This window comes from Candidatus Nomurabacteria bacterium (assembly GCA_020631905.1).
GTDB lineage: Bacteria > Patescibacteriota > Saccharimonadia > Saccharimonadales > VXPC01 > JACKGQ01.
Window position 1 is genome coordinate 400,938 of the sequence record JACKGQ010000001.1, and the last position, 57,671, is coordinate 458,608.

Consider the following 57,671-nt stretch of genomic DNA (forward strand, 5'->3'; position numbering starts at 1 on the left):
ATATCTGGTGGTTGTACAACCGTTAACGGTAGCGGTTACTGCACGGCTTTTGCAGAGGATATGCAGGTAATTAGTATCAATTCTGACGGCAGTTTAGATGGCTGGCATGATATGGGTATTAGTACAGCAAGGTTTGGCTATAATCTAGTAGGTTGGCAAGGTGGACTCTATCGAATCGGTGGCTGTACAGAGCAAGACAGCAGCACCGGAGAGTGCATCGCTTCTTTAGCAGATGTTGATTTTGGTATCGTTAACCCGGCGGGAGAAGTTTCAACGGTTAGTATTTCTGAGCCCTCAGGCAGCGGTGATTGTACGGGTGGATCTCCATTTGACTGTGATTTGCCTCCACCAGGGGATGATGCTGGAGAAGGCGGACAGTTGTTGGCAATGTCGGTTATCTTAAATGGGTATCTGTATGTTATTGGAGGGTGCGTAGATTATGACTGTAACGGCACAACTCCGGCGAGTGATGATTATGATGCAACTGGCAACACCTCGTATGTAGCCATAGCCTCAGATGGAGGGCTAACAAAACCTACATCTTGCAGTGGTACCAGTTATGGTGCTTGGTGCGTAGATTCAACCAATAAGATAAACAATACTGGTAACAACCAAACAGACGGTGTAGCTGCGGCTGGCGTGACAACTTTTAATAACCGAATTTATATAGTTGGAGGTTTGACCGGTAATGGTATATCAACCAACATTTACTATAATTCGACCAATTCCGACGGAAGTTTATCTGGGGCTTGGTCATCTGTCGATACGACTACGGTTGGTGCTACAGACGTAGCCTATACGTACTCTTTTGCTCGAGCAAACCCATCATCTGCAGGCACCAATCCTGGTAACCTATATATCTTGGGTGGTTGTGGCACAATTTCAACTGGTGCTGGATGTGGTTCGAGCGACTACCGACAAGAAGTTTACAAGTGCAATATTACTACATCAGGAGCAGTTTCTGGTTGTTCTACTAGTGGTCAGTTACAGATTGACTCAACTCCTGGCTATGGTAGTAGTGGTGATGGACTAGGAATTCACTCTGGGACCCTATACGCTAATTATATTTTCTTGATCGGTGGCTACAGCCAGTCCGAGGCTGATAAAGATGATGTTCTGTATGCAAAAATCGACAACAGCAATAATATAGTTGCTGTGAGTGGTAGTGACTGGATAGAGTCATCGTATAAGCTGTCGGTAGGTAGGCGTCGTGGCTGGGCTTTTGGCTACAATGGTCACATATATTCCCTAGGTGGATATGATGCAAGTGGTGGGGGCGTCGGCGGGATTATCCCATTCATTGAGTGGTCAAAAATGAATGTCAGTGATGGTAGTATTGATGAGTTTATTACATCAAGTATCACCATAAATCAGAGGTGGGGATTAACAGTTGCTGTTTCAAATGCCTATGCCTATGTTATAGGAGGTTGTGATGTGGGTGCCGCTCCTAGTAGCTGTTCTAGTTTTGAGCCATCAGTACAGACCTTCCAGCTTTATAATAACGATAGTGGCTCTATAGCAGACTTCACAACTCAATCAGATCAAACATTTACTACCGATACAGACAGATGGGGCGCAAGTTCGGTGGTCTATAACGGATATCTATATGTAGCTGGTGGATGCATTAGCGCTACCGATTGCACAGATGCCACGAGCAGTGTTCAGTATGCAGCGATTAATGCTGCCGATGGTAGTGTTGGTACATGGTCGGCAGGTGGAAGCTTGCCGGCCGATAGAGCTTGGGGAAGCTTAGAAGAAGTGGGTGGAACACTATATTACATTGGCGGTCAGGATGACACTGCTACCAATGAACAGTCAACGGTCTATTACACCTCGTCTATCTCTTCGGGTAATCCAACCTGGAATGGGACTGCGGCCACAAATGGCTTGCCTGCAGCAAGAACCAAATTTGGATCGACTGTATGGAATGACAGAATGTATGTGGTTGGTGGGTTAGATGGGAGCGCTACTTCAGCATCAACTGTGTATGTGAGCCCAAAACTTAGCACTGGCGGTGATATAACTAGCTCTTGGTCGTCAAGCACTGCCTTCAATGTGGCTAGGTCTGGCTTAGCCGTTACTTCATATGCCAATAATCTATATATATTTGGTGGCTACGACGGCACAAACTATCTTTCAGACGTTCAATTTGCGTCTATAGGCTATAAGACAGGCACGATAAGTCAGTCTGGCACCACCACAGTCACAGGTAGTGGTACATCTTGGACGACAGCAATGGAAGGTAGTCAGCTACTTTACGGCGATGGTTATACAGCTACAATTGTGACAGTTTCTAGCACAACATCGATGACGGTAGATATTAGTAGGACGGTCAGTGCTGGCTCTATCTATACTATTGATGATGGTTCGGTGGGTTCATGGTCCTATACCAAAAGTCTATCTGGCTCGCTCAGAAATTCTAAAGCGCTATCTGCGAATGGCTACGTATATCTAGTCGGTGGACGATCGGCAACCTCAACCTGTAAGCCAAAAGTACTGATTGCTCCAATAAGCGCCAATACCACAATTGCAACTGGTAATAACCCAACGGGCGTAGGCGAGTGGTACGAAACTAACACACGTTATGACGGTGGAAGATATGGGGTTGCAGCAGCTTATTATAACGGCAAAATATACACTATGGGCGGTGGCTGTACATCGCCACTTGGGACGGCCTATACTACTGGGACAATGTCTCAATCTGGCACCACAGTAACTGGTAGCGGTACTAACTGGACAGACAACTACATTGGCTCGACGATAACATACCACGATGCAACCACGGCAAAAATTATTAGCGTAAATAGTACCACTTCCTTGACAGTCGATACTAGTAAAACAGTCTCAGCCGGTAACACATATTCGATTACCCCTAATCGTCATTTCTTGTCGTCTGTAAACTCGCAACCCCAAGTGGCTGCCTATTCAAGGTTAATTGATACCGATACCGACGTATTCCCGAATTCTTGGCTAATGAATGGACTAGATAACTCGATTGGCGCTAGGTGGCGAGTTAGCTATAAGACTATGAACGATACCGATGGTGTAGCCACAGATTGCGGTACAGCCGATATGACCGATTGGGGCCAGATAACCGATTATGGTGAAGTTACACTTGGTGATGTTGCACCATATGTGCCAAAAGATGGGAGTGGTAATGATATTGAATGCGCTAGGTACTATTTCTTCTACGTTAGTATAGATGCCTCTAAGACTTTCGGCTATCCAGAAGATGTTAATCGTGGTCCAACAATATCAGACCTATCATTATTCTTCACCTCAGATCCGTCAAAACGTTTACGGCACGGCAAGACATTTACGGGCGGTGAACTTCAGCCTCTCGACACACCTTGTCGGCAGAACGAAGACGCTGATTGCCCGTTGCCAGCCCCCTAAGTGTTTTGTAGTACTATTTTGCTAAATATTCGTAGGCTAGCTTAGAGAGATTCGCGATATGGGAGTTAGTGGTGTCGTCGTCGTTACCCTCGAGCATAATACAGATTACATAGTTGTTATTCTCTAAATAGACTATGCCACAGTCACTTTGGACTTGCATGTTAAAAACGCCAATCTTATGTGCGATTTCAATGCTTTTATCATCCACCCCAGCAACGATTCGATTGTCAAAGCTAGTTTTAGTAAGTAGCTCTAAGATTGCTTGAGAATCTCCTTTACTGTTGTAGCAGGCAAAGTATAGACATTTCAAGAACGAACTATACGATCTCGTTCCGATATCAATCGAACCGTCATTTGCCATACTAAGCTCGATATCGAGTGCACCAAGGGCTCGATCTTGGTCTTCTAAAATCGGGGTTGTTGTGTCGAGGATCGCACGGAGCGCGGTATTGTCTGAGTCTGTTAAGAGTATTTCAACCGCTTCACCCAAACTTAACATGTAGCCGGCACCTTTTTTGTAAAGTTCGCCATAGCCATCGTTTAGCCACTCTTGCTTGAGTTTGATTGTGTCACTAAGATTTACTTTACCCAATTCTTTGGCCTTATAAAGTTCCATAGCTACAGGAAGCTTTATTAAGGATGCGGCACGATACTTGACGTCAGGATTTACCCTTACAGATGTACCTGTAGGCAGGTATTCGAAATATAACGAGCCCGACAGACTATTGTCGGAAAAATATTGTCTAAAGCTTGACCTAAGGCTGCTAAAATTTATACGTTTATCATTCGGATTATCTAAGAATAGGCGCTTTGCGAGCAACCGATAACTTTGGGAGCTGGAGCTGTCTTGAATATCGTTAGAGCTGTTGACTGCATTGAATAGTATAATATTGCCAATGATCGAAACTATGAGTAAGAGGGTTATGGTAAATGATAGCTTGTTTAGCCGTCTCATGATGTAGGTTAAGTATCTCAGACATATAATCTCTCCACAAGCCCACTCGGAATCAATATATAATGCTAAAAGGGCACATAAATCGTATAATATATTCTATATGGATGGCGGGAAGAGAAAAGACGTAGGTAACGCGCTGCTTAAACGGCTTCAAGGCGTACAGGCTACTAATCGAGATATTGGTGAAATATGGCGCAGTCGCAATAACGTAAAAAACAAAGAGCTAGCGGAAGATGCTCAAAAAAAGCAAAAAGCTAAACAGATTCGACAAAAACGTCTTAAACAAACCGCTGCGCGTACAAAAAACATCTTAAAACCAAATAAACAAAAAGCCACAGTGGTTGCGACACTACTGGCCATAGTTATCTTTGCAAATACGCGCGGAACAAACAATATTGCGCAAGAAGTATCAAAGACGACAACTACAGTACTAGGCGATCAATCTAGTCAAGAAGATATACCAAAAGTAGACTCAAGTGATCTTGAGTTTCAACTACTTTATCCTAACGGTGACCCCAGCAACTATACCGTAAGAAAGATAAATCCGCCGAATACCGCAACTACTTACACGTATATCGTTAGCCTAGACAAGCAATCTGAAATATACGTAAGCCAACAACAGGTACCAGATAATTTTGACCTCGCTAAGGTAGCAACTGACTTTCAGGCCACTAATATTATTGAAGTCGATAGCGTAAAACTATATAGCGGAATATCCGAAAAACAGGGCATACAATCTGTAGTGTTTATTAAAGACAACACACTATTCTTAATTAAAAGCCCGACAAAGCTATCCGATGATGAATGGGTAAGTTTTTACCTAAGTCTCAGGTAGCCGTATATGGTTAGTACCATAAGGCTGTGCATTATCAAACTAGTTTAGATTGTCTCGAGGCACAACAGATGAGACAATGATGGTGGCTTAAAAAAAACCAATACCAAAAGCCAAAACAAAAACAAACAACAATATGCTAACTTCTCTCGTAGATCGCACCTACGCACGGTTGAGGGTTATGGTAATCATAGCTCTTGGCACGCTGTTGTTTGGCGTTGTTCTGCTAGTGTTAACCCGATCGGCCTCAGCCGCCACAAGTGCTGAACTAAATTTCCAAGCTCGACTGCAAAGTAACACTGGTGTATTAATCCCAGATGGAAATTATCATGTAGAATTCAAGCTTTATGATGCTGTATCTGGAGGCTCACTTCTTTGGACAGAGACCTACACCACCGGAAACTTGATTACAGTCAAGAATGGCTACTTAACGACTCAGCTAGGGTCGTTAACTGCTTTCCCGGGCACAATTGACTGGTCGCAAGAGCTTTGGCTGAGTGTGAATGTCGGCGGTAATGGCGGGGCAGCTAGCTGGGACGGCGAAATGTCGCCAAGACTAAAACTAACAGCAGTACCATATGCTTTCTCGGCCGGCTCAGTGCAAAGCAGTGTTGGGGCTCTGACTGGTGACGAATTAGTGCAACTAGCACCTAGCACTATTCAATCGATTGGCGATGCAGTCAGCGCGCTCAGAATAAACCAAACCGGCCTTGGTGGGCTACTGCAGTTACAAGGGGATGGGTCGGATGTATTTACCGTCAGCAAAAATGGCGAAACGACTATTGGTGGTGGACTAAAAGTTGGCAACAGTACGTCTACGATTGCTGGAACCATTCGATGGACGGGCGCCGATCTAGAAGTATATAGCGGCGCTGGTTGGGTTTCGTTAACTACGGGAAGTGGAGGAGGTGGCTCCACCGGAACCTCTGTAACCTATACTGCCGGGTTAAAAAATGCTCCGGCTAATACCACTGGTTTGGCTGTCGAGACATTGATCTTCACTTCGGCGACAGCTGTATCGAACACAGCTGGTGTGACAGGATTCACAGCTCCAGCAGACGGTAGTTTTCGAGCATGTTTGGTTAAAAACAATGCTAACGTAACCGGCGGCACCTTTACGATACGCTGGCGGGTAAATGGTGTATCTACTGGCTCTGGAGTCTGCCAGATGAGTACATCCAACAACCGCCAGAGATCTGAGCTTATAGATGGGGGCACGGTAACATTTAACGCCGGTGACACTATTGGCATAGCAGTCGATACCGTTGGTCTTGCTCCAACAACAGATGACTTCACAGTTTACTGGACCGTAGAATACAACAACTCAGCTACTAGTAGTTATTTCCAGAACGGTGGGAATGATTTCGGAGGCCTGGCAAGTTTAGGTACGAGCGCAGGGACTGGTGATGGCTTAAACATCATTACGGATGGGGCGACAAGATTGTCGATATCTGCAACTGGAGATACCACGTTCTACAATGGGCTAACTGCTAGCAATGGCTTAACCATCTCCTCCGGTGGTCTCGACCTTAACACTACAGGCCTAACCAACGCTGGCGCAGTTTCTGGTCTAACTAGCTTGAGCGGCTCTAGTGCATTAACTTTACAGAGTGGCGGAGCGGGAGACCTAACTCTAGACTCAGCTAGCGACGTGCTTATTCTATCTGACCCAACCCTACGTCGAATTGCCGCTGGTACTACCACAATAGATTTGTCCGACAATACCGCCGATACAACCCTATCCATCCAGAATAGCGACGGCACATATGTGGCTGGACTAAATGTAGAAGGTGGTATAACAGCCAGTAGCTTTAGTGGTGACGGGTCTGGATTGACAGATCTAAATGGTAACGAGATAACAAGCGGAACAATCGACGATGCTAGACTTAGTGCAAATGTAACTCTTCTTGGCAATACGTTTAATGGCACAAACCAACTAGTACAGTTGGATGGCTCGGGCAACCTACCAGGACTGGACGGATCCGCACTTACGAACCTGAGTGCAGCTAATCTGACTGGCGTCTTACCCGGACTAGATGGATCGGCATTAATAAATTTGAATGCGTCAAGCTTATCAAGTGGAACTGTATCAGACAGCTTATTAACTTCAAATGTCGCACTCCTCAACGGGACACAAACATTTACAGCAGAGCAAACATTTAATGGTGGCTTAGTGATTGGTGGTGGTGGGTCGGCAGTCGCGGGTACTATCAGATGGAATGGGGTTGATCTAGAACTCTACGACGGATCTAGCTGGGTATCATTAACCTCAGGTGGAGGTTCTGGGCCATTATCTGTAGCATTTATTCAAGCCTATGACACTACTGGTGGAACAGATTTAAATACTGGAACACCTACTGCAGTGCCTTGGGATAGTGAAACCAAGAAAGACACCGGATTTACACACAGCAACGTGACCAACAATACCCGCATCTATCTAGACGACCCGGGATGGTACAAAATAAGCTATAACATTAGTGGAGCAAACCAGTCTGCAAATCGAAACACAACTTTCTGTCAAGTTAGGATGAACGGCTCCACATATAATACGCCTAGTGGCTCTTATTCTTATGCTCGCAATACTACCGACGCCTACACTACAAACAGCTCGTCAGTATATATCCAGACTACTGCTGCAAACGAGTATTATGAAGTTCTGTGTTCTCAGGCCGGATCGTCCGGTGCGCAATACGCTGTCGCCGGTAGCTCGTGGACAATAGCAGAGCTAACCACAACACCTACAGGCGGTTCGGGTATTTCTTTCGATCAAGGTGGTAACTCTTTCGGAAGCGCGGGAGTATTAGGTACGACAGACACAAATGGCTTAAGTGTCATCACAGATGGGACTACTCGAGTAACAATTACTTCTTCCGGAGATACGACTTTCCTTGGCTCCGTAACCATCTCCTCCGGTGGTCTCGACCTTAACACTACAGGCCTAACCAACGCTGGCGCAGTTTCTGGTCTAACTAGCTTGAGTGGCTCTAGTGCATTAACTTTACAGAGTGGCGGAGCGGGAGACCTAACTCTAGACTCAGCTAGCGACGTGCTTATTCTATCTGACCCAACCCTACGTCGAATTGCCGCTGGTACTACCACAATAGATTTGTCCGACAATACCGCCGATACAACCCTATCCATCCAGAATAGCGACGGCACATATGTGGCTGGACTAAATGTAGAAGGTGGTATAACAGCCAGTAGCTTTAGTGGTGACGGGTCTGGATTGACAGATCTAAATGGTAACGAGATAACAAGCGGAACAATCGACGATGCTAGACTTAGTGCAAATGTAACTCTTCTTGGCAATACGTTTAATGGCACAAACCAACTAGTACAGTTGGATGGCTCGGGCTTAATCGTCGATTCTTTGCTTACAACCAATATTGCCAGACTAGACGGCACACAGTCGTTTAGTGGCACAAACACATATAATAGTGGCGGTATAGTACTAGGGCTTTCGACATTCTCGACTTTGGCAAGTTCCTCAAGAAGCATTGTTCTACCAGATGCAAGTGGCACGCTGTGTATTAGTGGTACTGCGGCATGTGGTTTTGTGCTGTTTGGCCAAAGTAGTGCACAGGTAGACTCTAGTACAGATAGATCGATATATATTAATAAAACAGGGGCTAGTGGTAATATACTTGAACTTCAGCGCAGTGGTACGGGGGTCTTTACGATTGCAAACTCTGGTGCAGTTAGTATTATGCTTACCGATACAGCGGCATTATCAGTTAATAATGCTGGTGGCACTCAGTATCTAGGAGTTGATACTTCTGGAGGAATAATAAATATTGGATCAAGTACAACCGATGCAACTTCGATACTGTTTGTTCTAGATAGCTACAATTCAGGTACGGACCCAAGTGGCTATGCAGGAGCAATGTACTATAACTCTAGCTTAGATAAGTTCCGTTGTTACGAAGGCGGCTCCTGGAAAGATTGCATTGGCACAAGGCAAGTTCGAAGTTTTGTCGATACTACTTCAGACGCCGCCGCAGATAATAACACGACCGACTATTGGGATACAGCGGCAGAGAATAATAATTCTTTTGCAAACCTAACACCAAGTTCAACAGCTAAGTCAATCACAGGTAGTGTTAGTTTTGAAACTCAGGAAACAGGCAGTACGGCAGATAGATCAATTGTGGCGAGGGTCGAGCGGGGCATTGGTTCTCCGCCTACATGTGGCAGTGGCACACCAGTCGGCACCATACTCAGTACCTTCACTACCAACAACAACGAGCAAGCATCTAATACCATGATCTTCCTTGACTCACCATCTACTACTTCGACTGTCTATTACACTCTGTGTGCAGATACAGCTACAAGTAGTGCAGCTAACATGACCATTAACCGGATTCGTATCACCCTTGAAGAGGCGAATAACACAAATTAATCATGAAAAACTTTACCTTTACCACACCAGTAACAAACCTAAATAATCTTACCAAGAACATATTATATATTGGTGCAGGATTAACCCAAAAGAACGTCGTAAAATACATTTCTACATCTGCTAGCATCAACTATAGTAGCAACTGGCTAAGCGGAATCATAAGCCGCGTCTATCGATACATTCAGCTCGCAGTTATCTATCAAAAAACTCTTGATGACCCATAGCTTTAGGGCTATCGATATTAATTTTCTCGTATGATATTGATTAAAAACTAAAAAAAATTTTTGTTTAACTGTATAATACCTCGGTGATAAGTATGAGGGTTATAGGTTAGTATGGTTATTTCTGTGATTAACCAAAAAGGGGGAGTAGGCAAAACGACTACGTCTATCAACCTCTCCGCAGAACTAGCCCGAAATGGCAAAAAAGTACTACTTGTAGATTTAGACCCACAAGGTAATGCTACGAGTGGGCTTGGTATTGGTATAGCCGAAAATTCTTTTGGAGTCGATAGTTTACTTAGTGGTGAGGCGGAGCTAGCTGGAGTTGCTCAAAAACTTGTAAATTTAGGTTTTGATCTAGTGCCTTCAGATGGTTCGCTAGCCGGACTAGATCTGCAGCTAGTTAACCACGAACACCGTGAACATATCTTGAGTAATGTACTAAAAGGCGCAAGCTACGACTATATTGTAATTGATTGTCCACCTTCGATGGGATTATTTTCGATTAATGCTTTGACGGCGAGTGATCAAGTAATAATTCCAGTTCAAGCGGAGTATTATGCGCTCGAGGGGTTGGGTCAACTTTTACAGCTTATTCAACGTGTCCAAGAAACAGCCAATCCCAATCTGAGAGTAATGGGGTTGTTGTTGACTATGTTTGATAAACGAACAAGTCTTTCGACGGATGTTAAGCAGCAACTCCAAAATCATTTTGCCGATCTCGTAATGCAGACTGTTATCCCACGGAATGTTCGTCTAGCCGAAGCACCAAGTTACGGATTACCGATTTATCAGTACGATAAGTGGTCAAAAGGCGCCAAAGCCTATAAACTGTTGGCTAAGGAGGTTACGCAACATGGCTAGGGGATTAGGCAAGGGAATTGATGCGATTTTACCTAACGATATAAATATCAACCGACTTGTGCCGGGTGTCGTAGTTCAAGAAATTGAAGTGACTTCTATAGTCCCAAACCCAGAACAGCCACGTCGTACAATATCTGAATTTGAATTGTCTGAACTAGCTCAATCAATCGCCGAACACGGAGTATTACAACCACTATTAGTAAGTAAAACAAGCAGCGGTTACCAGGTTATTGCTGGCGAACGTCGCCTAAGAGCCGCAACTCAAGCTGGCCTCAGTCGGGTACCATGTATAGTCAGAACACTCGATGACCTGCAAACACTCCAAGTGGCTCTAATTGAAAATATGCAACGCCAAGATCTGAGCCCACTCGAACAAGCGGTTTCCATAAAGCGTTTACACGATGACTTCGGACAGACATACGAGCAGGTAGCTAAAAGTCTCGGTAGGGCATACGCATCTGTTGCGAATACTGTACGCTTACTTAAACTGCCAGAAGAAATTCAGAATGCTCTTGCAAAAAAGCAGATTAGCGAAGGCCATGCCCGTAGTCTGCTTGCGCTTCAGGATACATCTGAGCAAATGATATTATTCAAGAACATTATCGAACACGGATGGTCTGTAAGACGTGCCGAACAGTACGTAGTCGAGGTCAAAGCTTCGGCAAAAATAGAGAATAAAAAAGTTGCTCAACGCCATACAAACTACCTTGAAGATGAATGGACTGCCAGCCTTACTAAGAAGTTGAATAGCCAAGTAGTGATCCAGCCTACAGCTAAGGGCGGATATATAAAAATTGAATACAAAAATGATGATGAGCTAAGTCGAATTAAATCACAACTCAGCCAACAGGAAACAAACGGACCGTGAGTTGAGTATTAGAAGCGATCGATTTGATCAAAAGGGTACATGCGCAAACTTAAAACCCCGACAATATCTTTTGAGCTCACTAGGCCAAACACTCGAGAATCTAGCGAGGCACTCGGTAATCGATTGTCGCCAATAACATAAATCGTGCCTGCTTCGACCACTTGATCTACATTGCCTTCGGTGTATTTGTAGAGATCTAAATTTTCCAGTTTGTCTGGGTTAAAACCATCGGGATTTTCCTGATTATAAACGGTAACTGTACCTTGGCTAACAACAACTCGGTCACCAGGTATACCGACGACTCGTTTTATGAGCTGTTTCCCAAGTTTATCGCTGTTAAAGATAACTATATCGCCACGACTTGGAATATAGTCGGTTTGGGTAATACGACTCCAGGTTTTGCCTGTTTTACTAACTATAAGCCTGTCGGCATTGTGGAGAGTTGGTTCCATGCTACTGCCTTCGACTTCGTAAGGTTGAAACACGAATGCATTAATCATTAGTGCCGTCAAGAAAGCGGCACCAAACAGCATTAGAGATGATAATAGACTTTTATGTTGCCGATAGAAGCCCTTCAGGCTCCATTCATTCGATGTAGTAGGCGTCTGTTCTGGTAAGTTCTGAACCGGTTTATTTTCTTCATCCATGGGTTCATATTGTATCGCTTTGCTGTCCAGAGCCAAAGCTTATTTTGTGTAAGCTTATATAAAATGGCGTGTTAAAATGTATTGGTGTTTAAATACAGAAAGCACAGTACTACAGAAGCCGACAATGCCCAACGAAGTTTGGATGGTTTTGCGCGATCTGGGAATAAGTATACGGAAGGCTTTAAGTACAATAATCGTCAGTCAAATTTGGATTTGTCTGGCAAGGTAGATGATGAGCAAAAGAAACAACATAGGACAGATGAACAGCAAGAAGCAAGTTTTCCAGGACTATCTGTAGCGTTTCAGCAAGGTAAGACAATGATTGATTTAGAAGGCATAGATGAGGCACCTCGGAAAAAACATAAAAAACGCCGACGTTTTGGCAAGCTTTTTAAACGACTAGCACTGGCATCGACAGTCATAGTTTTATCAACAGCGGGGTATCTAACCTACAAAGGCTTAAGCACTGTCCGCACAGTTTTTAAAGGAAACGGTGATGGTTCTTTGGCATTAAACCAAAATATCGACCCAAGCTTACTCAAAGGCGAAGGTGATGGCCGGATAAACATTATGCTACTTGGAAAGGGCGGTGAAACACATCCAGGTGGTGAGCTGACAGATTCAATGATTATCGCGAGTATCGACCCATTCAACAAAAAAGCTGCCCTACTAAGCATACCTCGCGATCTATATGTAAATGTACCGGGATTTTGGTCTATGAAAATTAATGCCGCTTACGTATCTGGTAAACAGAAAGCTTACGATCAGGGATTAAATGATGATCAAGCTGAAGCCGCCGGCATAAAAACACTCGAGGAAACGATCGAGACATATATTGGGGTACCGATACATTACTATATTATGATCGATTTTCTTGCCTTCGAAGATGCTGTCGATGCAGTGGGTGGAGTTACGGTAGATGTAAAATCAAGAGTCTACGACACTAATTTCTTGCCGACGTACTTGCTAGATATTCAGCCTGGACCACATAAGTTTACCGGACCAGAAGTCTTATTCTATGTTAGGTCGCGCTATACTAGTCCTCGAGGTGATTTTGATCGTGCCCAAAGACAAAGAGAAGTTCTGTTAGCGTTGAAAGATAAAATATTGTCGGCAGGTACTTTTGCAAATCCTCTAAAAATATCAGGTTTATTAGATAGCATAGGCAAGAATGTACACAGTAGCTTATCTGTCGATGAGTTACTGGCCGTATATAATATTGTCAAAGATGTTCAGCCAGCAGACATAAAGTCACTAAGTTTTGTCGACGACACCTTACTTGTAACTACTGGATATGTAGGTGATCAATCGGTTGTCTTGCCACTTGCTGGACCGAACGACTTTAGCCAGATTCAAGAATATGTTCGGTCAAATTTAGTTGACGGCTTTATCACTAAAGAGGCAGCTACAATCACCGTACTGAACGGTTCCGGATATGTCGGCAAGGCATCGACGGCCACTAAAATGCTTCAATCATATGGGTACAATGTTACCCAAACAGCCGATGCCCCAACCAGCGATTACCTAGATACAATAATTATCGACAACACTAATGACCAAAAACCATATACACGTTCATATCTAGAAAAGCGGTTTGGCGTAACTGCAGTCGATAAGTCACCCAAACCTGGCCTCGAAGCCTATCAGAGTGATTTTGTGATAATATTGGGCGCAAATGAAAAGAGCATTTAGCTTTCGCAAAGGTTTCTCGAATTTTCTACACGAGCTTAGTCGAGCCTTACTGCCACTAATTGTATTCGGCTGGGTGCTGAGTGGTCTAACGGCGGTTGCCTATGCATCGATATTCATATATAAATGGCGGATTTTAGCAGTTAAGTCACGCTTTTGGGCAGCCAATATTCGAGCCAATATGACTGACATCTTAATAGGCTTGTCGATGGCCAAGTTTATGAGCATCTCTAGCCTGAAGTATCAGCTGGCCTGGCTAGGCTTCTATTTAGCATGGGTCTTATATATTAAGAAGCTTTCAAATCGAGGCGGGATCATGTTGCAAGGACTGACTGCTTATGCGATATCGTTATCTGCTTTACTCTGGAGTTTTAGCACCATGGAGTTTGGAGTGATGCTTGCTGGTGTTTGGCTTATAGCCTATTTTTGCTCGAGGCATATCCTTGGCGCCTTTAAGGAGGATCACGCCCCGGTTTTGGCACATGTATGGGCACTAACAGCTACCGAGATGGCCTGGATACTCTGGCATTGGCAGGCTTGGTACTGGTTTGTTAACCAATTAGTCTTAGTGACTTCAATCGCCTTAATCGGACTATCTTTGGCATATTATATGTCGAGAAAAGAATCGCCAAATTCAGCCGCAATTAAGCAAACTCTAATAACCTCAGGTCTAATGATGCTAGTCGTTATCGTGCTACATAATTGGAGAGACACAAGTTTCTAAATGAAAAAACTAAGTACCGGAATGGTGATAGTTATTAGTTTGCTAGCAGGTCTAGTTGGGGGCTATGCTGGGTCTGAGTTGAGTAATGAGCTTGGCCAGTCCGAACAAGCAAACCAAGAGTCTAAGCTGGTTATTGATAGCCAGAGCGATCTAATAGCTAACATCGCCCAGACTGTCGGACCGAGTGTGGTCTCGATTACTTCAACCACGACTACAAACTCTTTCTTTGGAAGCTACGATGAGCAAGGTTCTGGCACGGGGGTAATTATCTCGGATAATGGCTACGTATTGACTAATCGACATGTAGTTCCAGAAGGAACAACAGCCATCCAGATAACTTTAGAAGATGGTACAGAGTATAACGATGTCGAGGTGATAGGTCGCGATCCACGAGGCGGAGTCGACTTAGCCTTTCTGAAGATAAACGATGTAAAAGACCTAAAACCAGCCAAGTTTGGTGATTCTGACTCAGTTAGGGTTGGTGATAGCGTAATCGCAATCGGCAATGCCTTGGGCGAGTTTCAAAATAGCGTCACTACAGGTATTATCTCGGGGCGGAGTCGGCCAATTGTAGCCAGCGATGGTTTGAGTGGTGAAGCTCTAACCAATCTCCTCCAGACAGATGCGGCGATTAATCCTGGAAATTCAGGTGGGCCTTTACTTAACCTTGATGGTGAAGTGATTGGCATAAACACAGCCCGGGCTGATGCCGACAACATTGGGTTTGCTATTGCAATCAGTGACGTAAAAGGGGTAATCGATGGAGTTATCGCCAATGGTAAGCTCGAAGTTCCTTATCTTGGAGTCCGATACCAAACAATCACAGATGCAACCGCCACGCGGGAAGATTTAGCTAGCAAGCAAGGTGCCTGGGTACGTGGCACACAAGGTTTTCCGGCGGTAATTAAGGATAGTCCTGCAGACAAAGCTGGTATAAAAGATCAAGACATAATTATTAAAGTCGATGGACAGGAGCTAAACCAAGATAATATACTTAATGTGATGATCGGTAGGCATAAAGTTGGCGATCAGCTAAGTCTAATAATTATTCGCAATAATGAAGAAATTGAGACCAAAGTTACTTTGGAGGCGGCTCCGACAAACCTCGAGTGAGACTAAGCTCGGTGTAGTTGTAAGCTTTCTGTTGGCGTTTGGGTTTCGGCCATCTTACGAATTTGTGGTCGGGACTAGCAACATACAACTCAGTGTTGGGCTGTTAGCGTTTGTGCTTACAGCAGTAATAATAGGGCTGATATTTGTAAAAACGGCAGCCTATAAGCATATCTTGCCGGTGTTGCCGATCTTGTTCTTTCTGGCCATGCAGATGCTGTTCCAGTGGAACGGTCCCCGCAGTGGGCTACTATTTTTGCTCTGGGTTGCAATTGTCGTTTTAGCTGCATCTAGAATGTTCAATAAGAAATTTGTCCGCGGTTTTATATATGGATTGTTTCTGGCAGCCATCTTTTCGGTTGCTCTTGGGGTGCTGCAGATCGCGCTCGATAGCTTTGGAATCAGGCTTTGGCTGAGCCCAGAGTATACCGGCGATGTTTTTGGATTCGCTCGGGCACAGGGTCTGTTTGAAGAGCCACAGTTTCTGGCCAGTTTCTTAATCTTGCCACTGTTTGCGAGTCTGATAATTAGACCGAAATACTGGAGACTAATCTTTATGGTTTGTGTCTTTGGGGTCACAATTACTATGTCACGGGGTGCTGCAGTAGCAATGTTGACTGGAACTCTAAGCTACCTATGGCTCAGCCGTTCAACAGATCTACTCAAAACTGCCTATGCAACTAGCGCAGCGATAATTCTTGGACTAATAGTTGTTGGTGCAACTGGTTATGTGAGGAGTGACTACAACACTGGGCCGACATATTTTCAAAAGAATTACTTGCAACATATGCTAGGCCAAGAAATAGACAACAAGCTGGTAGTGCGTAAATATGCTGTTAATCCTAAAACTTCGCAAAAGGCATCTGGCCAGATAAGCTCTGCTGGAAGCCGTGTCAGTACCGCCAAAGAGGGTTGGGAGCTGGTAACTCGCGATCGAAATTGGTTTTTTTACGGACATGGCTTGAGCGGCTATGATGCCTACAAGACCGATCAGCTAGGCACGACCGGATCTGGTAAGGGGTATACCGTTAATAATATGTATCTCGAAACTTGGCTGGAACTGGGTTTGATAGGCTTGAGTATGCTTTTTGCCTGGACCATAGGCGTTATTGGTAGGCTGATCAAACTTGCCAAGAAGCAAGATATTCTGGCGTTAGCTCTAACGGTAATGTTGGTTGCGGGTTCTACTCAACAATTATTTTTCAGCTCGCTAGTCAACAACTTGCACTACTGGCTACTATTAATACTGGCGACTAGCTATGTCGACAAAAACAACGCGCCAGACCTAAGGTCGAAACCAAAGCAAAACCGGCTTTCGCCGCCAAAGCGTCTAGCTCGGAAAACTGCTTCTCGAGACACTCAATAATAATATATTTAGGTTTTTGATCGAGTTCGGTTATCTGTTCCCAGAAACGACGGTAATGATCCAAACCATCTCTACCGCTGAACAAAGCTATGGCTGGTTCTTTTGTAATCTCGGCCGAAGTAATCAGGTTATCTGGGACGTAGGGTAGGTTGGCGAAAACCAAACCATCGCAACGACTAGCTGCGTACTTGCTTTCCAGAAGATTAGACACAGCGTACTGGGCGCGAATCTTGTGTCTACGTGCGTTGAGCTTGGCAACAATTAAAGCCTCAGGACTGATGTCACATAAAGTTAGCCAGTGGCGTGAGTTTGAATCTGGGTTGGCTTCAAGTGCGTAAGTTATTCCGAGTACGCCCGAGCCGCAGCCAATATCGGCTACAGGATAACTGTCTGGTAATTGCAGTTTTAAGGCTAGCTCGATCATAGCTTCGCTCTCTGGGCGAGGGATTAAGACATGTTTGTCGACATAATACTCACGCCCATAAAACTCTTTGTGGTGTAAAAGATAGGCCAGTGGAGCTCGCTTTGCCCGCTCATCAACCAGTTTCTGGATTTTTTGAGCCTGCCGAGGTGTTGGCTTGGTAATGTCGGCTATAACTAGGCTTTTATCGACATCTAAGACATGTGCAAAAATTGCCAATACGTCTAAGCGACCGGTATCTATACCAGCTTGTACCAAAATACTCGTCATGTCTTCGACAGTCATAACAACAGTTTATCATTCGAATATGGATACGCTTTGAAATATCTATCTCTAAGATTAGAATTGTGAGTCTATGGGAGTTATTTACACACCAGAACGATTCAGGTCCGGTCAAGTGCCATTCGGCGAAGACCTAAGCAAGGCGGTCAGAGAGCTGCAAAAACTTAAGCCTGTGGCTGAAGATAATGGCGTCGAGATGGTTCTTGTTCATGGTTCGGTGCCAGAGCATCGCCACACTCGAAGGAGTGATGTCGACGCACTAATAGTATACGATGACACAGCCGAATCTCGAGTGCTCGATAAAATCAGGCAGGGAATCGCACAAATTTCACTCGAGACCCACGCCCAAGTCGAAGCTACAGTGATCCCAGGTTCCTGGACACAAGCAATGGTCGATACGTATTTTGCCGATCCCTTGTTTGTAATTTACCTTCAGAATGTCCTTTCTTCAGTTGGACCAAAAGTTTTGAAGGGTAGGCCGGATCCAAGAATTATGAACATACCCAACCCCGGAGAACAAGTCTGTAAGCAGAGTCTGGTAAGTTATTTTCTAGAAAAGTTTAGTAAGTTCGATGCTGCACTAAGTGCTCGATACACTCAAGGACAGTTGAATTACAAGGTACTACAGCGAGCGTTCGAACTACCTAGATCAACAAAGCGTAAACTGCAGCAAGCTTTCCCTAATCTTGCCAACATTAGTGAATTTGACGCGTTTATAGAAGCGTGTCTAGAGGCTGGCTACTTCGAGGTAAACGATGGTGCAGCCCTAAATCTCCTTCGGCAAAGAGATAGCGAGTATACAGATATAGTCGAATCTGCACCGCTGCGCGGGTTTCCCGATTGGCGTCTAGCGACCAAGCACGAAGAATTTATTGCCAAAAATTTTGATAACGCACTCAGACTAGCATTCCAAACAGTAGGATCAATCGCAGTCAAGCTTGCCAGAAAAGGTTAAATTTAGGGTTTAGGTGTTTTCGGCACGCAGCAGTTCGGTCTCTTTGGCAATCAGGGCATCATGAATATCATCGATATCACCAGCCAAAGCCCCCGGAATATTGCTGCGACTATAGCCAACTCGGTGGTCAGTAATCCTATCTTGCGGAAAGTTGTAGGTGCGAATTTTCTCGCTGCGATCGCCACTACCAATTAGCCCACGACGTTCGGCGCTTAGGGCTGCTTGCTGCTCCTCAATCTGAGCTTGCATCAGTCGGCTACGCAGTACACCCATGGCTTTTTCACGGTTCTTGATCTGGCTTTTTTCGTCTTGGCAGGTTACGACCGTACCAGTAGGTATGTGAGTAATTCGCACGGCCGAGTCGGTGGTGTTGACGCTTTGGCCACCATTACCACTGCTTCGGTAGACATCAACCCGCAAGTCGTTCTGGTTTATCTCTAGTTCTTGTTCTTCGACTTCGGGCATAACTGCCACAGTTACGGTGCTGGTGTGGATCCGACCTTGGCTTTCGGTAGACGGCACACGTTGTACGCGGTGCACACCGCTTTCAAACTTTAAGCTTTTATAAACATCGGTGCCGCGTACGGCAAAAACAATCTCTTTGAAACCACCAACTTCACTTGGGCTTTCGTTGATTAGTTCAAGTTTCCAGGAGCGTTTTTCGGCATATCGCACATAGGTCCTGTACAGTTCGCCAGCAAACAAGCTAGCTTCATCACCACCGGCGCCAGCCCGGACTTCAACAATCACATCTTTGCTGTCGTTCGGATCTCTAGGAAGCAATAACTCTTCTAACTTAGAGCTGAGTTCGAGAATTTTGAGCTTTAATTCCTCGGCCTCATGTGCGGCAAGTTCGGCCAATTCATCGCTACCGATGGACATCTGCTCGGCTTCTACTAATTGTTTTTCGGCAGTCTGCTTTTGCTCAAACAGATCTACAATGTCTTCGATTTCTTTTTGGCGCTTTGCGAGTTTAGGGTATTCAGGCGAACTAAAAATATTAGAGTCTTGCAATCTGGACTGGATTGACTCGAGTTCGATTTTTAATTCGCTGTACTTACTCATAGTGCTCCTTTTAGTTTAACAAAAAAATCACCCCCAAAGTAGCAGGTGATATATTCGACCGGAGTAGCTAACGCTTGGTCTTGAGGTTGCCGATTTTCTGAACTTCTTTAGTCTCTTTTTTGGCAACAGGTTTTGTAGCGGCGGCTTTGCGGGCTTCCAGAGCTTTTTTAGCGGCTTCTTGGCGGGCTTTAAACTTGTCGACACGGCCTTCGACGTCGACTAGTTTTTCCTGACCAGTAAAGAACGGGTGAGAAGCACTAGTGATATGCACTTTAATTAACGGGTAGGTGTTGCCATCTGCCCATTTAACAGTTTCTTCACTATTAGCAGTACTTTTGGTTAAAAAGCGTTCACCGTTGTTTAGGTCTTCGAAGACAACAATCTGGTAGTTATCTGGATGTAGGTTGGTTTTCATAACCGGTAGAATATACCAGATGTGCGACTTCTTTGCAAGGAGTATTGCCGAAAACATGGCAATGTGTTAAAGTCTACCTGTCTTAATTGAATTAAATAATTTAACGAAACAGTTTGCCTAAAATAAGACATTCCTCCCGACTATCGGGCGAGGCAAACGAAGGTAAAGGAAAAATGTCCTTAGAACTCATTTAGGGTAACCTTCCGATTGCGAAGCATGCTTGACTCGCCAGGTCGCAGTTTTGCTCCGCAGCGTATCGTCAAGATATGCTTTGTCGCAAGAACTGTACCCTGAATCGAGAACAAGACATACTCCTCATCAAGAAAGGAAACCCTAGATGAGCTCTAAAGTAGACGTAGATATCAAGGCTTTGCTGGAAGCCGGTTCACATTTCGGACACAAAACCAGTCGCTGGCACCCAAAAATGGCCCAGTACATTCATAGTAAACGAGGTGGTAGCCATATCATCGACTTAGCCAAAACTGTCGATTCGCTCGAAGAAGCTTTAGGTGCAATTTCTAAAGCGACTAGCCACGGCAAAAAAGTACTATTTGTAGGCACAAAACGCCAAGCCAAAGAAATTCTTCGTAAGGCAGCCGAATCGGTCGATATGCCTTATGTGGTCGAACGCTGGATGGGTGGTATGTTGACCAACCAAAAAACCATCGGAGCCCAGATCAAAAAGCTTAAAGATCACGAAGCCAAAATGGCTTCGGGTGAGTATGTTAATCGATACAACAAGCTCGAAGTTCAGAGAATTCAAGAAGATATCGATCGTGGCAATATGTACTATGGTGGTATCAAGGACATGGTAACTCTACCTGGTATCGTTTTTGTGTCCGATATGATTACCGATATCACGGCCATTCGTGAGGCCAACAAACTTGGTATACCGGTTGTTGCTATCGCCGACACGAATACAGATCCAACTACTGTCAAATACCCAATCCCAGCCAACGACGATGCTATCAAGTCGATTGAGTTAATAACTGGATATATTGTTAAGGCGATTGAGCTTGGTAAGGCCAGCAGCAAAGCTGCGCCATCAGCAACCAAAGAAACCGAAGCCAAAGAGGGGGACAACTAATGGCGAAAATCGACATATCGGAAGTTAAGAGATTGCGCGAGTTAACAGGTGTCGGCATAACTGATGCCAAGAAAGCTCTCGAAGAAACCAATGGCGATTTCGACAAAGCCCTCGAAGCTATGCGCGTAAAGGGACTTGCAAAGGCCGATAAGCGCAGTGAGCGCGAGGCTCGTAATGGTGTGGTTGGTAGCTATGTTCACAGCGATCGGATTGGTGTAATTGTCGAAGTTAATTGCGAGACCGACTTTGTGGCTCGTAACGAAGAGTTCACTAGTTTTGTTAAAGATGTAGCCATGCATATCGCCGCGAGCAGCCCGCTGTACGTAACCCGCGAAGAAGTACCGGCCGATGTAGTTGCCAAAGAGCAAGCACTAGTCGAAGCCGAGCTCAAAGAGAGCGGCAAACCCGCCGAAATGATTGCCAAAATAGCCGAAGGCAAGATGGACAAATGGTACGATCAGGTATGTTTACTAAACCAAGCTTATATTAAGAATCCCGATCAGACGGTTGGAGACTATCTTAAAGAGCGCATTGCTAAACTAGGCGAGAACATCGTTGTCCGCCGCTTTAGCCGTATTCAACTTGGCGAAGTCGAATAGACTAAGCCTCAGCACCGCCAAAAAGACCCATATATTTGGGTCTTTTTGCTATGAAATTAAAAAAGTTCATATGATGCTCGAAATTTAATTTAAATTTAATTTAAATTAAATTTATAACCAGCGCACAAAACACTAATTAAACGTGCGGTTATTGGTAGTGGTTAAGTAACAGTAGGGGAGGTGGTGCGGTCTTTGGAGAGAAGTTACAGTTAACTTTTTAAAACGCAAAGCTTTCCACCCATTTCTTTTATTTATGTACAGACAAACAATCCCTACCTTTTTCTAGAAAAAGGTAACAAAAAGCTTCTCAGCCAGAACTAGATCTTAGATCTCGGATCTTAGAGCTAACTCACATACTTAAGCTCAGTAAGCTTGCTAATCTCGGGTTTGGGTTCATAAAGATCCGTTTAGGTTTATCTGAAAGTTTAAGTCAATCTTATACTTCTGAGGACTACCAGGTTAGCGATAGCTAAACTTTCCGCAAGAACAGATTTAAACTTATAGATAAAACTAGTAGTGATCTTCATTCTACCCAAGAGCTTTTGTAATACTTTTGGCGGGCAAAAGTATTAAAGATACATTTTCGCTTTACATCCGCTAGCTAGCGGAAAGCTCATCAGTTACAGTTTAACTGTAATAATGTATTCACAAGGAGAACACTGCCACCGGCTCATTCGCTATTGCTAGCGAAGAGCCGGTGGCAGGTGCAGTCACGAGGCGGTGATGTCGCCTCGACTGTTGTGGCTGCGGTCGAACAGGTTGGCCACGTTCGAGCCGTATTGGGCCCGCAGCTGGTCCCGCAGGTCGGTGTCGTTTGTCGGACGGATCTTGCGTAGCGCAGCACTGTTTACCTGGCCGTTCATCAGCTGCCGGCGACGCTCGCTGAGCACCTGCCAGAGCTGCCGCCCGGCGGCGCTGACGCGCGTCGGCTGGATCACGGTCATACGACCGAAGATCAGCCAGAGCACGCCGGCAATCGCCAGACGCTGCAGTGTCAGCTCGCCGATGTCGGTGGCGCCAGTCAGAAGCGGACTCCACTCGGGCATGGGCTGGTAGGTCCAGTCTGTGGCGTAGTCGAGCAGCGCCCAGGCGGCCACGAACTTCCACGCTTCGTGGAAGAGCATCGCCAGCGTGCTGAGCACGCCGAAGATATAGATCATCGCAGTGACGGCAGCCGCCACTGCGATGATCAGGAACTCGGGGCCTGTCAGCAGGTCGAGCATGGTGTTTCTCCTTGTGGTGTGCGTCGACGGGTAGGCAAGACGCCCAACCTCACTAATCGAACAAACATATTATAGCACAAAGTAATAAAAAAGTAAATCAGTGCACTAATTTCGATAGGTAAAATGCCATAGCTCTAGACTATGCAAAGCCTTAAACAAACATTGACAAACCGTAAAGCTTATGCTAATATGTATGCATACTTATTACATACAAAAAGTATTAAACAGTTAAGCAAAAAATAAAAAGAAATTTTAGGTAAGCAAAAATGAGCGAAACAGCACCACAATCTAACTACGAACAAGAACTCGACAAAGCCATTGGAGACATGGCAGGATTCGATCAGCATCGAAGGGCTGGTTTTGCGCCGGGTAGGTTCGATAATAGGGGTTTTGGCAATGTCTATGCAGATGCGAGTCAGGACGCCAGCACACTAACATATGGCGACATTACGGGTGGTGAGGGGCAGCCTAAAATTGTAGGAGATTTGTATTTAGCACACACTGACAATGCTGGCTACGGCTATGATCACGACATACTAGTAGACAGAAGTGGTGGGAGTGGCGCAACAGTCGATGAATATGTTGCAAAACACGACGGCGACGTAACTATCGAGCGGATTGATCGTAACACCGGGCAGACAGTTTATGAATCAAAATTATCCGGCGAGAAGGCGGCCAAAGCTAAAGAAATTTTAACCCGATTAGCACTACGCTATGCGAACGAAAAAATCGAAGCTTCCAACGACCCTGAGTTAGTTCAAAAATATGTCGACGAAGCATTCGAACATGTTGAAGCCCAAGTTGAAGATGAACGTAAAGACTTGCGTAGTGGTGACGAAAAACAAATCCGGGCGGACGCACTTTTGTATCCCGAGACTCATCATTTAGCAAAGCTTGAGGAAAACGACGCCCAGTCATGGGGCCGTGAGATAGCTTATGTGTTAAAAGAGGATCCACTATATATAGAGCGAGCTTTGCCTCAACTCGAGGCGGCTAGCCCAGAGACCGTCGAACAGCTCAAGGATATGATAAAAAATAAACTACGACTTCAGCGAGCTGCCAAATATACGCTGAGTAGACACAAAGAGTACTCTACAGCTAGTCAGCTGTATAGCGTGCTCGAGCAGCTTGGGGTTAAAGTTGGTCGTTACGATAGGCTAAGTAACCCTGCACTCGAGTCTCAGATAAACGATCTTGCTACAAGGTTAAAGACAAACATGAAGGTTAGGCGCGTTCTCGAGGGTACATTTCGTTCAGCTTCGTCTAGAGTAAATTATCGTCGCCGAAATGCCCCAAGCAATCATCTGGCAAACGATAGCCCCACGCAGCTAGCCGCCTAGCGATCAACCAGATCTTAGCGAATTGCAAAGATTGTTCGTGCTATAATATTAGTCTATTAAGGAGTTATTTTGGTTTTATGGATGGTCAACAATACGTAGTTTCTGCTAGTAAAAAGTTTAACGAGTCGGTCGAGCATTTCGAAGCCGAGGCCTCGAAAGTTCGAACTGGTAGAGCTCACCCGAGTATGCTCGACGGCATTATGGTCGAAGCTTACGGTACCGAAATGCCACTGATTCAGTGTGGTAGTATTAGCGTCCCCGAAAATACATTGCTCCAGATTACTCCATTCGATCCAAATAACATCCAGGCTATTAGTGCGGCAATTCGCAACGATCAACAGCTGGGCCTCAACCCAAGCGACGATGGTCGAGTTGTACGCGTGCCGGTACCGCCGCTAACTAGTGAGCGTCGTCAACAACTTGTTAAAGTGCTCAACGAAAAGAAGGAAGATGCCTTTATTAGTATGCGTACATCACGCCATGACGCCCTAAAAGAAATCAAAGATAATGTGCCAAGCCAAGACGAAGCCAAGCGTCTCGAAACTCAAGTCGACGAAGCTATGAACAAAGCTAAAAACCAAATCGAAACTGTAGCCAAAACCAAAGAGCAGGAAATCCTTACAGTCTAATTTCCTAGATCTTGGATCTTAGAGCTCAGAGCTTAGAGTATGTCGACCTACGATTATAAAAAACTAGAAGTCTGGCAGCGTTCCATGAAATTTGTAGTAGCAGTATATTCGGTGTGCGAAAAACTACCCGACTACGAGAAATATTCATTAGCAGATCAGCTTCGAAGAGCTAGCGTATCGATCCCGTCGAATATTGCAGAGGGACAAAAGCGTGCCAATAAAAAGGAAACTGTTCAGTTTACTTATGTTGCCATTAGCTCGCTAGCAGAAGTTGAGACGCAGCTGATACTTGCAAGTAGACTTCACGGCGTAAAAACAGATGATTTATTAACAGAATGTGAGATAATTGGCCGCATGCTCACAGCACTAACAAACTCTTTGAAGAGGATAAAATGAGCCTCCAAGATCCAAGATCTAAGATCAAAGATCTAATTCCAAAGCATATTGGGATTATCTTAGATGGTAATCGGCGGTGGGCCGAAGAAAACGGTTTACCGACAATGGAAGGCCACCGAAAAGGTGCCGACAATATCGAGTTCGTTGCCGAAGCCTTGTTTGATAAAGGTGTCGAGTATGTGTCTTTATTTGTATTTTCTACCGAAAACTGGAAACGGACTACCGAGGAAGTTGGCTATCTGATGAAGTTATTTGTAAAGCTGTTCAAAAAAGACAGCCAGCGTTTGATTGATCGAGGTTATCGAATTCTGTTTGCCGGACGACGTGATGGCAAGATTAACAAAGATATAAGTGAGGCAATCGAAGATCTCGAAGACAGTTCTAAAAATGGTAAGAATGGCACACTTGTTTTTTGCTTCAACTACGGCGGCACAACCGAGATAGTCGATGCGGTTAAAGGTATTGTTGAGTCTGGCATAAATCCCGAAGATATCGATGAGCAAACATTGTCCGAAAACATGTATCAACCAGAAGTCCCACCAATCGATCTGCTGGTGCGGACAAGCGGCGAACAAAGAATCAGTGGTTTTCAGCTATGGCGAGCAGCTTATGCAGAACTGTTGTTTATTGATAAACACTGGCCAGATTTTAGTCCGGCCGATGCTACAATGATTATCGATGAATTTTCGGCGCGTAACCGGCGGTTTGGAGGCTAAGTGAATATATTTCTGATTATCCTTGGGCTTGTATTATTTCAGTTACTAGTAATACTGCATGAATATGGTCATTTTTTGATTGCCAAGCGCAATGGTGTAGATGTTGAAGAGTTTGGTTTAGGCTTTCCACCAAAGATTGCCGGCAAAACAATGGGCAAGGGCATCTTCCGGGGTTACTACACAATCAATTGGTTGCCATTGGGTGGATTCGTGCGCCTTAAAGGCGAAAACGATAATGCAAAGGGTAAGCGTACCTATGGTGGATCGAGCTTAAAAGTCAAAGCAAAAATTATTCTTGCTGGTGTAGCCGTTAACTACATAATTGCCGTAATTTTATTTACGATTCTTGCCGCCGTCGGTATCCCTAAACTCCTGCCTCTAGAGCCAATCACAACCGACCAACAGTTCACCGTGGCGCGCGATACAAAGATTATCGACCAGCGGACTTACATTAACTATGTCGACAATAATTCGCCGGCGGCAATTGCCGGAGTCGAACAGGGCGATAAGCTGTTAAAAATTGGCGAGACCCAGATCAATAGCTACGAAGACTTAAAAGCCACAACTCCGCTTTATGCTGGGCAGACGGTGAATGTTGTCCTCGAGCGAGGTGGCACCGAACTCGTAAAACCGGTAAGCTTTATAAGTGAAGACGAGCATAGTCAAAGTGTTCAAGAATTTGACTCATGTATGACGAGCGGCGCGACAGATTGCGCTACCCCGAAAGGCTATTTTGGAGTGCTATCACAAGATTTTGTACTCCAGCGAAGCACCTGGTCGTCACCGATCACAGGCGTTGTCTTGAGCGCTCAGTATACAAAAGTCACTTTTCAAGGAATATGGCACGCAATTAGTGCACTTTTTAGCGGCAACACTCAAGAAGCCGAGAACTCGGTGGCTGGTCCGCTAGGTATATTTTTTGTAATCAAGCAGAGCGCTAATTATGGGCTAAGATTCTTACTGATGTTTATTGCCACGATATCTCTAACCCTGGCGATTATGAACAGTCTGCCGATTCCGGCTCTAGACGGTGGCCGTCTAATGCTCACAGTCTTGTTTAGAAAAGTGCTTAAAAAACCTCTTACAAAAAGCCTCGAAGAGCGAATTGTCGGCTCGAGTATGGCTGCATTGTTGGCATTAATGCTATTAATCACGATTGTCGATGTCCGTAGATTCATTCTATAAATCCAAGAAGTTCTTTGCACTAGTAACCGTGTTAACTGCGACTGCAATCTATTTTGTTGGTCAGTTTGTAGCCGCATTTGTATATTTAGCACTGACCAAAAACCAGCAAGTCGACCAGCTCGAGCCTTGGCAAACAACAGTTATCAGCCTAGCTTTTGGAGCGACTATTCTCGCCTGTATTTATTTAATTCTTAGAAGGCACGCCAAAACTCTTGCGGCGATGGCTCATAAACTGGGTATACGTAAGCCGACCAAAGAAACTTTTACTTATGCCTTACTAGGTTTTAGTGCCTACTTTGTGATCTTCTTAACCATAAGTATAGTCTTATCGCATTTTCAGCTAGTCGACTTAGAGCAAGCTCAAAAAACTGGTTTTGAGAATGTTTCGCAGCACAGCTTAGATATAGTTTATGCATTCTTAACTTTAGTGATAATCCCACCGTTTGTAGAAGAAGTGTTGTTTAGGGGGTTTTTGTTTCGTCGCCTCAAGGGCTTAGTAGGGGTAGTTGCGGCTGCACTAATTACTAGTGTTTTATTTGGAGTTGCACATTGGCAGTGGAATGTCGCCATCGACACGTTTGTGTTGTCGATGGTAATGATTTACGTTTTGCAGATACACGACAATCTGGTGGTAACAATGTTGATGCATATGCTCAAGAATATCTTGGCATTTCTAGTTATATTTCATGTTTAGCAACCTTTGTTTTTAAATGATATCTGATTTATACTTTCGATAAGTGGTTATACAAATATGAGATACAGTAAAGCATTTGGTAAAACATCTAAAAACGAGGGTACCGACCTAAGTGTAAAGTCGCACCGTTTATTAGTGCAGGCAGGATATATTCGGGAGTCGACAGCAGGCCGCTATTACTTACTCCCGCTAGGCATAAAAGTGCAACATAAAATCATCGCGATTATTAAAAAACATATGGATCAGGCTGGAGCACAACAACTCGTTACACCAACACTGCACCCGCTAGAGCTCTGGCAAGAAACTAATCGAGATAATGCAGCTGGTTACGAACTGACCTATGTTACTGATCGTCGAGGCGCAAAGTTTGCGCTTGGGGGCACAGCCGAAGAAATGATTGTCGATCTAGTGCGTAAGTTTAATATAAGCTACAAAGATCTACCTTTTAATGTCTATCAGTTTAGCTTGAAGTTTCGCGATGAAATGCGCGCTCGAGGTGGTTTATTGCGAGTTCGCGAATTTACCATGAAAGATGCTTATTCGTTTGGTAACGAAGAGCAATTCGAAGAAACTTATCAGACGATGCGCCAGACATATACAGATATTTTTAAAGAGCTGGGGCTCGAGACAGCAGTCGCAGAAGCCGATAGCGGTTATATCGGGGGCGAGTATTGTCATGAGTTTATCGCCGATGCCGAAGTGGGAGAGAGTACCTATTACACCGATGGTGAATATGTAGCTCACGAAGATGTTGCAGTCTTTGAACTCGAACCGCTTAATCTAGAAGAACCAGAAGCTGAGCTGAAAGAAGTTGACGCCGAGCGCGGTACAACTATGCAGGACGGTGCTGCAATGCACAATCTGCCGATGTGGCAGCAGATCAAAGATGTGATGTATGTAGACGAGGCCAATAATCGCTATATTTTAGCGGTTATACGGGGAGATTTTGAAGTTAACGAAACCAAGTTGATGCGAGGCTTGGGCCTGCACAATCTACGACTGGCCAACGAAGAAGAAATACGCGATGATATAGGTAGCGAACCCGGCTTCATTTCGCCGGTAAAGATATCTAAAACAACAAAATCTGGTCGACAGCTAATTGTTGTCGGCGACCCAAGCTTAAAAACTGTTAAGAATGCGTATGGCGGGGCCAATAGCAAAAATCGCGATTTGCTTAACATTAATTTTGGGCGCGACTATCAGTTAGATCAAGAGTTTGATATCGCCATGGCCCAAGCAGGCTTTAAGGCAAAATCTGGCAAACCTCTAGAAATGCGAAAAGGTGTAGAGGTGGGCAATATTTTTCAGCTTGGCTACCATTACTCAAACTTAATGAAAAATGCCGAGTTTACAAATCAACAAGGCTTTCGCCAGAAGTACTACATGGGTTGTTATGGGATTGGGGTTGAACGCACACTAGCTACAATCGCCGAAGTATACGCCGATGAGCATGGGCTTGTCTGGCCGGCGAACGTAGCTCCATACGAGGTTTATCTTGTAAGTATTGGCGATATACAAGACCGAGCCGATGATGTTTATGAGCAACTCACTAAAGCCGGAATAGATGTACTCTACGACGATCGCGATGTGCGGCCAGGCGAAAAAATGGCCGACGCGGATTTATTAGGTATACCGATACGGCTCGTAATTAGTCCACGGAGCCTAGAAAGTGATCAAGTAGAAGTAAAGCTGCGCACCAGTGCTGAATCCGAACTTGTCGAGCTTAAATCATTAATCAAACATATACATCAACTGCTTTCAAAGTAGTTTTTTGGTTGTATAAAATAAAGCTGTACAACCGGCATTTGCTAGTGTAGACTGAAGCGCTAATAAACTACTTTGAGCCAGATACGTGGGGACATCGCTGAGTTGTTAAATAGGAGTATTATTATGAATAAACAGTTTCACTTAACCAAAGACGGAATCGAAGAGCTAAATGCAGAAATCAAGCAGCTGATGAGTCGGCGAGTGGAAATCGCCGAAGCTATTAATATTGCGCGCCAACAGGGCGACTTGTCCGAGAATGCCGAATACACTGCTGCAAAATCCGACCAAGAACGTACTGAAAAGCGAATTGCCGAAATCGATCACATCCTAAAGAACGTGGCAGTTATTAAGCAGCGTAAATCCGACAAAGTTGTGCTAGGTTCGGTGGTTGAATTAAAAAATGCAGAAGGTAAAGCCACTTTTACAGTTGTCGGGACAGTTGAGGCTGATCCGCTTTCTGGCAAAGTAAGCGATGTCTCGCCAATCGGTAGTGCACTTTTGGGTAAATCAGTTGGTGATGACGTCGAGATCGTCTTGCCGAGCAAAACCAAGAAATATAAGGTCGCAAGCATCAGCTAGCGGTTATAGTTTTTGTATTACTTAGACCAGCTAGCAGTAGCTGGTCTATAAAGTTTAAGTAAGGTAGAATAAGGCGAACTATGGCAACACTCAAAGAATATCGAGACGAGCAGTTAGCAAAAGTATCAAGACTACGCGAAATGGGTATAGATCCGTATCCAGCCAAGAGCTTTCGCGATACTCAGGTTTCTGAAATCATTAACAACCCAGAATCAAAGATGGGCCAAGGTGTCTGTATAGCCGGTAGGTTAGTTGCACATCGTCAGCACGGCAAGGTTCAATTCATCGACCTAGAAGATTCCGGGGCCACAATCCAGGTGATAGTGCACGATGGCTCACTCCAACCAGAGTATCCAAAAGGCTTACTTGGTTTTGCAGATCTAGGCTTATTAACGCGAGGTGATTTTGTAGAGGTAGCTGGGGTAGTAGCCAACAGCCAAACCGGTCAACTCTCGATCGAGGCCAAAGGCGTGCGCATATTAACCAAAGTACTCCGACCACTGCCAGACAAGCTCGACGACAAAGAATCACGCCTACGCCGACGTTACCTCGACATGGCGGTTAACCCAGAAGTTCGTGAGCGATTTGTTCGTCGGAGCAAGTTTTGGCAAGCAACTCGTAATTTTTTAAACGGTGAAGGTTTTACTGAAATCAATATTCCTGTACTCGAGCATACGACTGGTGGGGCAGATGCCAACCCATTCGTAACTCATATGGACGCGCTTGGCGAAGACTTTTATCTGCGGATTAGCCATGAGTTGCCACTCAAGCGGTTACTGGGAGCTGGTTTTACTAAGGTTTACGACATAGGCCCACGCTTCCGCAACGAAAACTATAGTGATGAACATTTACCCGAACATGTAGCTATGGAATGGTACTGGGCTTATGCCAACTGGGAAGATGGCATGCAACTAACTCAGAGAATGGTGCGCTACATTGCCGACAACACTTGGGGAACCCGCCAATTTACGCTAGCCAACGGTATGCAAATCGATCTAGGCGCCGACGATCAAGATTGGCCAAAAATAAGTTTTGTTGGCTTACTCCAAGAAAAATATGGTCTAGATGTGCACACATGCAGCCTCGAAGAAGCAGTAGCCAAACTCAAAGAAGTTGGTGGCGAGGTCGAGAAAGTCGAAAACCGCAGCCGGGTAATCGATAAACTTTGGAAACTCGAACGCATTAAAATTGCCGGGCCGGCATTTCTGATTGAAGTACCTGATTTCTTGCAGCCGCTCGCCAAACTCAACAATTCCGACAACCGTTCAAGTGAACAGTTCAACCTAATGCTGGGTGGCAGCGAAGCTTGCAAAGCATATAGTGAGCTTAACGATCCGCTAGATCAATATGGTCGGTTTGTGCAGCAACAGCAGATGCGTCAGGCGGGTGACGACGAGGCGATGATGATGGATGTCGACTTTGTCGAGATGCTCGAGTATGGCATGCCGCCGGCATGTGGCTATGGCAATAGCGAGCGATTATTTTGGATGCTCGAAGGTGTAACCGCCCGCGAAGGTGTCGTGTTCCCACAACTTCGCAGGGAAGTTGACGAGACAACTAAGGGCATTTACCCCGAAGTATATGCTGCCGATGGTTTGCTCGCCAATGCCAGTGGCCGCGAGCAGGACTTTACCAAAAGGATAGTCGCGGTGGTCAACAAGCAACTAGAGTCATGGCAAGTAGCCAACACGGCCGCCCATATGAGCGCCTACCATGCTCACAAAATGGCCAAAGACGAATTTGATAGTGGTGAGTTTTTTGTAACAAAAGATAACCACATGTTGCCCCGCAACAGCCAGCACCCAATCCTTATCAAGAAAGCCGAGCTCAAAGAGCTACACAAGCTGTACAACAAAGCCAAAGAAGCAGGTATCCGGCTGCATGTATTTATAAAAGAGATGATCGATACAAATAGTGATGCCGAGATAGTTGAGTCGCTCAAATATCAAACAATCGACGAAGTAGTAATCTATGGTATCGCGCTGTATGGCGAAAACGAAACGGTCAATAATCTAACTAAGCATTTCCAGCTCTGGAACTAAAAGCCTAAGCTTTCAATATATACTGTTTTGGTATAAAATATAAGTTATGTCAAGAGAGCATGATGAACATATGCCCGAGCAGTCAGGTCACGATCACGATGTCGATGATAGATTGCCTTGCGCCGATCAACACCAGCATCAACACGACCATGCCGAGGCCGGCCATAGCCATAGTTTGTCCGATATCACGCTCGATGAAGCCGAAGGCCACTTACGAGATGATGCAAGGGTTCTGAGCGCAGTTGGCGGTGCGGCTGTTGTTAGCGAAGCAGTCGGTTTGTCGTATCTAAAAACAGTTTTTTCGCTGGGGGGTGAAGATGCCTGGTGGGTAATTCGTAATGCTCGCAAAGCCTGGCGCAATGAAACAGGTAACCGCTGGCGAAAACTAAATGCTGCTTTCCAGGCAAGCAAAATATCTTTAGCTACAGTTGTGGCAGTTTCGGCATTTGCCGCACCGGTTGTCGAGTACATGGTCGACCACTCGCCGAAGCTTGCGACCACTGGTGTTTTTTGTGCTGCCGCAACTGCAACTTCCACAGTCGCACTAATCGAAGATGCCCGAAATGATCGCCTAAATCATGTGCATACAGACATAGCAGAAATGCACGCGCGCCAGTTTCGCACAGAGGGCATAATTGGTACGTATGTTCTTGGTTTTGCAGGCTACGAACTTATTGGTAATGGCAACCCAATCTATATGGCAATTGTCGGCGGCACAGACTGTTTATGGACAGGCTTTCGTAGTTGGCGATATGTTTCTAGAGTTTCTGAGCTGCACAATCAGACACGATAATTAGCCAGCTAGTAATACAGATGAGTTTAATGTAAACTATTATTCGAATTAAGGGGATATTATTAATTATGGCTTCGTCCAAACGTACGACTACTAAAAAACCTAGCACAGCACGACCAAAAGCTGCCAAAAAACCAGCTGCGAGCAAGACAGCCGCTGTCAAAACAACTTCTAAAAAACCAGTTGCAAAAACGGTAGCAAAAAAAGTAACCAGCAAAACAACTGCTACTAAGGTAGCAAAACCTGCAGCTAAAAAGAAAAACGCTACAGATAAGTTTATGCAACTAAAACAGTGGAACCTAGCCCTAGGTGTACTTCATGCTGCTCAAGCAGTAGCGGTGTTTTTACTGGCCAAGGATTTCCGAGTGCCTTTTAGAACAGAATATCTAACGTTTAACGAAGCTACACAGAGTTTAGAGTCGGCTTCGCGTTTGCTATTCGAACTACCGCTAGCTTGGCTAATTGTGGCCTTTTTCGCGATGAGCTCGATAGCCCATTTTGTAATTGCCGGACCTTGGTTTAAAAAATATAAAGCTGATTTAGAAAAAGGTATGAACCGTGCTCGCTGGGTAGAGTACGCTGTAAGCGCCAGTACGATGATGGTCGCGATCGCAGCATTAGTTGGTGTAGTTAGTTTACCACTAGCCTTTAGCATGTTTGCATTAACTGCAGTCATGAACTTACTTGGTTTAGTTATGGAAACGCACAATCAGGGTCAAGCCAAACCAAATTGGCTGAGTTATTGGGTTGGCACAATTGCCGGCTTAGTACCTTGGCTTGTTGTTGCCAGCTACTTTGTTAGTAACTGGTTTTATGGCAGTGGCAATCCGCCAACCTTTGTTTACATTATTTTTGTAAGCATTTTTGTAGCCTTTAGTAGTTTTGCAGTTAATATGTGGTTGCAGTACAAAAAGAAAGGCAAGTGGGCCGACTATCTTTACGGCGAAAAAGCCTATATGGTTCTTAGCCTTGTTGCCAAAAGCGCCTTAGCTTGGCAAATATTTGGCGGTACTTTGCGCCCATAAATATAGAGGATTATCTGCGGGTTAATGTAAGTTATTCAGGACATTATCTTTCTAAAGAGCGGTTTTAATGCAGAGATTTGCAGCTTTCGATATCGATCAGACGTTGTATGCGGGTACGCTAGCACATGATTTTGTTATCGAACTTATCAATCATGGCGTAATTCCGAGCGATCTAGAAGAGGTCCAAAAATATTTTACTAACACCTCGGATGAGGCACTAGTAAACGCACTCCAGCAAGCACAAAGTTTAGGCCAGATGTCGTTCAAAGATTATGTTCAGGTGGGCATAGATACGGCTGTGAGCGTCGCCATTAATACTAATCGTGCCGTCTATGACCTAATGCACAAAGCATGGGCAGTCGACGGCATGACAACCATTGCCATCTCGACTTCTCCGTATGCGGTCGTCAAACCATTTTGCGATAATGTTGGTCCATTTGAGTTTGTGATCGCGCCGATGGCTCAGAATATCGATGGATTTGTTGGACCAAGATCGATAATTCGTGCATCGGAGAGAACAAAAGGCGAGTGGCTACAGGGTTTGATTGACCTTTTTGGTTTTGTTTTAAAAGATAGTATTGCGATTGGTGATTCGGCTACAGACATAAGTATGCTTGAGCTTGTCGAGCGACCAATAGCCTATCGCCCAACGCCAGAACTTCGCCAGGTTGCCGAGGCTCGAGCTTGGGAGATCTGGAACTAATTTCATATAAAAAGAGAAAACCCCGGCCAACGAGTGGCCAAGGGCTCTCTAGTTGGTCGGGGCGTTGCGGTGTTCGCGAGCGTACTTCGATAGCAGGTAGAACATAATTCCAAGTCCATACCATGCACAGAAGAACATAGCTGCGCCGAACAAGTTTGATTCCGCAAGGCCTCCAAGGTAAACCGCAACCCCGAGCGGGATAAACGGTATGAAAGTGAACAAGAACAAGATCCACGAAATACCGTAGGTAAGCCTCCAGGGCAAACTACAGCCTTCCGCGTCTTTCGAATGCTGCCAGATGATGAAACAGAACAACCCCACCACCAGAAACAGGGCGACGATGTCCATTACCATATCCCAGATTTCTGAGGTGGTCACGCGAAATCTCCTTTTGTAAAAGAACACCTAAGCAGTAATTCTACACAATATTGGAGCAGGGTAAAGCACGAGCTTTATTTAAACTAGTTGATTTATTGACCGAAGAGCTCTTGAGCATATTCGACGTTAGCATCACGCACTGCCGTCTGACAATCAAAATAGATATTAGGTCCTGCAGACATGCCGCAGGCTACATTTCCCATATATTCCTCGGAAAATCCCAACTTTCCATGTGGCTTATCAGATTTTGTAAATTTAGCATTTTCATCAATATATTTCGTAAATGTATTGTATTGTTGGGCATCTGATTCCGGGTAGGTGATTGTTAGATAGCATATTTGATTGCCTCCATACTTTTCCTGTGTAATTCCGCAAGAGTTAGTAAACTCAGCATCAGCTGATATGGATGAGTTTGTAAAATCAACTAATTCATTAAAGTCTCTGAATAGGTTAGTCATAAAACGGCGATTCTGCCAATCGTCGTATTTACCATTTAGCCATATACTCAAAGGTATAAACAAAAGTAATATAAAAAAGCTAACCAGTTTATGTTTAAAGGCTAAGCTAACAACTTTATGCAGCATAGAGACGTTACTGGACTGCTTTGAGACTACTTTTGGGGTAGCTTGCTTGCTGGCTGGAGTTTTCTTTTTCGGAGTAGTTTTACTTGCTCTGGGCATAGATTAAGTATATTACTTATGCTTATTTACAGCAAAAGTAACTCCTACCATAGCACCAAATAAACCTAAGACAATTAGAAACAGCATCCAATTATGCCCAGCTAATTTGTTGTCGGTGCTTGTGTCGCTATTTTCAGGATTGGCTATTGTTTGGTTGTCGGACTGAGCACCTAATACCTTGGTGCTTTTATTTCCTGCTGTAGATTTCGCGGAATTAGCAGCTGAAACTCCTGCAGCAAACAGTTGGGTGACTTTATTTGTAAGGGATAGAGCCGGAGTTATGACCGACACATCGCGCTGTGGTTTTAGATTGCTAGGGTCGGCTGGGTCGTCGTTATTACCACTATTACCATGCAGTTTTTCGGCACCAACATTAAGGTCGCAGATATCATCGATGCCGTCTCTATCGGTGTCTTGACCGGAGTTGGGTACAAGTATGCAACTATCTATTGTGTCGACTATCCCATCGCCGTCAAAGTCTTGCTGGTCGAAACCAAGCAGAAAACTATCGATGTATTGGTGCTTTTTGCCATAGATATCGACTGCATCAATAACTATCTCATGGCTACCAGGCTCTAGGTTGTCTGGCAGTGAAAAGCCGACTGTTAGCTTTCCGAGCGTATCTACTTGCCCGGAAAATACAAGCTGCGGGGTAGAGTGTACGTATACATCGACCACCGAGCCTGGCATTAACCCAGTGATTTCTTTGGAGATCTGGCTAGGAGTACCTGGATCTGGATAAGTTAGCTTTAATGGATCAATACTGTATTCATCTGCCAAGGCTTCGACGACGGCGTCGCGAGCATCATTTCCAAAGACAACTGAGTCGGGCAATGGTGTAGGCGATGCAGTTGGTTCGGGCATCGGCTGGGTTAGATTGCTGGTAGCTAGGAGGATTTGTGACTCATATAATTGGTGGCCTAACTGGTTTGGGTGGTACGAGCTGTTACCAATACACTCGGTCGGACAGAGTCCAAATAAATCTGTATCGGTCTCGATATCTAGCCCATTCACTGCGATTAGACCAGGGTCCTTATTCGAACACAGCCAGTAGCCGTTAAAAGTATCTTCGACATTAACATAAAATACCCCAGCTTCGTCGGCGGCGGCTTTAATAATCTGGTTGAGGTACTTGGTGGTATTAAAAATAAATTCTCTCTCTGTCGCGTTAAATAGCACTCCGATGTGGCAATCGTTGGCAGTCGGGCTGGTGATTGTTGGGTAGCCAAGAATATATATACGACTCTCCGGAGCACTTTGTTTGAGCTTTAGATAGGCCTTAACTAGTTTTGGTTTAACTTTGGCAATTCGGACAATTGTCTGTGCATGTTCAGCTGTGCCGGGCTCGGCTTGCGGACAAGTACCCGGACTGCTCGGAAAGATACAAGCTTGAATGAAATCCGAGAAGAATGCATCGTTCCCACCGATACCTAGGGTAATTTGTTCGGGGTTACTATAGCCTTTACGGTTCAAATTGTCTGGTAATAAACCGGGGTGTAAAAAACTTTCTTGGGTAGATATTCCTGATTGCCATTCCTCCATGAGGCTGGATGCACTAAAGCGGTACTGATTATTCGTAGAAGTGAACTCTTCTTGTGTACCATCACTCTGCTTTTCGCCAAGCGGGCTTCCAATAATATTGTGAGTTTTGGCACCACTGCAGGCAACCGAATGAAACAAACCATCTGCTGGCGGTTGGCTTGAATTGTCTAGCAGGTATCCAAGTTCCATCGCCAGAAGGTAAGAGTAGCTTTTGCGGGAAATATGGCACATATTACGTTCCGCATAGGTACTAATATCACCCTTCTCATCTGTGCCTGGCTCGTAGTCATAGGCGCCTTCGCCGCTAGAGTAGCTATCTCCCATAGCCAGATAACCTTCTGCACCGTTCGGTTCGCCCAAAGAATTGGCCCGACTAGCAGGGTAGAACTCTAGCCGAATATTCTGGCCTGTAGCTGGGTTGGTGCGATCATGAATAAAACGTAGCCCATCTGGGGTTATCCACGAGCCTAAAGATTTAGTGTAGTTACTAGTATAAGGTACTAAATCTGCAGCGCTATTGTAACTCGGCACACAAGTTGCCGGCAGGTTGGCGAAACCGTTACTCGGCCAGTTGCCATCGGAGTACGAAGTACACAATGTTAGGTCGTAAACTACTGGTAGCCCGCTATCTACTACAACATATCGACCATATGAGTCGACGTTAATATCGAGAAACGGCATAGTTGTTGACTTGCTAATTGCAAATGGGGTGTAGCTACGCGTTTGTAGATCTATCATTGCAAAACCTTGTCCATAAACCATTACCGCTGCGTAGCGTCCGTTAGCCGAAAACCAGATGCCCTGAAAACTCAATACCACGTATTGATTATCGGAATACCTATAAGCATCTGTAAAACTAGCTGGGTCGACTGTAAAACCTTTTTGTTCAAGCGCTGACACACCACTGCCGATTGTGCGAGTAGTAAATTTGCCATTTGTGCCGGCCTTGAAACCAGAATTAAAACTTAGATAACGGGCGTAGGTTATACGTGGATAGGGCTGAAGATAAAGATAACTATCACTATTCGGGGCAAACCATAAATCACCTTGAGTATTGCGCAGCTCATACATTTTTTCGGGAGTATCGAGGTCTGGCGCCCAGAAACCCGGCCAGTGATAACCAGCGTTGCTTCGAGTTAAGCAATAGTCGCCAAGTGGTTGGAGAATCTCCTCGGTAGTATTGGTGTATTTGTAGGAGATGAGCGGGCTATTTTGGGTTTCGATTTCTTTAAGCAAAACCTTATTGGTGTCGAAGTAGGCACATGTCCCCATCTCGCGAGTATCTGGATTAGATGGGAAATCAATCTGTCGATTGATAACTGTGTCATTCCATTCACTGGCTGCTTGTAAAGTAGAAGGCAGGGAAATATAGGTTATAACAAAGAATAAGACTAAACCAAAAAACCTCGCACCTCGCATTGCACATATATTGTAGCAAAGCTTAAGCGCCTATGGCAGTTATTCTATGAAACCACCAGATTGATGTTGCCAGAGCTCGTAGTAAAGACCTTTTTCCTCGAGCAATTCGGCGTGGGTACCGTCCTCGACAATCCTGCCATCGTCCATAACCACAATTCGATCCATATGCTTTAATGTGCTTAGTCGATGTGCGATAACTATACTGGTTCGACCCTTCATAACGGTGTTTAAGGCTTTCTGAATGTGGGCTTCACTCTGGCTATCGAGGGCACTGGTAGCCTCATCGAAAAGTAAAACCGGCGCATTTTTGGCTAAGGCTCGTGCGATAGCTACTCGTTGACGTTGACCTCCAGATAGCTTTATACCTTGGTCGCCGACAACCGTGTCCAGACCTTTGGGTAGGTCTTTTGCGAACTCGTCTACGTATGCTTGTTTAGTAACCCGCACAAGTTCTTTTTGATCGAGTTTGCTCGAGCCGTAGATGATATTATCTTTAATACTTCGCCTAAATAGAGAGGGCTCTTGAGGTACATAAGCGATTACTTTGCGTGTGTTCGCCGAACCTAATTTGTCGATATTTACACCTGACATATAAATGTGCCCGTTGGTAGGTTCGTAGAGCCTAAGCAAAAGTTTGGTTAGGGTGGTTTTTCCCGATCCGGACTTGCCGACAATACCAACTTTTTGTGAAGCAGGGATTTCTAGATTAATCGATTTTAACGATTCGGTGTTTGAGTCTGGATACTGGAAGTCTAGGTTATTGATACTAATAGACACTGGGCCTGCAGGTAACTTTTTACTTGTTTTTGGTTCTGAGACTTTCTGATATTTCTCTTCAACTTCGTCGAGGCCGGTGGCAAGGCTAGTTTCTTCGCTAAAGTTTCTGATAAAGTGAGAAATATTATTAACATTGCGAGTTGTCATAGCTACATAAGACTGGAATAACACATATGTACCAATGGTTATGTCGCCGCGTACAAAAAACCATAAACCAATGATGACGAAAAGTGCTTCTAGGGCAAAGCCACTAAACTGGACAATCATTTGCTGGCGTACAGCATAAAAGGCCCGAATAAAGCCAACTTGCCATTGTTTTCGACCAACCTCTAGTAGTCTTTCTAATTCTCGGGTCTGTGATTGTTGCTGTTGTACAAGCTCGGCATTTTGAATTGTGTCGGTCAGCTCTGTACCCCAGTCGTCGAAAGCTTGGTTAGAAGTTTTATTGATCTCGACTCGCTTGCGCGCAAACCAAATTAAGAGAATGCTTGCTGGTATAAACACACCCAAATAGATAAAAGCGAAAGTTATACTCTTTGAGGCAATCACACCAATCGTGATAATTGTGGTAATGATGATGTTAATTAACGACTCGGATTCGATTCGAAAAACATTTATATACGAGGCTTTGCGGTTGCCTTTTAGCTGTAGGTCGCCTTTACCGTTGTCTACCAAGGCAGCGTAGGGCAAGTTATGAATTTGAAAGACACCTTTAGCACGCCGTTCCAAACCAAATTTTTTGTTAAGTATCACATCGGAGCGTCTAGAAATTGAGTAGAGAGCAAAAACTAAAGCCGACAAGCCGACCGAAAGACCAGCTAAGAACTTCCACTTGCCGGACAAACTGCCATTTGCCGCCGAATCGATTATATATGCCGACATAAGTGGGATAGCCTGAGACGAGATAACATTAGCTGGAACAGATAGGTAGAAACCTATCGTATGCAGCTTTTCGGCCCACATATCTTTTAACACATCTTTGATAAGGTTTTTTAAGTGATGGTTCAAACCACGTACTCCTATGTTAAGACTATCAAATAGTACAGTTTTATATTAAAAAAACAATTCTTGATTTTTGCAAGCATATCTGCTACACTGTAGTCACAATCATCAAAACAAAAGCTCAAACATTAAAAATGCATAGGTTTTATATTCCATCAGAAGATCGTGAACTCCGCCAAGAGTTGTGGATCGACGATAAAGAACTGGTCCACCAGTGGCAAAAAGTGCTGCGCTTTAAGGAAGGTGACGAAGTTGCCTTGTTCGACGAAGAGTGCGAAAAGCTTTACAAAATCGATAGGGCAGAGCCCAACGCCTACCGCTTGCAGCATGTGACCGATTTAATGCGTAAAATTCCTGCTAAGCACGTTTATTTATTTTGGAGTTTACTTAAAAAAGATAAAAACGACTGGGTAATCCAAAAATGTACCGAACTGGGCGTGAGTAATTTTGTGCCAATTATTAGCGAACGGACAGAAAACAACCAATTCGATATCGAACGATCGCGTAAAATCGCGATCGAAGCCACCGAGCAATGTGGTCGAAGCGATATTCCGACGATTCATGAACCGATGAGTCTTGAGCAAGCAATCGGTACATATATAGATAAGCTGGCACTGTACTACACTCATATGGAAGCTGACGATGTAGCTGACTCAACCGAAGATAAGCTTGGAGTATTAGTCGGTCCTGAGGGTGGCTGGTCTGATGCAGAGCTAGAGAATTTTAGACAAGCTGGCCTAAAAAGTATTCAACTTGGAAACTTTGTCTATCGAGCAGAAACAGCATCTATCGTGGCTACAAGTAAGCTCATCAACTGATTATTATTTACTACCAGACCTAAAAATAAGTCGGCACTTTAGGCTGATGCAAGACAATTTGCTAGACTATGTTTATGAGTTATCAACGATGGGAGAGAGCTGCCTACCAGCCTGGTCAGACGAGTGCTTACAAGCTGAGCCGAAGTCGGATTGAGCTGTTTACCCAGTGTCGGCGTTGTTTCTGGCTAGATGAAAGGCTCAAGATTAAGCGGCCATCGAGCCCACCGTTTTTGTTGAACTCGGCGGTCGACGAACTGCTAAAGAACGAATTCGACAGCTACCGGAGTAAAGGCGAGCAGCACCCATGGCAGATAGAGTTTAAGGTACCGGCCAAGCCATTTGCTCACAAAGACCTCGATAAATGGCGCCACACTTTTACAGGCGTACAAACTGTTCATAAACCAACCAATTTACTGATATTCGGAGCAGTTGATGACGTCTGGATTACAGAAAAAGGCGAGCTGATTGTGGTTGATTACAAAGCCACCGCCAAAGACAAAGAGATCACCGATCTTGATCCGTTGGGTGGTTGGCACGATAGCTACCGTCGACAAATGGAAGTATACCAATGGCTGCTACGTCAGAATGGCTTTGAGGTCAGTAATACTGGCTACTTTGTATACGCAAATGGGATTGCCAAAAACCCTAGTTTCGAAAACAAGCTAGAGTTTCGAACAAACATCTTTCCATATGTCGGTGACGCTACTTGGGTCGAGCCAACGCTCAAAGAAATTAAAGCTTGTCTCGAAGCCGATATGCCAGTTAACGCCGAAGCCTGTGAGCACTGCAACTATGTAGCATCGCGCCTAAAGCTGACTTTCGAAGCCTTAAAAACCAAGAAAACTTAGATTTAATTTTTGGGTTATTAGCGATATTATTTAGCTCAACAAGGAGGGTTTAGTGATACCCGAAAAACGCCCAGGTGCGCAGCAGCTGAACATACATCAGATTATCGACTGGGTTTTGAGTGATTGTTGCCTAAACACGGCCTCGGCGGGCTTACTGATCGACCTGGTCAGCGATCGATACGATCCAGACGCCAAAGCCAATCAGTATCCAGAAGGATTCCGGCGTGTAGCTGACTGGTTCCTGGCAGGAGCAATCGCTGCATTAGGAGAGTCTCCGGAAACGGTCGAATTTGCTCGAGCTGAAAGAGTTAGACAGGTTCTCCGAAAAGTCTCGGTAGAGCTTGGCCCCGACAGCGATCTGGCGCGGACACTTTATGCAGCAAACGTCTAAACAACTGGTGTAGGTTCAATTTGTTAGATGGTTGATATCTTATGAGAATGATATAATTTTTGCAGAATAACTAGGAGTAATTATGAAATCAACCGAGCAAAATCCTCAACCTCAAACAGCCCCGCAGCCAGCCCCAGAGAATCCAACTGCGCCACAACCTGTTCAATATGTTGTAACCCAAGAATCGCTAGACGGCATAGGTGGTTGGCTACTATTCTTTATGGTTGTTTTTGCTCTAACTGGTTTAGGCTACATCACAACCTTCTTTGCGGTGTTAGAAGAAGGCGTCGACAACACCAACAACTTGTTAGCCATGGTATTCTCGCCGATTATTGCGATTCCTGCGATTGCCGCTGTGGTACTGATGGCTCTACGCAAGAAAATAGGTGTCTACGCGTCTTTCTTAACCCTAGCTGCGAGTGCTATATATGCGGTCTTAAATGTAATCGTTGCCAGTAACGATGCCGATAATCCGAGCCTGGCTGTAACTGTAAGTTCGGTCATAACCATTCTTGTAGTCTTTGGCTTGTTGGGGCTCTATTTCTTTGCCTCCAAACGAGTTAAGCAGACTCTAACCAAGTAATACTAACAAAATCTGTAAATGATGAGTTCACTAGGCTTGTCTAATGGGAGTATAATGTAAGTAATGCTAGATATTGATTTTATCCGTAATAATACCGAAATTGTAAAAACGGCTGTAGCAAATAAAGGTGCGAGCGTAGATATAGGCGAGTTACTTGAGCTTGATCAGACAAGGCGCGGTTTAATTACCCGAATCGACGAGCTGCGCGCCGAGCGCAACAAGGTGGCCGACCAGATGAAAGGTGGCAAGCCGGATCAGCAACTTATCGACCAAGGCAAAGAGCTAAAAGATCAAACTGCCAAACTCGAAGCCGAACTTGAGCCGTTGTTGCAAAAGTTCGACGAAATGCTGTACGCCGTACCGAATATGCCAAGCGATGACACTCCAGTCGGCGACAGCGAGGCTCAAAATGTAATTACTAAAACTTGGGGCGACAAACCAAGCTTTGATTTTACGCCAAAAGCCCACTGGGAAATGCCTCAGTTTATCGACGAAGAAAGGGCTGTGCGCATAAGTGGTGCACGGTTTGCGTTCTTGAAAAATGGGCTAGTAAAACTCCAGTTCGCTTTATTGCAATTTGGGTTGGATACGCTGACATCGGAAGATACTATTAGCAAAATTGCTGCCGAGGCTAACCTGAAAGTGTCGGCCAAGCCATTTATCCCAATGCTCGCTCCGATGATGCTGCGGACCGACGCCTACAAAGCGACTGGCCGACTCAAGCCAGAAGAGGTTACTTTTAAACTCGCCAATGACGACCTATGGCTAACCGGTAGCAGTGAACACGCACTGTGTGCCTATCATTTGGGTGAGACTCTCGATGAGGCAGACTTGCCACTCCGCTATGTTGGCTACAACACAGCCTTTAGGCGTGAAGTAGGTAGCGCTGGCAAAGATACTCGTGGGATTATTCGTCAGCATCATTTCGACAAGCTCGAGATGGAATCGTTTACGACTCCCGAAACATCCCGTGCCGAACACGAACTACTAATTGCGATTCAGGAATATATTATGCAAAGCCTAGGTATGCCATACCAGCTGGTGCTTAAGTGTACTTTCGACCAAGGAGGTCCAAACATTCGTGGGTTAGATGTTGAAACTTGGATGGCCGGGCAGGGGACATACCGCGAAACCCACACTGCCGATTATATCGGCGACTATCAATCTCGAGGACTCAACACAAAATACAAGACTTCTAATGGCGAAAAACTCTTAGTCCATACAAACGATGCGACTGCCACTGCTCAGCGAACTCTAGCTGCAATACTTGAGAATAACCAGACTGCAGACGGCCGAGTTAAAGTACCCGAAGTCTTGCGTAGCTACATGGGAGGCGTTGAGTATATCTAAATGGTTATAACGGATGATGTAAATAAAAGGAGGATCATAAAATGATCGAAAAGATGGAAATAACTAGCATCAAGACAGAAGTTAAGCCAGACCTTGAAAAGTACATCAACAAGAAGATAGGTCGGTTAGATAGATTCCTGCCTAGGCATGCTCGGCGGAGTGCTCATGCCCAGGTAACCTTAAGGGAGTCGGGCCGAGGTAAGGTGCGCAATCTAATGTGCGAGGTTACTCTAAATATTCCGGACAAGGTTCTGACTGCCAAAGAAACCAGTACGAACATGTTTAGCAGTGTTGATATTGTCGAATCAAAATTAACTACCCAGCTTCGCAAATACAAAGACATGCACACCAGTGGTCGGAGTAAGCGCTTAGCGCGTAAAGTAGTTGGCAGATTTCGTCGCTAATTATAGATAAGATTTCCTGGAGTTGGTACGTGCTAAATTTAATTTAAATTAAATTTAAATTAAATTTCAAGTCGGTTGCTAGTTCTTACATTTTTTTACTTATATAATCTCTGCTTATTTTGGAATAACTTATACGTATGAATTAATTCAGATTCAATATGCTATTTGCTATAGTTTATCCATGACGGGTTGGGAGAAGGTAGGTAAGAGTGAGTAATTTTCACGAAACAAGAAGAGCAGCAGACAAACAGCGAGTAGCTGATATAGCTGACGGTAAAGTCGGTGCCAGTACGGGCGACCCACTCTTAGATGCTCTGGCTGTGGCGGTTGGGCCGAGGTTATTCGAGTCGGAACCGCGAGCCGAACGATTACTAGAGCGCTATAATCGGCTTTGTCAATTAGCTGTCCCTGGAAAAGTCTTAACAATTGTCTTTAACGATTTCCCGGCTAGATTAATTAATTGCACAGGTTTCGGAGCAGAGCCGAGATATAACCATCGACACTTAATAACATGTGCCTCGATTCTATGTGGGGGAGAACTAGAAGTTGATGCGACACGCAGACTTCCGATCGCAGTTAAAGCAGATTGCTTGGCAATGCTAAACTTCGAAAAACAGACAGATGAGTCATCGAGATATATCGACGGTCGTCCTAATTACGTAGGCTTAACTGGTAGCCAGTCTGGTTTGCGTCCTGTGGTCGAGGAATTTGCCGAGACGGGTATTTTGCCAGTAATCAATTACATAGAACGAGACGAACACACCGATATATTCTCACCAACTGTATATGCAGAAGGCTCGAGTCGGGGGTCATTTTTGCCCGTACATTTCGAGACTGACGAAACACTACCGTTGTGGCTCAAGTCCGTTTCTAATTCCACGATTTTAGAAATACTAAGACTCAGGCGCGGAGCAGCTTTACCAAACCTCGAAAGCGATTTCGTAGAAAAAACACTCAGTCGAGGTGTTCTTGAGGCGGAAACACAACGCCGAGAACGACTAGATAGAGTACATACGGCTCGTGATCGGGTAGAGCAAGCCGAAGACCGCTTGACACTACTTCAAGGCGAATTAAAACTGGCGATGCAAGAACTTAGTTCGCAGGAAGTCGTAACACTCGAACTGGAATCCCTTCGAGCCGACTATGGTTTAGACAGGCAGACTTTGAATGAAGATTAATTTGCTGTAAAATATAATGGATTGTCGGACACCGGTGGGGGGATTCAGACTTGTTCAGTACGTACTAACTAAGAGGGAATAAATTGAAAAAAGTATTAAAGCGGGTACTCGGCGACCCAGAAGCAAAAACACTCAAGCGCTATAACAAGAAAGTCAAAGAGATTAACCAGCTCGAGGCCGGAGTCAAAAAACTTTCAGATACTAAACTCAAGGCAAAAACCGAAGAGTTTAAAAAAAGACTAGCCAAAGAATCGCTAGATGCCTTGCTACCGGAAGCTTTTGCTGTTGTTCGTGAAGCCGCTTACCGGGTGATTGGCCAACGCCACTTCGATGTTCAGCTGGTTGGTGGAATGACTTTGCACGAAGGTAAAGTTGCCGAAATGCGCACAGGTGAAGGTAAAACGCTAGTTGCAACCCTACCACTTTATTTAAACGCCCTAACCGGCAAAGGTGCCCACTTAGTTACGGTTAACGATTATCTTGCCAGAATCGGCGCTGGTTGGATGGGTCCTGTTTATGGTTTCTTAGGGATGAGTTTGGGTGTAATTATGCCCGACGCCTCTTTTGTGTATGACGCAGATTACGACAACAAAGAGGCCGACGACCCAAGGTTTGCTCATTTGCGACCGAGTACTCGCCAAGAGGCATATGCCGCCGATATAACCTACGGCACAAATAATGAGTTTGGTTTTGACTACCTGCGCGACAACATGGTTCGCGATGCCGATCAACTGCGTCAGCGCGGTTTACATTATGCTATTGTCGACGAAGTCGACTCAATTTTAATCGACGAGGCTCGCACGCCGTTGATTATTAGCGCCCCGAGCGTGACTAGTGGCAATATGTACCAGCAGTTCTCGAGGGTTGTAAAACAGCTTAAGCCAGAGCATTACGAAAAAGACGAAAAACGCCGAGCGGTTGTATTAACCGACGAAGGTGTCGAGAAGGTCGAGAAAATCCTTGGCATCAAAGGACTCTACAACACCGAAAACATCCGCACTATTTATCATCTCGAGCAAGCGTTGCGTGCTGAGACCTTATTTATTCGAGACAAAAACTATGTCGTAACCAAAGACGGCGAGGTTGTAATTGTCGACGAATTTACTGGCCGGTTGCTAAAGGGCAGGCGCTATAACGAAGGCTTGCACCAGGCTATCGAAGCCAAAGAGGGAGTCGAAGTTCAGGAAGAGTCGATGACTCTAGCCAAGGTTTCTTTCCAGAACCTGTTCCGACTTTATGAAAAGCTTGCAGGTATGACTGGTACAGCCAAAACCGAAGAAGAAGAATTCCAGCAAATCTACGATCTCGACGTGGTGGTTATCCCAACCAACAAGCCAATCGTGCGTAAAGATCATCCAGATGTAATCTATAAAACCGAAGCTGCTAAATTCAGAGCAATCGTTAAGAAAGTATCAGAGCTGAATAAAAAAGGTCAGCCAGTCTTGCTAGGTACATCGAGTATCGAAAAAAACGAACACCTGAGTGGGTTACTTAATAAGGCAGGTATTCAACATCAAGTCCTCAATGCAAAAAATAATCTTTCCGAAGCCAAGATTGTTGCCAAAGCTGGCACAAAAGGTGCGGTTACTTTAGCTACCAACATTGCTGGTCGTGGTACCGACATTGTTCTCGACGCAGATGTTCGCGAAAAGTTAGGTGGATTGTACGTAATCGGTACCGAACGCCACGAATCTCGCCGTATCGACAACCAGTTACGTGGTCGATCTGGTCGTCAGGGTGATCCAGGAGAGAGCCAGTTCTATGTAAGCACCGAAGACGACATTATGCGGATATTCAACGGCGAGCGAATTGGTTCGCTGATGGGTCGCATGAAACTCGACGAAGACACACCAATCGAAATGCGTGTATTGGGTCGAGCGCTCGAGGCCGCTCAGAAAAAAGTCGAAGGCTTTAACTTTGATAGTCGAAAAAATGTTGTTCAGTACGACGACGTCATGAACAGACACCGTCTGAGTGTCTATAACACTCGCCGTAAGCTACTCGAAGACCAAGACGTGAGTGCCAAGATAAAAGAATTTATCGAAAGCGAAGCAGTCGCTTTAGCTAGTTTGCCTGGCCAAGACGACGACTATGAGCGCCAGATTGTGCATGTCTTTCCTTTTGACGAGCCAACACTCGACAGGTTATTCGATGCCGAAGCCGACAAATTTGCTCAGGTTCTTACTGTCGAAGCACTAGAGCTTTATGCCGCCAAAGAAAAAGTATTTTCCGACAATATATTGCACGAAATCGAGCGGGATATCTACTTCCAGATTTTAGACAACTTATGGATGCAACACCTAGAAAACATGGAGCATATGCAACAAGGTGTGCAGTGGCGAAGTGTTGGTCAGCGCGATCCGCTAGTCGAGTATCGTCGCGAGGCTCAGATCTTATTTGATATCATGCAGCAAAACTTACGTCACGAAGTTGTTCGGTCGTTAATGCACGCCCAACCAATTGAGCAAGCACCAAGTCAACTTCACGAAACCGAACTCACCCGAGCTGCCAGGGGATCGGTCGAGAACGCTGGTCAGATTATTGACGGCGAAACACTTAGTGAAGCCGACTTTAAAGCTACTGCCAAGAAAGAAGAAGTCGAAGCCCATAAGAAAGCTAATAAACGCAAAGTTGCTCGCAAAAAAGAGCGCCAAAACAAGAAAAAAGCCCGCCGCAAGTAGCCTGTGGTTCAGAGTCCAGAGTTCATTGTAGGCGGAAGAGACCTGACATGTAAATCGCATCTGAAAATCATTATCAAGCCTATGCTTTGAGCAAATATCTACTAAGAGTAATATAGAGTGATGATTGATTATATTCCTTATAGAAGTAGGTCTAGCCACACGCAGCGTAGGCTGGTGCGTGGCGACACCGCACATAGTCGTAGTCAACTAAGGGTGGAGTTTCCGACACATGTTGTTGCTCGGCGAAGCTTTTCTGGTGCAAACACACAGCCAACCGATGCCTCGATTGCACCGGTAGAAGTTGTTGGGGCTAGCAAGAACACTGCTGATTACAACGCCATTGGTTCGGCTGTTGTTGGCATGGAAGATATGCATATGCCAGTTATAGATTTGGACTACAGTCTTATACTGCATCGATCGGGGCGTCGTCAAGCGTTAGAGCTACGCGGTGCCGGTATTGGCTATAGTGCCAGAGCTGGTATTTTTATCCGCGAGGTAGTTGCCGACCTCGGTTTAGGAGATGTAGAAATTTTGACAGATACTGTGGGTAGGCTTAGGGGGGGAAGTTATCATACTAGTCACAGTAAGATTATTACTGGTCTTCGCTGGGTTGTCGGTGAAGATGTAGACATGTCAGTTGTTAGTTCGACCAACCACTCACATCTATATATACATCAACCAGTAAGAGGTTCTGATAATAGTGACTTACTCACCGAACTAGCTAATGTTGGTGTTGTCAGTCAGAGGTATCTAGATATTGCCACTTTTTGTACGATGGGTGTAGTCCGAACTCCATGGGAGAAAAAAGCAACCAAGCACCTGGGCTCGTAATCAGAGCTAAATAGTTGTGAAAAAGTTTACATTTTACAAAAACACAACCTGTGCGTAATGTTATTAAAAATTAAGGAGTTAATCTAAGTGAGTTACCATGCCGAAGTTGGCAGGATTAGCCACGAACTGGCTGCAGATATCCCGCTTGTAAATGTTTTTGGAGCAATTGAAAAAGCTATTTACAGATGTAGAAACGAGCAGTGGTTGAATCATGGCCCAGATCATATCCTGAACATAGCCATCCATTATTTATTAGAGAATGGTGATGAGTTGGCACAACAAAAAGCCCTAGAGTTGCTGCGGATTGAGGCACTGCTGAAGCCGAGTCTTGATACGGCAGCTAGCCACTCAGTTACGGCCAAAGATACTCTATTCGAAAGCCTAGAAATGCCAGAAGTTGCCTACAAACTATTCGAGATTGCCGGCCAGCATATTGTAGGAGTCGCAACCGCAGAAGAGTATACAACTGATCCATTGTTGATCTATGCATTTGGGGAAGTGCTTATGAGAGCCGAAGACTGTAGCCAAGACGCCATAGATCAGCTTGGCTTTGTGCCTAGGATTATTGGGCGCGAGCTAATAGATTCTGCAAGGATTGCAATCAAACAAAACCCAGATAGTAGTTTTTACGAAGTTAATCCTGGTTTGGCAATGATCGTTTCTACCCAAAGACAAGTAGATTTTGCGTTAGCTCAGGAAGCCAACGATCTGATTACAGACATATATTGGAAAACCTACGATTTAGTACCACCAGTACCAGTAGATTATTCTGGGTTGTTGGCCGATAAAGACAAATTCCAGAGCGGACCAATCCAAGCAATTTTAGAAATGCAAGATTCGGACAATTACACTGACAAGATAAAAGGGATAGAAGAGTGGGGGCGGATACTAGCAGAAACAAGAAACGATCTCGAGAATCTCGGCCTTGGTCAACTTGCTACATTCAGAGATCTAGCCTCTAGAGCTATAGAACGAATATTAGCGATCCGGGCCGATTATTTTAAACTAGGTGAACGAAGTCGAGGTTACGATAGCCGACCACGAGACGAGGCCTGGTTAGTCGCTTTCGCCGGACACAACTTGGCACTATCGCATATGGTATCGTATGGACAGACAGCTTATAACTCGAGTTTATATTTTACTACAATTGCCAAAGAGCTTGGCCGATTAGGTGATAGAAAAGCATTGCTCCGGATGTTCAAACATGCCGATGGTTTTAGCGAAGAATTTAAAGCGACGCTACTTGAGCATTTCAATCGGGCTAATCAGGGATAATCCACATGCCAATATTTGGCTTAATCTTATAAAAGTGATATAATATATTTATAATGATAAATCGTGAGCGTCGTCGAGAGCGACTAAAAAACATTGCTGTTGCTACTTGGGCGCTAGCGGCTTTTGGGATGCGCTACTGTACCGAACATGAAGATAACAAATCGCTAACCTACGGATACGATGTAGAAGTTGATCAAACGTCTTTAGGCGAGCCGTTATCAGCGGAGTGTCAAGTCATGGTAAGCGAGGCTATCAACGATCTCGAACAGATCGCTGCCGAACGACCCGAAGAGCTATGGATTGACGTCGATCGACTTGGAAATACTTATCCGCTAGACATTTCCATAGACATAGGTCGGGCAAAGTCACGCGAACAAATAATCGAGTTGCTAGAGAAAGCTTTTCCCGGAGTGGTCTTTCGGGTAGAGCCAAATCCTTACTCTCCAGATAGTATTAGACAACTAGAACCACCAAGTATACAAGACACAAGAAATTTTGCAGAAGGCTATTTGGCGGCAATGTCTTCGGTTCCAGCCGAGCTATATCGCCAGACAATTCATACCGACGTGTACTATTGGCCAACATATGATCCAGATGTACAAGATAACGAAACCAATCTTCGTCTTGGTGGTTTCGTTCAGCACAGACCTAAATCGGACCAAGCGACGATGACGATTGGTGTATATAATAACGTCCAAGACTACGCCGATACCGTTGCTCATGAATTCGCACACGTAGTATTGATGAGCTACGAAGACCTTGCCCCAGATAACCGAGAACGAATTGCCGAGTTATTTACTTGTGCCCAGCCTTCGGACTATCCGTACGGATACAGTCAGCTACAAGCACTTTTTGATAATGGCGCTATCACAAACTGTGATTTTAGTGATGGTTCGAGATGTGTACATACAAGTTGGTACGGCAACTCTAGCTATATCGAAGACTTCGCCGAAATATACATACCACATCGTGGTCAGACAAATAATTTTTGGTGTCACCCGGAGGGAGCAGAGACTAAGCCGCCGATTAACTCTAGACTAGATGTCAAACTGATTGCCACTATCTTGGCATTTGCCGGAGTCGACAGTTCGGGCATTCTAGCTCTAGGTTAATACAGGCATAGCCGGCTCAAGCTACTACACACAGCCAGCCATCGGGTCTAGTTATCCGAGCATAACTCTTATATACTTAACTTATGGATTGTGTATTTTGCAAAATAGTCGACGGGGAAATACCTAGCTACAAAGTCTACGAAGACGATAGCGTCTATGCATTTCTAGACATCAACCCGACGACAGTCGGACACACCCTAATTGTCCCTAAATTTCATACCGAGGATTTCACAACTGTTGCCGATGCAGTCTGGGCAAAAATGCTCCCGGTAGCTAAAAAACTCGCCGATCGCTACCAAAAAGTACTCGGTGCAGATGGCTTTAACTTATGGAACAATGCCGGTGAGGCAGGTGAACAAGTGATATTCCATTTTCATCTTCATTTACTTCCGCGCTACAAAGACGACGGTATTCGGCTAGCACAGCCAGCCGACAAAACCATCGACGTAGCGGCTACTCATGCCAAAATTGGCCAAGTAGCTTAACATCTGGTCGCAACTCTGTTAGACTAGCCTGCAATTGTTTTATTAACTAACTTGCGAGAGGGCAATTAGCTTGAAACACACTGTTCGACAGGTACAGCTTAAAAATGGTGCACGTGGTCTACTCGTACATGTGCCGGGGGCTCAGGTGATGAGCTTCGATTTGAACTTCCGGGCAGGCGACTATTTGTGTAGCGAAGATAAGTGGGAACTAGCTCATGTAATGGAACATCTAGTGCTAGGTGCTAACCAAAAACACCGCAGCAGCAACAAGTTCAATCGTGTGCTCGAAGAAAACGGCGCCTACTCGAATGCAGCCACTGGAGCTTATGACATAGACTACTATGCCGAGTGTGCCGATTTTGAGTGGGATCGAATCTTTGATCTGATGATCCTGGCAATTTCTAGGCCTCTGTTTCTAGAAACAGAGTTTACTGCCGAAATGGGTAACGTTAACGAAGAGCTTACTCAACGCTCGAATAATTATGCAGCTGTGTTAGCGCAGTCTGTGCGCAAAGCCCTAGGATTCATGGGCTATACCTACAAAGCAGGCTTAGAATCGATGTCAAAAATCCAGCTAGATGATGTTAGGACTTTTCATAAGCTAACTCACTTTACGCGTAATATGCGATTTATTATCAGTGGTAACATCCGGGGTCGGAGTGACCAGATTATTAGCAAGCTCGAAGCAATTAGTTTACCAGAAGGCGATTCCAACCGTCTGGAATTACCAGAAGAAGTTGGTAGCGGCAAGTGTGATCAGCTGTATTTAAACTATAAAAATGTACCCAATCTGTATTTCACACTCGAAAGTTTGCATCAGAAAGTCTTTACAGAGCCAGAAATCGATGCTGCAAATGTGGTTAACCATATTCTAAATGTTGGCTATACTTCGAAGATATTTGGTAAGGCTCGCGAGCAGGGAATAGTCTACGATTTGAGTTCTAGCTCGTATTCGACCAAAACAACCAGTGGCTGGGGAATCGATGGTCAAGTTTCGCGCGATAACGCACCGAAGCTATTTGCGCTAATTGCCAAAGAAATTAAAAAGATCTTAACCGATGGAGTGGATTTGCGAGATCTGCAGCATGTTAAAAAAAGTGCAATTGGCGGGTATCACATGAGTGCACAGACAGTATTCGGTACTGCCAACGGCTACGCCAACCGCTTTTTCTGGGATGACACGGTGATCCCATACGATTCCTATCCAGAGAGAATAAATTCGGTTACGCGTGAACGCGCCCAGGATGCTTTGCAGAAACTATTTGCCGACGAGAGCTGGATGGTTGGTTTCTTGGGTACAGCCAGCAAAGAAGAGCGCGAGAACCTTTGTAGTACAATAGCTACCATATGGCATTAGCTGATTTACATAAAGAGATACTTGAGCTGCAAGCTCAGGTTAAAGCTGCCACTAATAAACTAGAGATTGAGCCAAAGCTTGCCGAGCTAAAATCTATCGAACTCGATATGCAGTCGCCAAACTTCTGGTCGGATAACGAACGAGCCCAGAAGCAAGCCAAGCAGAAAAGCCTACTAGAAGAAAGTACTATTGCATGGGTTGGGTTACTATCGTCGCTTTCAACTCTCGAAACACTTGCCAAAGAAGGCGACAACGATGAAACTGAACTGCGTCAACTGTTTGAGCAGGACCAAGCTCAGTTCGAAAGTTTAAAACTCGAGCTACGATTTGCAGGACCATACGACAATTTTGAAGTTGTTTTAAGTATTTTTGCTGGAGCCGGCGGCACCGATGCTCAGGACTGGGCCGAAATGCTGTTACGGATGTATGTGCGTTGGGCCGAAAAAGAAGGCTTAAAATCTGAGTTGCTCGAAGAATCTAGAGGTGATGAGGCTGGCATAAAAAGCGTGAGTCTAAAAATATCTAACGGTAAGCATATTTTTGGAAGACTAAAGGCTGAGCATGGAGTCCATCGGCTGGTGCGCCTGAGCCCGTTCAATGCCGACAATCTACGCCAAACTAGTTTTGCCAAAGTTGATGTTATTCCGCTGATCGACGAGCCAGACAAAGTCCAGATTAACCCCGACGACCTCAAAATAGATGTTTATCGGAGCGGTGGCAAAGGTGGCCAAAGTGTAAATACGACCGATTCGGCGGTCCGGATTACGCATTTACCAACAGGCATAGTCGTGGCGATTCAGAACGAGCGTTCACAGATTCAAAACAAAGATACAGCCATGCAGATCTTGCTCTCTAGACTGGCACAGCTTCAGGCCGAACAGCACGCCGAAAAACTTAGCGACTTAAAGGGGCCAAATGTCTCGGCCGAGTGGGGTAACCAAATTCGTAATTACGTATTACACCCTTATAAATTAGTTAAAGACACGCGAACCGGCCACGAAAGTAGCGATCCAGACAAAGTCCTCGATGGCGGGCTGAATGAATTTATCGATGCCTATCTGGCCGAAAATCTAGGTGAATAATCGGCTAACTATAGTCTAGAAAGCAGAGCTCGACTCCTGTATAATAACGCTTACATTTATGATTTTGTTAGACAGGGTAAGCAAGTCTTTTGGAAAGAAAAAAGGAGAGGCCTTAAAGAAGGTTACTCTACATGTTGAGCCAAAAGAGTTTGTAATTATTGTTGGGCCGAGTGGCGCCGGCAAAAGCACCTTACTCAAGCTGTTAACCCGCGAAGAGCGGCCAACTACCGGTAAAATTGTGGTTGGCGGTATCGATTACGATAAACTTCGTGACCGAGACATCGCCAAGCTCCGGCGTAAAATCGGGGTTGTGTTTCAAGATTTTAAACTCCTCCCCAATAAAAGTGTCTTCGAAAATGTGGCTTTTGCACTGGAGATAACAGGCGCCAGCAACAAAGAAATACAATATACCGTGCCGAAAGTTTTAGACATTGTTGGGTTGAGAGGTAAAGAGCAGAGTATGCCATACGAGTTGTCTGGTGGAGAGCGCCAGCGAGTGGCAATCGCGCGGGCAATTGTGCGCCAGCCTAGAATTCTAATTGCTGACGAGCCTACGGGCAACCTAGATCCGAAGCATGCATGGGATGTAGTTAAAGTTCTGGAAAAAATCAATAAATACGGAACCACAGTAGTATTAACTACCCATAATCAACAGATTGTCGACAAACTTAAACGGCGAGTTGTAACTGTCGAAGACGGCCAGATTATTTCCGACCGAGCACATGCGAGTTACCGGGCAGGTGAAGCATGATGCGAACGCTGGCCAGAATATTCACAAATGGTGTCCGCGGATTTATTCGAAATTCTTGGTTGTCGATTGCGGCAACGGCTGTGATGGTGGTGGCAATTAGCATTATTTTGATGGCTTTGGTTCTGAACACGACTGCCAAAAATGCAATTACCGAGCTTAATAAAAATCTAAAAACTTCTATATATCTGTTCGATAACTCACCGGTCTCGGTACGTAATCAACTGCGAGCTGAACTTACTCGCCAAGATTTTGTGTCTACGGTGGACTATATCGACAAACAGATGGCACAGCAACGTTTCAACGATATATTTAGCGAAGAAGCCGGCATTACCGAAGGTCTCGAGATTACCGGAGGTGGAATTTTTCCGGAGAGCTTCGAGGTTAGCGTCAACGACCTAAGCCGCATAAAAGAGATCGAGACTATTGCTCAAAAAGAAGAGTACAAGAGTGTCGTCGATAAGATTTCTCTCGCAAAGACCGAAGCCGAAAAAACAATCGAACGGGCGCACGCTGCTCAGAAATTTGTAGTTCGGGCAGGTGTGATATCTTCTTTGGTATTTGCAGGTGTTTCAATTCTGATCATTTTCAATACTATTAGGATGGCGATTTTTACCCGTAGCGAAGAGATTCATATTATGAAACTAATCGGGGCAACCCCGAGCTATATTCGAGGACCATTCTTGGTTGAGGCCAGTATGTACGGCGTGATCGCAGGAATAATTGCATTCTTTGGCGTATATTCACTGATAGCTTCGATTGGTAGCAAGATGGCAACCCAGCCAGAGTTCGCAGCAACTTATACATATTTTCAAGAACCCTCGACAATCATCTTCTTGTTACTCTGCGCGATAACTGGTGGCATTTTGGTTGGCGTTATTTCGTCGATGTTAGCAATGGAAAAACACCTAAGACTGAAGAATTGGTAGAATAAGTGTACCCAAATAATCCCTATAATAAGTCCAACAAAGCCGGTAGAAGTATTGCGATTGGCTCGATATTGTTAGTTTTAATAACTACTTTCTTTGTCGGTGTTCTGGTTGGTCAGAACGATTTACTAACAAGCCATAACACTAGCGAAATATCTGAAAACTCTCAGCTACCCCAAGACCTCGACTATCAGAGCGTAGAAGAAATCTACGATATCGTGCGCAAAAACTACGACGGCGAACTCAGCCAGGCTAGCTTTATGGACGAACTCAAGCAGGCGATAGCTCGAGCAACAGGCGATCCTTATACAGAGTACTTCAATGCCACTGATGCCGAAGTATTTAACCAAGAACTAGAAGGAAAATTTACTGGCATTGGTGCCGAGCTTGGTAAACGCGACGGAAACCTGATCATCGTGGCACCGCTAGCTGGTTATCCGGCCGAGGCTGCAGGCCTAAAACCACTCGATGTAATCGCCAAGATCGACGACGAAGATGCCACCGGTCTAACCGTTTACGAGGCGGTTACGAAAATTCGTGGTGAAGTCGATACAGACGTCAAACTTACAATTGTACGTAATGGTAAAGAAGTGATTGATTTTACAATTACTCGTATGCAGATCGACGCTCCAAGCGTAAGTTATGAAATCCAAGATAATATTGGTGTAATTAAACTAAGCCAGTTCCAGGCCGATTCGGATGAGCTCTTAGACAAAGCTGCCGAAGAATTACTGAAAGCCGGAGTTGAAGGCATCATATTGGATCTGCGCGGTAATCCTGGCGGCTATCTAGACCAAGCTCAAAAAATACTTGG

At 44.9% G+C, this 57,671-nt stretch carries 52 protein-coding genes (2 of these 52 cut by a window edge); 42 read left to right on the forward strand and 10 right to left on the reverse strand.

Features of this window, described 5'->3' with window-relative positions; all coding sequences use genetic code 11:
• Positions 1 to 3,396, forward strand: partial view of a hypothetical protein gene (locus H6798_02120; protein MCB9821308.1) — the 3' portion only. 3,054 nt of this gene lie to the left of the window's left edge; 3,396 of the gene's 6,450 nt are visible here — the last part of the coding sequence; its start codon lies off the left edge, out of view; the stop codon is at positions 3,394 to 3,396.
• Positions 3,397 to 3,409: 13 nt separating this feature from the next.
• Here H6798_02120 and H6798_02125 read toward each other — a convergent pair whose 3' ends face one another.
• Positions 3,410 to 4,351 carry a serine hydrolase gene (locus tag H6798_02125; GenBank protein MCB9821309.1) on the reverse strand — a complete coding sequence of 314 codons (942 nt, stop codon included), beginning with the start codon at positions 4,349 to 4,351 and terminating at the stop codon, positions 3,410 to 3,412.
• 100 nt (positions 4,352 to 4,451) lie between these two features.
• Between H6798_02125 and H6798_02130 the strand changes: the two genes are divergently transcribed.
• From H6798_02130 to H6798_02150, 5 genes are all read left to right on the forward strand, one after another.
• Positions 4,452 to 5,186 (forward strand): hypothetical protein, encoded by a 735-nt coding sequence (locus H6798_02130; protein ID MCB9821310.1) that lies wholly within the window; start codon positions 4,452 to 4,454, stop codon positions 5,184 to 5,186.
• 178 nt (positions 5,187 to 5,364) lie between these two features.
• Complete coding sequence (locus H6798_02135; GenBank protein ID MCB9821311.1) at positions 5,365 to 9,582, forward strand: hypothetical protein; 4,218 nt, start codon at positions 5,365 to 5,367, stop codon at positions 9,580 to 9,582.
• Positions 9,583 to 9,584: 2 nt separating this feature from the next.
• Positions 9,585 to 9,806, forward strand: a complete 222-nt coding sequence (locus H6798_02140; GenBank protein ID MCB9821312.1) for a hypothetical protein — start codon at positions 9,585 to 9,587, stop codon at positions 9,804 to 9,806.
• A gap of 111 nt (positions 9,807 to 9,917) precedes the next feature.
• The gene (locus H6798_02145) at positions 9,918 to 10,667 is read left to right on the forward strand and encodes a ParA family protein (GenBank protein MCB9821313.1); all 750 of its coding nucleotides are present in this window, start codon (positions 9,918 to 9,920) and stop codon (positions 10,665 to 10,667) included.
• Positions 10,660 to 11,535 carry a ParB/RepB/Spo0J family partition protein gene (locus H6798_02150; protein MCB9821314.1) on the forward strand — a complete coding sequence of 292 codons (876 nt, stop codon included), beginning with the start codon at positions 10,660 to 10,662 and terminating at the stop codon, positions 11,533 to 11,535. Before H6798_02145 ends, H6798_02150 begins: the two co-directional genes overlap by 8 nt.
• An 8-nt stretch (positions 11,536 to 11,543) precedes the next feature.
• Here the strand turns inward: H6798_02150 and lepB are convergent, their stop codons facing one another.
• On the reverse strand, positions 11,544 to 12,182 hold the full coding sequence (gene lepB, locus H6798_02155) for a signal peptidase I (protein MCB9821315.1): 639 nt from the start codon (positions 12,180 to 12,182) through the stop codon (positions 11,544 to 11,546).
• An 84-nt stretch (positions 12,183 to 12,266) separates the two neighbouring features.
• On the opposite strand from lepB, the gene H6798_02160 reads away from it, so the two are divergent.
• Genes H6798_02160 through H6798_02175 form a run of 4 tightly spaced genes read left to right on the forward strand, consistent with a single transcriptional unit; the run spans position 12,267 to position 17,071 of the window.
• Complete coding sequence (locus H6798_02160; protein MCB9821316.1) at positions 12,267 to 13,874, forward strand: LCP family protein; 1,608 nt, start codon at positions 12,267 to 12,269, stop codon at positions 13,872 to 13,874.
• Positions 13,858 to 14,595 carry a hypothetical protein gene (locus tag H6798_02165; GenBank protein ID MCB9821317.1) on the forward strand — a complete coding sequence of 246 codons (738 nt, stop codon included), beginning with the start codon at positions 13,858 to 13,860 and terminating at the stop codon, positions 14,593 to 14,595. Before H6798_02160 ends, H6798_02165 begins: the two co-directional genes overlap by 17 nt.
• Positions 14,596 to 15,708 carry a trypsin-like peptidase domain-containing protein gene (locus H6798_02170; GenBank protein ID MCB9821318.1) on the forward strand — a complete coding sequence of 371 codons (1,113 nt, stop codon included), beginning with the start codon at positions 14,596 to 14,598 and terminating at the stop codon, positions 15,706 to 15,708.
• A complete protein-coding gene (locus H6798_02175; GenBank protein MCB9821319.1) occupies positions 15,653 to 17,071 on the forward strand; it encodes an O-antigen ligase family protein in 1,419 nt (472 codons plus the stop codon). The genes H6798_02170 and H6798_02175 overlap by 56 nt, the downstream gene beginning before the upstream one ends.
• Here H6798_02175 and H6798_02180 read toward each other — a convergent pair.
• A complete protein-coding gene (locus H6798_02180; GenBank protein MCB9821320.1) occupies positions 16,959 to 17,777 on the reverse strand; it encodes a peptide chain release factor N(5)-glutamine methyltransferase in 819 nt (272 codons plus the stop codon). The two genes, H6798_02175 and H6798_02180, sit on opposite strands and share 113 nt — an antisense overlap.
• 70 nt (positions 17,778 to 17,847) lie before the next feature.
• On the opposite strand from H6798_02180, the gene H6798_02185 reads away from it, so the two are divergent.
• On the forward strand, positions 17,848 to 18,729 hold the full coding sequence (locus H6798_02185; protein ID MCB9821321.1) for a hypothetical protein: 882 nt from the start codon (positions 17,848 to 17,850) through the stop codon (positions 18,727 to 18,729).
• A gap of 9 nt (positions 18,730 to 18,738) precedes the next feature.
• Here the strand turns inward: H6798_02185 and prfA are convergent, their stop codons facing one another.
• Both prfA and H6798_02195 read right to left on the reverse strand, forming a co-directional pair.
• Entirely contained in the window at positions 18,739 to 19,794 is a 1,056-nt protein-coding gene (gene prfA, locus H6798_02190) for a peptide chain release factor 1 (GenBank protein MCB9821322.1), read from the reverse strand.
• Between the two features lie 67 nt (positions 19,795 to 19,861).
• Complete coding sequence (locus H6798_02195; GenBank protein ID MCB9821323.1) at positions 19,862 to 20,209, reverse strand: type B 50S ribosomal protein L31; 348 nt, start codon at positions 20,207 to 20,209, stop codon at positions 19,862 to 19,864.
• A 337-nt stretch (positions 20,210 to 20,546) separates the two neighbouring features.
• On the opposite strand from H6798_02195, the gene rpsB reads away from it, so the two are divergent.
• Together rpsB and tsf are read left to right on the forward strand one after the other, a co-directional pair.
• Positions 20,547 to 21,296, forward strand: a complete 750-nt coding sequence (rpsB, locus tag H6798_02200) for a 30S ribosomal protein S2 (protein MCB9821324.1) — start codon at positions 20,547 to 20,549, stop codon at positions 21,294 to 21,296.
• Positions 21,296 to 21,895 (forward strand): translation elongation factor Ts, encoded by a 600-nt coding sequence (tsf, locus tag H6798_02205; protein ID MCB9821325.1) that lies wholly within the window; start codon positions 21,296 to 21,298, stop codon positions 21,893 to 21,895. The genes rpsB and tsf overlap by 1 nt, the downstream gene beginning before the upstream one ends.
• 710 nt (positions 21,896 to 22,605) lie before the next feature.
• Here the strand turns inward: tsf and H6798_02210 are convergent.
• Positions 22,606 to 23,118, reverse strand: a complete 513-nt coding sequence (locus H6798_02210; protein ID MCB9821326.1) for a hypothetical protein — start codon at positions 23,116 to 23,118, stop codon at positions 22,606 to 22,608.
• 266 nt (positions 23,119 to 23,384) lie between these two features.
• Between H6798_02210 and H6798_02215 the strand changes: the two genes are divergently transcribed.
• From H6798_02215 to H6798_02270, 12 genes are all read left to right on the forward strand, one after another.
• Complete coding sequence (locus H6798_02215) at positions 23,385 to 24,458, forward strand: hypothetical protein (GenBank protein ID MCB9821327.1); 1,074 nt, start codon at positions 23,385 to 23,387, stop codon at positions 24,456 to 24,458.
• A gap of 77 nt (positions 24,459 to 24,535) precedes the next feature.
• Positions 24,536 to 25,087, forward strand: a complete 552-nt coding sequence (gene frr, locus H6798_02220; protein ID MCB9821328.1) for a ribosome recycling factor — start codon at positions 24,536 to 24,538, stop codon at positions 25,085 to 25,087.
• Positions 25,088 to 25,126: 39 nt separating this feature from the next.
• A complete protein-coding gene (locus H6798_02225) occupies positions 25,127 to 25,483 on the forward strand; it encodes a four helix bundle protein (GenBank protein MCB9821329.1) in 357 nt (118 codons plus the stop codon).
• Positions 25,480 to 26,199 carry a di-trans,poly-cis-decaprenylcistransferase gene (gene uppS / locus H6798_02230; protein ID MCB9821330.1) on the forward strand — a complete coding sequence of 240 codons (720 nt, stop codon included), beginning with the start codon at positions 25,480 to 25,482 and terminating at the stop codon, positions 26,197 to 26,199. The genes H6798_02225 and uppS overlap by 4 nt, the downstream gene beginning before the upstream one ends.
• On the forward strand, positions 26,200 to 27,384 hold the full coding sequence (locus tag H6798_02235) for a site-2 protease family protein (protein ID MCB9821331.1): 1,185 nt from the start codon (positions 26,200 to 26,202) through the stop codon (positions 27,382 to 27,384).
• Positions 27,362 to 28,078 carry a CPBP family intramembrane metalloprotease gene (locus H6798_02240; protein MCB9821332.1) on the forward strand — a complete coding sequence of 239 codons (717 nt, stop codon included), beginning with the start codon at positions 27,362 to 27,364 and terminating at the stop codon, positions 28,076 to 28,078. Before H6798_02235 ends, H6798_02240 begins: the two co-directional genes overlap by 23 nt.
• 57 nt (positions 28,079 to 28,135) lie before the next feature.
• Positions 28,136 to 29,845 (forward strand): proline--tRNA ligase, encoded by a 1,710-nt coding sequence (locus H6798_02245; protein ID MCB9821333.1) that lies wholly within the window; start codon positions 28,136 to 28,138, stop codon positions 29,843 to 29,845.
• A 123-nt stretch (positions 29,846 to 29,968) separates the two neighbouring features.
• Positions 29,969 to 30,424 (forward strand): transcription elongation factor GreA, encoded by a 456-nt coding sequence (gene greA, locus H6798_02250; protein ID MCB9821334.1) that lies wholly within the window; start codon positions 29,969 to 29,971, stop codon positions 30,422 to 30,424.
• 80 nt (positions 30,425 to 30,504) lie between these two features.
• Positions 30,505 to 32,466, forward strand: a complete 1,962-nt coding sequence (locus H6798_02255) for a DUF2000 family protein (GenBank protein MCB9821335.1) — start codon at positions 30,505 to 30,507, stop codon at positions 32,464 to 32,466.
• A 46-nt stretch (positions 32,467 to 32,512) separates the two neighbouring features.
• Positions 32,513 to 33,259, forward strand: a complete 747-nt coding sequence (locus H6798_02260) for a hypothetical protein (protein MCB9821336.1) — start codon at positions 32,513 to 32,515, stop codon at positions 33,257 to 33,259.
• Between the two features lie 278 nt (positions 33,260 to 33,537).
• Complete coding sequence (gene heR, locus H6798_02265; GenBank protein MCB9821337.1) at positions 33,538 to 34,284, forward strand: heliorhodopsin HeR; 747 nt, start codon at positions 33,538 to 33,540, stop codon at positions 34,282 to 34,284.
• Between the two features lie 67 nt (positions 34,285 to 34,351).
• Positions 34,352 to 34,987 (forward strand): haloacid dehalogenase-like hydrolase, encoded by a 636-nt coding sequence (locus H6798_02270; protein MCB9821338.1) that lies wholly within the window; start codon positions 34,352 to 34,354, stop codon positions 34,985 to 34,987.
• Positions 34,988 to 35,035: 48 nt separating this feature from the next.
• Here the strand turns inward: H6798_02270 and H6798_02275 are convergent, their stop codons facing one another.
• From H6798_02275 to H6798_02290, 4 genes are all read right to left on the reverse strand, one after another.
• Positions 35,036 to 35,365 carry a hypothetical protein gene (locus tag H6798_02275; GenBank protein ID MCB9821339.1) on the reverse strand — a complete coding sequence of 110 codons (330 nt, stop codon included), beginning with the start codon at positions 35,363 to 35,365 and terminating at the stop codon, positions 35,036 to 35,038.
• Between the two features lie 92 nt (positions 35,366 to 35,457).
• Positions 35,458 to 36,045 (reverse strand): hypothetical protein, encoded by a 588-nt coding sequence (locus H6798_02280; protein MCB9821340.1) that lies wholly within the window; start codon positions 36,043 to 36,045, stop codon positions 35,458 to 35,460.
• Between the two features lie 12 nt (positions 36,046 to 36,057).
• Positions 36,058 to 39,006, reverse strand: a complete 2,949-nt coding sequence (locus tag H6798_02285; GenBank protein MCB9821341.1) for an SGNH/GDSL hydrolase family protein — start codon at positions 39,004 to 39,006, stop codon at positions 36,058 to 36,060.
• A 39-nt stretch (positions 39,007 to 39,045) separates the two neighbouring features.
• Positions 39,046 to 40,791, reverse strand: coding sequence for an ABC transporter ATP-binding protein (locus H6798_02290; protein ID MCB9821342.1), 1,746 nt, complete (start codon positions 40,789 to 40,791; stop codon positions 39,046 to 39,048).
• Between the two features lie 128 nt (positions 40,792 to 40,919).
• On the opposite strand from H6798_02290, the gene H6798_02295 reads away from it, so the two are divergent.
• The 17 genes from H6798_02295 to H6798_02375 form a co-directional block, all read left to right on the forward strand.
• The gene (locus tag H6798_02295; GenBank protein ID MCB9821343.1) at positions 40,920 to 41,603 is read left to right on the forward strand and encodes a 16S rRNA (uracil(1498)-N(3))-methyltransferase; all 684 of its coding nucleotides are present in this window, start codon (positions 40,920 to 40,922) and stop codon (positions 41,601 to 41,603) included.
• Between the two features lie 74 nt (positions 41,604 to 41,677).
• A complete protein-coding gene (locus H6798_02300) occupies positions 41,678 to 42,451 on the forward strand; it encodes a PD-(D/E)XK nuclease family protein (GenBank protein ID MCB9821344.1) in 774 nt (257 codons plus the stop codon).
• A 52-nt stretch (positions 42,452 to 42,503) separates the two neighbouring features.
• Positions 42,504 to 42,842 (forward strand): hypothetical protein, encoded by a 339-nt coding sequence (locus H6798_02305; GenBank protein MCB9821345.1) that lies wholly within the window; start codon positions 42,504 to 42,506, stop codon positions 42,840 to 42,842.
• Positions 42,843 to 42,924: 82 nt separating this feature from the next.
• A complete protein-coding gene (locus tag H6798_02310) occupies positions 42,925 to 43,425 on the forward strand; it encodes a hypothetical protein (protein MCB9821346.1) in 501 nt (166 codons plus the stop codon).
• 63 nt (positions 43,426 to 43,488) lie between these two features.
• Positions 43,489 to 44,775 carry a serine--tRNA ligase gene (gene serS / locus H6798_02315; protein MCB9821347.1) on the forward strand — a complete coding sequence of 429 codons (1,287 nt, stop codon included), beginning with the start codon at positions 43,489 to 43,491 and terminating at the stop codon, positions 44,773 to 44,775.
• Between the two features lie 41 nt (positions 44,776 to 44,816).
• Positions 44,817 to 45,179, forward strand: a complete 363-nt coding sequence (raiA, locus tag H6798_02320; protein ID MCB9821348.1) for a ribosome-associated translation inhibitor RaiA — start codon at positions 44,817 to 44,819, stop codon at positions 45,177 to 45,179.
• 209 nt (positions 45,180 to 45,388) lie between these two features.
• Entirely contained in the window at positions 45,389 to 46,357 is a 969-nt protein-coding gene (locus tag H6798_02325; protein MCB9821349.1) for a hypothetical protein, read from the forward strand.
• An 83-nt stretch (positions 46,358 to 46,440) separates the two neighbouring features.
• The gene (locus H6798_02330) at positions 46,441 to 49,038 is read left to right on the forward strand and encodes a preprotein translocase subunit SecA (protein MCB9821350.1); all 2,598 of its coding nucleotides are present in this window, start codon (positions 46,441 to 46,443) and stop codon (positions 49,036 to 49,038) included.
• A gap of 120 nt (positions 49,039 to 49,158) precedes the next feature.
• Positions 49,159 to 49,869, forward strand: coding sequence for a hypothetical protein (locus H6798_02335; GenBank protein MCB9821351.1), 711 nt, complete (start codon positions 49,159 to 49,161; stop codon positions 49,867 to 49,869).
• A gap of 87 nt (positions 49,870 to 49,956) precedes the next feature.
• Positions 49,957 to 51,144 carry a hypothetical protein gene (locus H6798_02340; GenBank protein ID MCB9821352.1) on the forward strand — a complete coding sequence of 396 codons (1,188 nt, stop codon included), beginning with the start codon at positions 49,957 to 49,959 and terminating at the stop codon, positions 51,142 to 51,144.
• A 53-nt stretch (positions 51,145 to 51,197) separates the two neighbouring features.
• Positions 51,198 to 52,256 carry a hypothetical protein gene (locus H6798_02345; protein ID MCB9821353.1) on the forward strand — a complete coding sequence of 353 codons (1,059 nt, stop codon included), beginning with the start codon at positions 51,198 to 51,200 and terminating at the stop codon, positions 52,254 to 52,256.
• 83 nt (positions 52,257 to 52,339) lie between these two features.
• Positions 52,340 to 52,741 (forward strand): HIT family protein, encoded by a 402-nt coding sequence (locus H6798_02350; GenBank protein MCB9821354.1) that lies wholly within the window; start codon positions 52,340 to 52,342, stop codon positions 52,739 to 52,741.
• Between the two features lie 70 nt (positions 52,742 to 52,811).
• Positions 52,812 to 54,098 carry an insulinase family protein gene (locus H6798_02355; protein ID MCB9821355.1) on the forward strand — a complete coding sequence of 429 codons (1,287 nt, stop codon included), beginning with the start codon at positions 52,812 to 52,814 and terminating at the stop codon, positions 54,096 to 54,098.
• Positions 54,089 to 55,180 (forward strand): peptide chain release factor 2, encoded by a 1,092-nt coding sequence (gene prfB, locus H6798_02360; GenBank protein ID MCB9821356.1) that lies wholly within the window; start codon positions 54,089 to 54,091, stop codon positions 55,178 to 55,180. The genes H6798_02355 and prfB overlap by 10 nt, the downstream gene beginning before the upstream one ends.
• A 58-nt stretch (positions 55,181 to 55,238) precedes the next feature.
• On the forward strand, positions 55,239 to 55,931 hold the full coding sequence (gene ftsE / locus H6798_02365; GenBank protein MCB9821357.1) for a cell division ATP-binding protein FtsE: 693 nt from the start codon (positions 55,239 to 55,241) through the stop codon (positions 55,929 to 55,931).
• A complete protein-coding gene (locus H6798_02370; protein ID MCB9821358.1) occupies positions 55,928 to 56,857 on the forward strand; it encodes an FtsX-like permease family protein in 930 nt (309 codons plus the stop codon). The genes ftsE and H6798_02370 overlap by 4 nt, the downstream gene beginning before the upstream one ends.
• Positions 56,858 to 56,862: 5 nt before the next feature.
• Positions 56,863 to 57,671 carry the 5' portion of a S41 family peptidase gene (locus H6798_02375; protein ID MCB9821359.1) on the forward strand. It continues 409 nt past the right edge of the window, so 809 of the gene's 1,218 nt are visible here — the first part of the coding sequence; its start codon is at positions 56,863 to 56,865; the stop codon falls past the right edge of the window.

What these genes read in the sequence shown, in the direction of transcription:
- H6798_02125 (MCB9821309.1), bottom strand. Translation starts at nt 4,351, where the DNA reads ATGAGACGGCTAAACAAGCTATCATTTACCATAACCCTCTTACTCATA.
- H6798_02130 (MCB9821310.1), top strand. Translation starts at nt 4,452, where the DNA reads ATGGATGGCGGGAAGAGAAAAGACGTAGGTAACGCGCTGCTTAAACGG.
- H6798_02135 (MCB9821311.1), top strand. Translation starts at nt 5,365, where the DNA reads ATGGTAATCATAGCTCTTGGCACGCTGTTGTTTGGCGTTGTTCTGCTA.
- H6798_02140 (MCB9821312.1), top strand. Translation starts at nt 9,585, where the DNA reads ATGAAAAACTTTACCTTTACCACACCAGTAACAAACCTAAATAATCTT.
- H6798_02145 (MCB9821313.1), top strand. Translation starts at nt 9,918, where the DNA reads ATGGTTATTTCTGTGATTAACCAAAAAGGGGGAGTAGGCAAAACGACT.
- H6798_02150 (MCB9821314.1), top strand. Translation starts at nt 10,660, where the DNA reads ATGGCTAGGGGATTAGGCAAGGGAATTGATGCGATTTTACCTAACGAT.
- lepB (MCB9821315.1), bottom strand. Translation starts at nt 12,182, where the DNA reads ATGGATGAAGAAAATAAACCGGTTCAGAACTTACCAGAACAGACGCCT.
- H6798_02165 (MCB9821317.1), top strand. Translation starts at nt 13,858, where the DNA reads ATGAAAAGAGCATTTAGCTTTCGCAAAGGTTTCTCGAATTTTCTACAC.
- H6798_02170 (MCB9821318.1), top strand. Translation starts at nt 14,596, where the DNA reads ATGAAAAAACTAAGTACCGGAATGGTGATAGTTATTAGTTTGCTAGCA.
- H6798_02175 (MCB9821319.1), top strand. Translation starts at nt 15,653, where the DNA reads ATGAAGAAATTGAGACCAAAGTTACTTTGGAGGCGGCTCCGACAAACC.
- H6798_02180 (MCB9821320.1), bottom strand. Translation starts at nt 17,777, where the DNA reads ATGACTGTCGAAGACATGACGAGTATTTTGGTACAAGCTGGTATAGAT.
- H6798_02185 (MCB9821321.1), top strand. Translation starts at nt 17,848, where the DNA reads ATGGGAGTTATTTACACACCAGAACGATTCAGGTCCGGTCAAGTGCCA.
- prfA (MCB9821322.1), bottom strand. Translation starts at nt 19,794, where the DNA reads ATGAGTAAGTACAGCGAATTAAAAATCGAACTCGAGTCAATCCAGTCC.
- H6798_02195 (MCB9821323.1), bottom strand. Translation starts at nt 20,209, where the DNA reads ATGAAAACCAACCTACATCCAGATAACTACCAGATTGTTGTCTTCGAA.
- rpsB (MCB9821324.1), top strand. Translation starts at nt 20,547, where the DNA reads ATGAGCTCTAAAGTAGACGTAGATATCAAGGCTTTGCTGGAAGCCGGT.
- tsf (MCB9821325.1), top strand. Translation starts at nt 21,296, where the DNA reads ATGGCGAAAATCGACATATCGGAAGTTAAGAGATTGCGCGAGTTAACA.
- H6798_02210 (MCB9821326.1), bottom strand. Translation starts at nt 23,118, where the DNA reads ATGCTCGACCTGCTGACAGGCCCCGAGTTCCTGATCATCGCAGTGGCG.
- H6798_02215 (MCB9821327.1), top strand. Translation starts at nt 23,385, where the DNA reads ATGAGCGAAACAGCACCACAATCTAACTACGAACAAGAACTCGACAAA.
- frr (MCB9821328.1), top strand. Translation starts at nt 24,536, where the DNA reads ATGGATGGTCAACAATACGTAGTTTCTGCTAGTAAAAAGTTTAACGAG.
- H6798_02225 (MCB9821329.1), top strand. Translation starts at nt 25,127, where the DNA reads ATGTCGACCTACGATTATAAAAAACTAGAAGTCTGGCAGCGTTCCATG.
- uppS (MCB9821330.1), top strand. Translation starts at nt 25,480, where the DNA reads ATGAGCCTCCAAGATCCAAGATCTAAGATCAAAGATCTAATTCCAAAG.
- H6798_02240 (MCB9821332.1), top strand. Translation starts at nt 27,362, where the DNA reads ATGTCCGTAGATTCATTCTATAAATCCAAGAAGTTCTTTGCACTAGTA.
- H6798_02245 (MCB9821333.1), top strand. Translation starts at nt 28,136, where the DNA reads ATGAGATACAGTAAAGCATTTGGTAAAACATCTAAAAACGAGGGTACC.
- greA (MCB9821334.1), top strand. Translation starts at nt 29,969, where the DNA reads ATGAATAAACAGTTTCACTTAACCAAAGACGGAATCGAAGAGCTAAAT.
- H6798_02255 (MCB9821335.1), top strand. Translation starts at nt 30,505, where the DNA reads ATGGCAACACTCAAAGAATATCGAGACGAGCAGTTAGCAAAAGTATCA.
- H6798_02260 (MCB9821336.1), top strand. Translation starts at nt 32,513, where the DNA reads ATGTCAAGAGAGCATGATGAACATATGCCCGAGCAGTCAGGTCACGAT.
- heR (MCB9821337.1), top strand. Translation starts at nt 33,538, where the DNA reads ATGCAACTAAAACAGTGGAACCTAGCCCTAGGTGTACTTCATGCTGCT.
- H6798_02270 (MCB9821338.1), top strand. Translation starts at nt 34,352, where the DNA reads ATGCAGAGATTTGCAGCTTTCGATATCGATCAGACGTTGTATGCGGGT.
- H6798_02280 (MCB9821340.1), bottom strand. Translation starts at nt 36,045, where the DNA reads ATGCCCAGAGCAAGTAAAACTACTCCGAAAAAGAAAACTCCAGCCAGC.
- H6798_02285 (MCB9821341.1), bottom strand. Translation starts at nt 39,006, where the DNA reads ATGCGAGGTGCGAGGTTTTTTGGTTTAGTCTTATTCTTTGTTATAACC.
- H6798_02295 (MCB9821343.1), top strand. Translation starts at nt 40,920, where the DNA reads ATGCATAGGTTTTATATTCCATCAGAAGATCGTGAACTCCGCCAAGAG.
- H6798_02300 (MCB9821344.1), top strand. Translation starts at nt 41,678, where the DNA reads ATGAGTTATCAACGATGGGAGAGAGCTGCCTACCAGCCTGGTCAGACG.
- H6798_02310 (MCB9821346.1), top strand. Translation starts at nt 42,925, where the DNA reads ATGAAATCAACCGAGCAAAATCCTCAACCTCAAACAGCCCCGCAGCCA.
- serS (MCB9821347.1), top strand. Translation starts at nt 43,489, where the DNA reads ATGCTAGATATTGATTTTATCCGTAATAATACCGAAATTGTAAAAACG.
- raiA (MCB9821348.1), top strand. Translation starts at nt 44,817, where the DNA reads ATGATCGAAAAGATGGAAATAACTAGCATCAAGACAGAAGTTAAGCCA.
- H6798_02335 (MCB9821351.1), top strand. Translation starts at nt 49,159, where the DNA reads ATGATTGATTATATTCCTTATAGAAGTAGGTCTAGCCACACGCAGCGT.
- H6798_02345 (MCB9821353.1), top strand. Translation starts at nt 51,198, where the DNA reads ATGATAAATCGTGAGCGTCGTCGAGAGCGACTAAAAAACATTGCTGTT.
- H6798_02350 (MCB9821354.1), top strand. Translation starts at nt 52,340, where the DNA reads ATGGATTGTGTATTTTGCAAAATAGTCGACGGGGAAATACCTAGCTAC.
- prfB (MCB9821356.1), top strand. Translation starts at nt 54,089, where the DNA reads ATGGCATTAGCTGATTTACATAAAGAGATACTTGAGCTGCAAGCTCAG.
- ftsE (MCB9821357.1), top strand. Translation starts at nt 55,239, where the DNA reads ATGATTTTGTTAGACAGGGTAAGCAAGTCTTTTGGAAAGAAAAAAGGA.
- H6798_02370 (MCB9821358.1), top strand. Translation starts at nt 55,928, where the DNA reads ATGATGCGAACGCTGGCCAGAATATTCACAAATGGTGTCCGCGGATTT.